This window comes from Oerskovia sp. Root918, assembly GCF_001428945.1.
Classification (GTDB): Bacteria; Actinomycetota; Actinomycetes; order Actinomycetales; family Cellulomonadaceae; genus Oerskovia; species Oerskovia enterophila.
Genome location: NZ_LMJG01000013.1, coordinates 1 through 57,671, shown reverse-complemented (window position 1 = coordinate 57,671; position 57,671 = coordinate 1). Strand labels below are relative to the sequence as shown.

General features: G+C 72.3%; 45 protein-coding genes and 4 tRNA genes (1 of these 49 running past the window's edge). 23 read left to right on the top strand and 26 right to left on the bottom strand.

Annotated elements, in window-relative coordinates; genetic code table 11:
- From dut to ASE27_RS11415, 4 genes are all read left to right on the top strand, one after another.
- Positions 1–490, top strand: the 3' portion of a protein-coding gene (gene dut / locus ASE27_RS11430; protein ID WP_082608914.1) for a dUTP diphosphatase. 14 nt of this gene lie to the left of the window's left edge; only the last 490 of its 504 coding nucleotides appear in the window; its start codon lies beyond the left edge, outside the window; the stop codon is at positions 488–490.
- A gap of 150 nt (positions 491–640) precedes the next feature.
- Entirely contained in the window at positions 641–1,393 is a 753-nt protein-coding gene (locus ASE27_RS11425) for a DUF3710 domain-containing protein (RefSeq protein ID WP_056650162.1), read from the top strand.
- Positions 1,394–1,399: 6 nt separating this feature from the next.
- Positions 1,400–1,768, top strand: coding sequence for an OB-fold nucleic acid binding domain-containing protein (locus ASE27_RS11420; protein ID WP_056650157.1), 369 nt, complete (start codon positions 1,400–1,402; stop codon positions 1,766–1,768).
- Between the two features lie 34 nt (positions 1,769–1,802).
- Positions 1,803–2,702 (top strand): DUF3159 domain-containing protein, encoded by a 900-nt coding sequence (locus ASE27_RS11415; RefSeq protein WP_082608852.1) that lies wholly within the window; start codon positions 1,803–1,805, stop codon positions 2,700–2,702.
- A 95-nt stretch (positions 2,703–2,797) separates the two neighbouring features.
- Here the strand turns inward: ASE27_RS11415 and ASE27_RS11410 are convergent, their stop codons facing one another.
- A complete protein-coding gene (locus ASE27_RS11410; RefSeq protein ID WP_056650156.1) occupies positions 2,798–3,511 on the bottom strand; it encodes a TrkA family potassium uptake protein in 714 nt (237 codons plus the stop codon).
- A complete protein-coding gene (locus tag ASE27_RS11405) occupies positions 3,511–4,164 on the bottom strand; it encodes a TrkA family potassium uptake protein (RefSeq protein WP_056651301.1) in 654 nt (217 codons plus the stop codon). The genes ASE27_RS11410 and ASE27_RS11405 overlap by 1 nt, the downstream gene beginning before the upstream one ends.
- Positions 4,165–4,289: 125 nt before the next feature.
- On the opposite strand from ASE27_RS11405, the gene ASE27_RS11400 reads away from it, so the two are divergent.
- The 6 genes from ASE27_RS11400 (at position 4,290) to acnA (ending at position 15,594) form a co-directional block, all read left to right on the top strand.
- Positions 4,290–6,302 (top strand): APC family permease, encoded by a 2,013-nt coding sequence (locus tag ASE27_RS11400; RefSeq protein ID WP_056650153.1) that lies wholly within the window; start codon positions 4,290–4,292, stop codon positions 6,300–6,302.
- A gap of 78 nt (positions 6,303–6,380) precedes the next feature.
- Positions 6,381–7,658 (top strand): class I SAM-dependent RNA methyltransferase, encoded by a 1,278-nt coding sequence (locus tag ASE27_RS11395; protein ID WP_056650150.1) that lies wholly within the window; start codon positions 6,381–6,383, stop codon positions 7,656–7,658.
- Between the two features lie 162 nt (positions 7,659–7,820).
- On the top strand, positions 7,821–8,954 hold the full coding sequence (locus tag ASE27_RS11390; protein WP_056650147.1) for a glycosyltransferase family 2 protein: 1,134 nt from the start codon (positions 7,821–7,823) through the stop codon (positions 8,952–8,954).
- A gap of 133 nt (positions 8,955–9,087) precedes the next feature.
- Complete coding sequence (locus ASE27_RS11385) at positions 9,088–10,104, top strand: magnesium and cobalt transport protein CorA (protein ID WP_056650144.1); 1,017 nt, start codon at positions 9,088–9,090, stop codon at positions 10,102–10,104.
- Positions 10,105–10,170: 66 nt separating this feature from the next.
- Positions 10,171–12,624, top strand: a complete 2,454-nt coding sequence (locus tag ASE27_RS11380; protein WP_235535424.1) for an HAD-IC family P-type ATPase — start codon at positions 10,171–10,173, stop codon at positions 12,622–12,624.
- 213 nt (positions 12,625–12,837) lie between these two features.
- Positions 12,838–15,594 carry an aconitate hydratase AcnA gene (gene acnA / locus ASE27_RS11375; RefSeq protein WP_056650141.1) on the top strand — a complete coding sequence of 919 codons (2,757 nt, stop codon included), beginning with the start codon at positions 12,838–12,840 and terminating at the stop codon, positions 15,592–15,594.
- Between the two features lie 136 nt (positions 15,595–15,730).
- Here acnA and ASE27_RS11370 read toward each other — a convergent pair whose 3' ends face one another.
- The 4 genes from ASE27_RS11370 to ASE27_RS11355 form a co-directional block, all read right to left on the bottom strand.
- The gene (locus tag ASE27_RS11370) at positions 15,731–16,177 is read right to left on the bottom strand and encodes a DUF1801 domain-containing protein (RefSeq protein ID WP_056650137.1); all 447 of its coding nucleotides are present in this window, start codon (positions 16,175–16,177) and stop codon (positions 15,731–15,733) included.
- A 90-nt stretch (positions 16,178–16,267) separates the two neighbouring features.
- Entirely contained in the window at positions 16,268–17,176 is a 909-nt protein-coding gene (locus tag ASE27_RS11365) for an aminoglycoside phosphotransferase family protein (RefSeq protein WP_056650134.1), read from the bottom strand.
- Entirely contained in the window at positions 17,176–17,913 is a 738-nt protein-coding gene (locus ASE27_RS11360) for a CoA pyrophosphatase (protein WP_235535423.1), read from the bottom strand. The genes ASE27_RS11365 and ASE27_RS11360 overlap by 1 nt, the downstream gene beginning before the upstream one ends.
- Complete coding sequence (locus ASE27_RS11355) at positions 17,910–19,358, bottom strand: GuaB1 family IMP dehydrogenase-related protein (RefSeq protein ID WP_056650132.1); 1,449 nt, start codon at positions 19,356–19,358, stop codon at positions 17,910–17,912. Before ASE27_RS11355 ends, ASE27_RS11360 begins: the two co-directional genes overlap by 4 nt.
- 152 nt (positions 19,359–19,510) lie before the next feature.
- Here ASE27_RS11355 and dxs point away from each other — a divergent pair, with 152 nt between their 5' ends.
- A complete protein-coding gene (gene dxs / locus ASE27_RS11350; protein ID WP_056650128.1) occupies positions 19,511–21,418 on the top strand; it encodes a 1-deoxy-D-xylulose-5-phosphate synthase in 1,908 nt (635 codons plus the stop codon).
- 114 nt (positions 21,419–21,532) lie between these two features.
- Here dxs and ASE27_RS11345 read toward each other — a convergent pair whose 3' ends face one another.
- Complete coding sequence (locus ASE27_RS11345) at positions 21,533–22,666, bottom strand: glutamate--cysteine ligase (RefSeq protein WP_056650125.1); 1,134 nt, start codon at positions 22,664–22,666, stop codon at positions 21,533–21,535.
- A gap of 545 nt (positions 22,667–23,211) precedes the next feature.
- On the opposite strand from ASE27_RS11345, the gene pflB reads away from it, so the two are divergent.
- Positions 23,212–25,494: a formate C-acetyltransferase gene (pflB, locus tag ASE27_RS11340; RefSeq protein ID WP_056650122.1), complete on the top strand. Its 2,283-nt coding sequence runs from the start codon at positions 23,212–23,214 to the stop codon at positions 25,492–25,494.
- Between the two features lie 20 nt (positions 25,495–25,514).
- A complete protein-coding gene (gene pflA / locus ASE27_RS11335) occupies positions 25,515–26,525 on the top strand; it encodes a pyruvate formate-lyase-activating protein (RefSeq protein ID WP_082608851.1) in 1,011 nt (336 codons plus the stop codon).
- A 60-nt stretch (positions 26,526–26,585) separates the two neighbouring features.
- Here pflA and ASE27_RS11330 read toward each other — a convergent pair whose 3' ends face one another.
- Positions 26,586–27,569 carry an alpha/beta fold hydrolase gene (locus ASE27_RS11330; protein WP_056651287.1) on the bottom strand — a complete coding sequence of 328 codons (984 nt, stop codon included), beginning with the start codon at positions 27,567–27,569 and terminating at the stop codon, positions 26,586–26,588.
- A 136-nt stretch (positions 27,570–27,705) separates the two neighbouring features.
- Here ASE27_RS11330 and ASE27_RS11325 point away from each other — a divergent pair, with 136 nt between their 5' ends.
- The 5 genes from ASE27_RS11325 to ASE27_RS11305 all read left to right on the top strand — a co-directional run bounded on the left by ASE27_RS11325 (position 27,706) and on the right by ASE27_RS11305 (position 32,631).
- A complete protein-coding gene (locus ASE27_RS11325) occupies positions 27,706–28,149 on the top strand; it encodes a RidA family protein (RefSeq protein ID WP_056650119.1) in 444 nt (147 codons plus the stop codon).
- A gap of 37 nt (positions 28,150–28,186) precedes the next feature.
- On the top strand, positions 28,187–28,936 hold the full coding sequence (locus ASE27_RS11320; protein ID WP_056650116.1) for a PIG-L deacetylase family protein: 750 nt from the start codon (positions 28,187–28,189) through the stop codon (positions 28,934–28,936).
- Positions 28,937–29,046: 110 nt separating this feature from the next.
- A complete protein-coding gene (locus ASE27_RS11315; protein WP_056650112.1) occupies positions 29,047–30,564 on the top strand; it encodes an MFS transporter in 1,518 nt (505 codons plus the stop codon).
- 151 nt (positions 30,565–30,715) lie between these two features.
- A complete protein-coding gene (locus tag ASE27_RS11310) occupies positions 30,716–32,188 on the top strand; it encodes an APC family permease (protein WP_056650110.1) in 1,473 nt (490 codons plus the stop codon).
- Complete coding sequence (locus tag ASE27_RS11305) at positions 32,185–32,631, top strand: hypothetical protein (RefSeq protein WP_056650105.1); 447 nt, start codon at positions 32,185–32,187, stop codon at positions 32,629–32,631. The genes ASE27_RS11310 and ASE27_RS11305 overlap by 4 nt, the downstream gene beginning before the upstream one ends.
- A gap of 3 nt (positions 32,632–32,634) precedes the next feature.
- On the opposite strand, the gene ASE27_RS11300 is transcribed toward ASE27_RS11305, so the two are convergent.
- A complete protein-coding gene (locus ASE27_RS11300) occupies positions 32,635–34,926 on the bottom strand; it encodes a DEAD/DEAH box helicase (protein WP_082608849.1) in 2,292 nt (763 codons plus the stop codon).
- A 416-nt stretch (positions 34,927–35,342) separates the two neighbouring features.
- Here ASE27_RS11300 and ASE27_RS11295 point away from each other — a divergent pair, with 416 nt between their 5' ends.
- Positions 35,343–35,540: a DUF2283 domain-containing protein gene (locus ASE27_RS11295; RefSeq protein ID WP_162259226.1), complete on the top strand. Its 198-nt coding sequence runs from the start codon at positions 35,343–35,345 to the stop codon at positions 35,538–35,540.
- Between the two features lie 141 nt (positions 35,541–35,681).
- Here the strand turns inward: ASE27_RS11295 and ASE27_RS11290 are convergent, their stop codons facing one another.
- From ASE27_RS11290 to ASE27_RS11270, 5 genes are all read right to left on the bottom strand, one after another.
- Entirely contained in the window at positions 35,682–37,808 is a 2,127-nt protein-coding gene (locus tag ASE27_RS11290; RefSeq protein WP_056650101.1) for a 3-hydroxyacyl-CoA dehydrogenase NAD-binding domain-containing protein, read from the bottom strand.
- 3 nt (positions 37,809–37,811) lie between these two features.
- On the bottom strand, positions 37,812–39,068 hold the full coding sequence (locus ASE27_RS11285; protein WP_056650098.1) for a thiolase family protein: 1,257 nt from the start codon (positions 39,066–39,068) through the stop codon (positions 37,812–37,814).
- A gap of 206 nt (positions 39,069–39,274) precedes the next feature.
- Positions 39,275–40,321 carry a peptidoglycan bridge formation glycyltransferase FemA/FemB family protein gene (locus ASE27_RS11280; protein WP_056650094.1) on the bottom strand — a complete coding sequence of 349 codons (1,047 nt, stop codon included), beginning with the start codon at positions 40,319–40,321 and terminating at the stop codon, positions 39,275–39,277.
- Between the two features lie 127 nt (positions 40,322–40,448).
- On the bottom strand, positions 40,449–41,831 hold the full coding sequence (locus tag ASE27_RS11275) for a ribonuclease D (protein WP_082608847.1): 1,383 nt from the start codon (positions 41,829–41,831) through the stop codon (positions 40,449–40,451).
- Positions 41,828–42,418, bottom strand: a complete 591-nt coding sequence (locus ASE27_RS11270) for a DUF3000 domain-containing protein (protein ID WP_369800609.1) — start codon at positions 42,416–42,418, stop codon at positions 41,828–41,830. Before ASE27_RS11270 ends, ASE27_RS11275 begins: the two co-directional genes overlap by 4 nt.
- Before the next feature lie 183 nt (positions 42,419–42,601).
- On the opposite strand from ASE27_RS11270, the gene gndA reads away from it, so the two are divergent.
- Entirely contained in the window at positions 42,602–44,038 is a 1,437-nt protein-coding gene (gene gndA, locus ASE27_RS11265; protein WP_056650090.1) for an NADP-dependent phosphogluconate dehydrogenase, read from the top strand.
- A complete protein-coding gene (locus ASE27_RS11260) occupies positions 44,035–45,297 on the top strand; it encodes a carboxylate--amine ligase (RefSeq protein ID WP_056650087.1) in 1,263 nt (420 codons plus the stop codon). The genes gndA and ASE27_RS11260 overlap by 4 nt, the downstream gene beginning before the upstream one ends.
- Before the next feature lie 144 nt (positions 45,298–45,441).
- Here ASE27_RS11260 and ASE27_RS11255 read toward each other — a convergent pair whose 3' ends face one another.
- Both ASE27_RS11255 and ASE27_RS11250 read right to left on the bottom strand, forming a co-directional pair.
- Complete coding sequence (locus tag ASE27_RS11255; RefSeq protein ID WP_056650084.1) at positions 45,442–45,927, bottom strand: hypothetical protein; 486 nt, start codon at positions 45,925–45,927, stop codon at positions 45,442–45,444.
- 22 nt (positions 45,928–45,949) lie between these two features.
- The gene (locus ASE27_RS11250) at positions 45,950–46,858 is read right to left on the bottom strand and encodes a dihydrofolate reductase family protein (protein WP_082608846.1); all 909 of its coding nucleotides are present in this window, start codon (positions 46,856–46,858) and stop codon (positions 45,950–45,952) included.
- Between the two features lie 126 nt (positions 46,859–46,984).
- Here ASE27_RS11250 and zapE point away from each other — a divergent pair, with 126 nt between their 5' ends.
- Entirely contained in the window at positions 46,985–48,070 is a 1,086-nt protein-coding gene (gene zapE, locus ASE27_RS11245; RefSeq protein WP_056651280.1) for a cell division protein ZapE, read from the top strand.
- Here the strand turns inward: zapE and ASE27_RS11240 are convergent.
- The 4 genes from ASE27_RS11240 to ASE27_RS11225 are packed head-to-tail and all read right to left on the bottom strand — an operon-like array spanning position 48,048 to position 54,936.
- Positions 48,048–48,971 carry a polyphosphate kinase 2 family protein gene (locus tag ASE27_RS11240; RefSeq protein ID WP_082608845.1) on the bottom strand — a complete coding sequence of 308 codons (924 nt, stop codon included), beginning with the start codon at positions 48,969–48,971 and terminating at the stop codon, positions 48,048–48,050. The genes zapE and ASE27_RS11240 overlap by 23 nt on opposite strands.
- 14 nt (positions 48,972–48,985) lie before the next feature.
- Entirely contained in the window at positions 48,986–50,737 is a 1,752-nt protein-coding gene (locus ASE27_RS11235; RefSeq protein ID WP_056650080.1) for a hypothetical protein, read from the bottom strand.
- Entirely contained in the window at positions 50,734–53,013 is a 2,280-nt protein-coding gene (glgX, locus tag ASE27_RS11230; protein WP_056650077.1) for a glycogen debranching protein GlgX, read from the bottom strand. Before glgX ends, ASE27_RS11235 begins: the two co-directional genes overlap by 4 nt.
- A 54-nt stretch (positions 53,014–53,067) precedes the next feature.
- Entirely contained in the window at positions 53,068–54,936 is a 1,869-nt protein-coding gene (locus ASE27_RS11225; RefSeq protein WP_082608844.1) for a SulP family inorganic anion transporter, read from the bottom strand.
- A 226-nt stretch (positions 54,937–55,162) separates the two neighbouring features.
- On the opposite strand from ASE27_RS11225, the gene ASE27_RS11220 reads away from it, so the two are divergent.
- Positions 55,163–55,396, top strand: a complete 234-nt coding sequence (locus tag ASE27_RS11220; RefSeq protein ID WP_056650073.1) for a hypothetical protein — start codon at positions 55,163–55,165, stop codon at positions 55,394–55,396.
- Between the two features lie 50 nt (positions 55,397–55,446).
- On the opposite strand, the gene ASE27_RS11215 is transcribed toward ASE27_RS11220, so the two are convergent.
- The 6 genes from ASE27_RS11215 to ASE27_RS11190 all read right to left on the bottom strand — a co-directional run bounded on the left by ASE27_RS11215 (position 55,447) and on the right by ASE27_RS11190 (position 56,744).
- Positions 55,447–55,734: a hypothetical protein gene (locus ASE27_RS11215; protein ID WP_322788314.1), complete on the bottom strand. Its 288-nt coding sequence runs from the start codon at positions 55,732–55,734 to the stop codon at positions 55,447–55,449.
- Between the two features lie 88 nt (positions 55,735–55,822).
- Positions 55,823–56,146, bottom strand: a complete 324-nt coding sequence (locus tag ASE27_RS11210; protein WP_056650069.1) for a DUF2277 domain-containing protein — start codon at positions 56,144–56,146, stop codon at positions 55,823–55,825.
- Between the two features lie 171 nt (positions 56,147–56,317).
- Positions 56,318–56,397 (bottom strand) — tRNA-Val (locus ASE27_RS11205).
- A 46-nt stretch (positions 56,398–56,443) separates the two neighbouring features.
- Positions 56,444–56,518, bottom strand: a tRNA-Val gene (locus tag ASE27_RS11200).
- A gap of 47 nt (positions 56,519–56,565) precedes the next feature.
- Positions 56,566–56,636: transfer RNA gene (locus ASE27_RS11195), tRNA-Cys, on the bottom strand.
- Positions 56,637–56,672: 36 nt separating this feature from the next.
- A tRNA-Gly gene (locus ASE27_RS11190) sits at positions 56,673–56,744 on the bottom strand.
- Positions 56,745–57,671 lie beyond the last annotated feature (927 nt).

Sequence of the window (57,671 nt, the reverse complement as noted above, 5' to 3'; positions counted from 1 at the left end):
GCCCTCGCGCGTGCCCGTGCCCTCGTCCGCCCGCCCGGGCGACGTCGAGGTGCTCGTCCAGCTGCTCGACGACGTCGCGGCGGTCCCGTCGTACGCCCACCCGGGCGATGCCGGGGCGGACCTCGTGACGACCGTGGACGTGGTGATCGCGCCGCAGGGCCGGGCGACCGTGCCCACGGGGCTCGCGATCGCGCTCCCGGACGGGTACGCGGCGTTCGTGCACCCGCGCTCGGGCCTCGCGGCTCGGCACGGCCTGACGATCGTCAACGCGCCCGGGACGGTCGACGCGGGGTACCGCGGTGAGATCAAGGTGATCCTGCACAACACCGACGCGTCGGAGCCGGTCGTCCTGCACCGCGGCGACCGCATCGCGCAGCTCGTGATCCAGAAGGTCGAGCACGCGCGCTTCCTCCTGGCGGAGAGGCTGCCCGGGTCGCACCGGGGCGAGGGCGGGTTCGGCTCGAGCGGCGGGTGGGCCACCGGGCGGTGAGCCCGGGTGCCCGCCGTGTTCGCTCGTGGCCGAGGACGGTCACGGGAGCGGCGCGGCAGTCTAGTGTGGTGGGGACGGGGATCGGTGCAGGCCGTCCCGTACGAGTCGTTGTCGATGGTCGACGCGGCGAAGAGCTGAAGGAGAGCTTCCGTGGGTTTGTTCCGGCGTAGTGCGTCGCAGCAGTCGAGCGACGAGGCGGTCGTCGCCGAGGGCTCCGAGTCCGTGGAGGCTCCGGCGGGTGCGGACGAGACCTCGGCACCCGTGGCCCCGGCCGCGGGCACCCGTGGCCCGTTCGACTCCTCGCAGGTCAGCGAACTCGGTGCCCGTGCTGACCTCGGGGCCATCTGGCTCCCGGGTGTCCCGGGCATGGAGCTGCGCATGGAGGTCGACAAGAAGACCCAGAAGATCACGGGGGCCGCCGCGGCCGTCAACGGCTCGGCGCTGCAGGTCCAGGCGTTCGCCGCCCCCAAGACCATGGGCATCTGGGACGAGATCCGCGAGGAGATCGCCGAGTCCGTGACCCAGCAGGGCGGGACGGTCGACGACATCCCCGGTCCGTTCGGTCGCGAGCTGCTCGCGAAGCTCCCGGTCACGGGCCCGGACGGCCAGCGCGGCTTCCGTGCTGCCCGGTTCGTGGGCGTCGACGGTCCGCGCTGGTTCCTGCGCGGGGTCCTCACGGGCAAGGCCGCCGTGGACCCGGAGGCGGCACGCCTGCTCGAGTCGGTCTTCGCCAACATCGTCGTGGTCCGCGACAACAACGCCCGGCCGCCGCGCGACCTGCTGGCCATGCACCTGCCCGGTCAGGCGCCGCGTCCCGCGGCCGCCGCCCCCGACGGCGCGGCCCCGTCGCTCCCGGCCTTCGACCCGCTCACGCGCGGGCCCGAGATCACCGAGAGGCGCTGACCCGAGATGTCGCTGCGTCAGGCGCTGCACGCGGTGCTGGCCTCCCAGGAGGAGATCGCCGCGGACGAGGAACGTCACGAGGCGTCCCGGCAGACGGGGTGCTCGGCGGTCGCGGACCTCGCGAACCGCAAGCGGGCCCACGTCTCGGGGGTCCTGCGCTCGGTGATCCTGCGGCCCCGTGAGGGTGTGCCGACGGTCGAGGCCGAGCTGTACGACGGCTCGGGCTCGCTCGACCTGGTCTGGCTCGGTCGTCGGCGCATCGCCGGGATCGAGCCGGGACGCCGCGTCCGTGTCGAGGGCCTGGTCTGCGAGATGGCGGGTCGGCGCACCATGTTCAACCCCCGCTACGAGCTGCGCCCTCGCGCCGGCGAGTGAGCCCGTGACCCACCCCGCAGGCGAGAGAGACGACATGACGCACGAGCACCCTGCCGCCCCCGAGCCGCTCGCCCGGGAGGTGGAGGAGGTCGCCGACGCGATCGACGACGTCGTGCCCCCGGACGAGGGCGCCGCACGGGGGGTGCGCGCCCTGACGGGTGAGTCGTTCTCGCTCGCCGACTCGATCGGCGGGGTGCGCGGGCTCGTGGAGTCCATGGCCCCGGGGCTCGTGTTCGTGGTCGTGTTCATCGTCACGGGCAACACGCTCCAGCCCGCGCTCATCGCGTCGGTCGCGGTGGCGCTCGTGGCCGTGGCGGCGCGGCTGGTCCAGCGCACGCCCATCACGCAGGCCTTCGGAGGGTTCCTGGGGGTCGCGATCGGCGTCCTGTGGGCCTGGAAGTCGGGCGAGGCCCAGAACTACTACGCCGCAGGACTGCTGACGAACGCGGCGTACCTGGTCGCGATGGCGGTCTCGGTGCTGGTGCGCTGGCCCGTGGTCGGGCTCGTCGTCGAGGCGCTGCGCAGCGGGTGGACGGACGGGGACAAGGTCAAGGCCGCGGTCGCGTCGAGCGACGAGCCCGACGCCGGAGCGACCTCCGCAGCACCCGTCGCGGCGGGCGAGGCGCAGGTCCCGCGCGAGGGCGACGAGCCCGCCCCGGGGGCCTTCACGGCGTGGGCCCGTCGCTGGCGCGGGGACGCGGATCTCATGCGTCGCTACGCGCTCGCGACGTGGCTCTGGGTCGGCATGTTCGCGCTGCGGCTTGCCGTGCAGGTCCCGCTGTTCATGGCGGGCGAGGACGCGGTCGCCTGGCTCGGCACGGCCCGGCTCGTCATGGGCATCCCGTTGTGGGCGCTGACGCTCTGGGTGACCTGGCTGCTGGTCCGTCGCCCGCGGGTCGCGGACGAGGGGCCTGCTGCCCCTGCGTCGGCCTGAGCCGAGCTGCTGCAGCGCCTCGCGAGCCGGTCCGCGCACCTGGCCCGAGTCGACCCACGCCCGGGCGGACCGGGGCGCGGGTCGGCGACCCGTGGTCAGACGGGCAGGCCCGTGGTCTCGTCGACGATGCCGGTGCTGCCGTCGTCGGTCGGGTCGACCAGCACCTTGAGGAGCGCAGCCTCGTCGACGTCCCGACCCGTCACGATGAGCAGCTCGTCGCCCACCTCGAGGGTGTCGTCGATGCTCGGCGTGATCGGCTGGGTCCCGCGCACGATCGCCGCGAGGACCGTGTCCTGGGGCCACGCGACCTGACCGACCCGGGTGCCGATGAGCGGTGAGTCCGGGGGCAGCGTGAGCTCGAGGATGTCCGCGCCCGACTGGTGGAACGTGAAGATCCGCACCAGGTCGCCGACCGCGACGGCCTCCTCGACCATCGAGGTCATGATGCGCGGGGTCGACACGGCGACGTCCACGCCCCACGACTCGTCGAACATCCACTCGTTCTTGGGGTTGTTGACGCGGGCGACCGTGCGCGGCACGCCGAACTCGGTCTTGGCGAGCAGCGAGACGACGAGGTTGACCTTGTCGTCTCCCGTGGCGGCGACGATCACGTCGCACTCGTCGACCTTGGCCTCCGACAGGGTCGAGAGCTCGCACGCGTCCGCGAGGAGCCAGTCCGCGTCGGCCACCTGCGCGACCCGCATCGCCGCGGGTTGCTTGTCGATGATGGTGACCTCGTGGTCATGGCTGAGCAGCTCGCGGGCGATCGAGCGCCCGACAGAGCCTGCTCCGACGACGACGACGCGCATCAGTTCTCCTTGAGTGAGGGGGCGTGCGTGAGGACGCGCTCGACCGTGGGGGCGTCCGCGCTGCGCATGAGGACGTGCAGCACGTCGTTCTCCTGCAGGACGGTGCTGGGGGTCGCCAGGACCCCCTCGCCGAACCGGCCGAGGAACGCGACCCGCGCGCCGGTCGCCGACTCGATGGTCCCGACCGCGTGGCCCACCCAGCCCGGGTGGAAGTCGGTCTGCGCGAGGCGGACCTGGCCCGAGGGGTCGCGGTACTCGTCGGTCGCGCCGAGCGGGAGCATGCGGCGCAGGACCTGGTCCGAGGTCCAGCGGACGGTCGCGACCGTCGGGATCCCGAGGCGCTGGTAGATCTCCGCACGGTGAGGGTCGTAGATGCGGGCCACGACGTTGTCGACGCCGTACGTCTCGCGCACCACGCGCGCGGCGAGGATGTTCGAGTTGTCGCCGTCGGAGACCGCGGCGAACGCGTAGGCGTCCTCGATGCCCGCCTGGACGAGCGTGTCCCGGTCGAACCCGAGGCCCGTGACCTTCTTGCCGGAGAACTCCGCGGACAGCCGTCGGAAGGCGTCGGGGTTCTGGTCGACCACGGCCACCGAGTGGCCGCGGTTCTCGAGAGACTGGGCGAGGGTGGCGCCGACACGGCCACATCCCATGATCACGAAGTGCACGAGCGAAACGCTACCGCGACGGCGTCACGTCCACGTACAGGAGCCGGGCGACGAGACCGGTCGGGCCGTGGAGGGGTCAAGGGCCCCCAGAGGGCCTAGCATGGGCCAACGTGTCGGATATCGCTGATGCCGCCAAACGATTGCTGCTCGGACGTCCCGTCCGCAGCGACGACCTGGGGCACACCCTGCTACCGAAGCGCATCGCGCTCCCGGTCTTCGCCTCGGACGCGCTCTCGTCCGTCGCGTACGCCCCGGACGAGATCCTGCTGACCCTCTCGATCGCCGGCCTGGCGGCCACGACCATCTCCCCGTGGGTGGGGCTGGCGGTCGTCGTCGTCCTGCTGACCGTGGTGGCGTCGTACCGCCAGAACGTGCACGCCTACCCCTCGGGCGGCGGCGACTACGAGGTCGCCACCGTCAACCTGGGGCCGACCGCGGGCGTCGGCGTCGCGTCGGCGCTCATGGTCGACTACGTCCTGACGGTGGCCGTCTCGATCTCCTCGGGCGCGCAGTACGCCGCGGCTGCGCTGCCGTTCCTGCGAGGCCACGAGGCGGCGTTCGCGATCACCCTGGTCGTGCTGCTGACCCTGGTCAACCTGCGCGGGGTCAAGGAGTCGGGCTCGTTCTTCGCGATCCCCGTGTACCTGTTCATGTTCGCGATCGGGATGACGGCCGTCGTGGGGTTCGTCCGGTACGCCACGGGCACCCTGCCCATGGCCGAGAGCTCGACCTACGAGCTCGTCGCGGAGAGCCATTTCGACCAGGGGCTCACCGGGCTCGCGGGAGCGTTCCTCGTGGCGCGCGCCTTCGCGTCGGGCTGTGCCGCCCTCACGGGCGTCGAGGCGATCAGCAACGGTGTGCCGGCGTTCAAGAAGCCCAAGTCGCGCAACGCGGCCACGACGCTCGCCCTGCTCGGGTCGATCTCGGCCTTCATGATCATGGCGATCCTCTTCCTCGCCCAGAAGACCGGCGTGCACTTCGCGGAGAACCCGCCCGAGCAGCTCACGATCAACGGTCAGCCCGTGCCCGACGACTTCGTGCAGGACCCGGTCATCGGTCAGCTCGCCCAGGCGGTGTTCCAGGGTGTCCCGATCGCGTTCTACCTCGTGGCCGCCGTCACGGGCCTCATCCTGGTCTTCGCGGCCAACACGGCGTTCAACGGCTTCCCGGTGCTGGCCTCGATCCTGGCCAAGGACGGCTACCTGCCGCGCCAGCTCCACACGCGCGGCGACCGCCTCGCGTTCTCGAACGGCATCGTGACCCTCGCGGTCGCGGCGATCGCACTCATCTGGGCGTTCGACGCCCAGGTCACGCGACTGATCCAGCTCTACATCGTGGGCGTGTTCGTGTCCTTCACGCTGTCCCAGCTCGGGATGATCAAGCACTGGACCCGCGAGCTGCGCACCACCCCGGACCCGCGCTTCCGCACCAAGATGAAGCGCTCGCGCGTCGTCAACACGATCGGGTTCGGCATGACCGGGACCGTCCTGGTCATCGTGCTGCTCACCAAGTTCACGCACGGTGCCTGGATCGCCATCCTCGCGATGGCCTTCGTGTTCGTGCTCATGCGGGCGATCCGCAAGCACTACGACTCGGTGCGCGACGAGCTCACCCTGGGTGAGGACCCCGCGGCCGCGCGCGCGCTGCCGAGCCGGGTCCATGCGCTCGTCCTGGTCTCCAAGCTGCACAAGCCCACCATGCGGGCCCTGGCCTACGCCCGCGCCTCGCGGCCCTCGGTGCTCGAGGCCGTGACGGTCGGCGTCGACGCGGACGAGGTCGCCGAGTTCACCGCGGAGTGGGAAGCGCTCGACATCCCGGTCCCGCTGCGCGTCCTGGACTCGCCGTTCCGTGAGATCACCCGACCGATCCTGTCCTACGTGCGCTCGATCCACCGCGAGAGCCCGCGCGACCTGGTCGTGGTCTACATCCCCGAGTACGTCGTGGGGCACTGGTGGGAGCACCTCCTGCACAACCAGAGCGCGCTGCGCCTCAAGGGGCGGCTCCTGTTCACCCCGGGCGTGGTCGTGGCCTCGGTGCCGTGGCAGCTCTCCTCGACCAAGGGGCAGACGGGCCTCGAGAAGGAAGGCTTCGCGGCGCAGAAGCGGATCAACCGCCGCTACTGAGCCGGACGTGTGCGGCCCCACGTGACGTCGGGCATCGGATCGGGGACGAAGTCCGTCCGCGTCCGGGATACTAGGGGGGTGTCTGAAACCCTGAACTCCACTCCCACCGCCCCTGAGTCTCAACCTCTGGTCGAGCTCGAGGTCGGGCCGGTCGCGCACGGTGGCCACTGCGTCGCGAGGCTCGACGGGCGGGTCGTCTTCGTCCGGCACGCGTTGCCGGGGGAGCGGGTGCTCGCTCGTCTGACCGAGGAGGGCGACACTGCGAAGTTCTGGCGGGCCGACGCGATCGAGATCCTCGAGCCCTCGCCGGACCGCGTTCCCGCGGCCTGGCCCGCGGCCGGTGCCGGCGGCGCGGGCGGCGGCGAGCTCTCGCACGTCTCCCTGCCCGCGCAGCGTCGCTGGAAGGCCGCAGTCCTCCAGGAGCAGCTCAAGCGGCTGGCCGGCCTTGACCTTCAGGTAGAGGTTGAGGGTGCGCCGGGCGACGACGAGCGCGGTGGCCTCGGCTACCGCACGCGGATCGACCTCGTCGCGGACGACAAGGGCCGTGCCGGCATGCGCGTCTTCCGCTCGCACGACGTCGTCCCCCTCGACGAGATGCCGCTCGCGACCCCGGAGGTCGCGGCGCTCGCCGAGGCCGAGGAGGTCTTCACCCGACGCTGGCGTCCGGGCACCCGGCTCGAGCTCGTCGCCCCTGCCGGCGGCACCGACCCGATCCTGCTCGTCGACGGGGTCGTGTGGCACTCGGGTCACATCGACCGCCGTCCCCACGCGCGCCGCGCCGTGACCGAGACCGTCACGGTCGCCGGCACCGAGCACACCTTCCGCGTCGCGGCCGACGGATTCTGGCAGGTCCACCGCGAGGCGCCCGCGCTGCTCGCGGAGGCCGTGCTGGCCGCCGCAGGTCCGCTCGAGGAGGCGACCGTCGTCGACCTGTACTCGGGGGCCGGGCTCTTCACGCTCCCGCTCGCCGACGCCGTCGGCGAGACCGGGCGCGTCGTCGCGATCGAGGGCGACGAGCGTGCCGTCAAGGACGCGCGGCGCAACGCGTTCGAGAAGCCCCAGGTCGAGCTGCACCACGGCCCGGTCGAGAAGGTGCTGGCGGCCAAGGACCACGCGGCGCCCACGGCCGACGTCGTGGTGCTCGACCCGCCGCGGACCGGCGCGGGCCGCAAGGTCGTCGACGCGGTCGCAGCGCTCCAGGCCCCGCGCGTCGTGTACGTCGCGTGCGACCCTGCCGCGCTCGCACGGGACATCGCGTACTTCGCGAAGCACGGCTACACGGTCGAGTCCGTCACGGGCTACGACCTGTTCCCGCACACCCACCACGTCGAGGCGATCGCGGTCCTGACGCGCTGACCCGTCCCGGGCAGGCCGCACAGGGCCGTACAGGCACGGCCCAGGTCCGCCCGGGACGCTGGTCTCGCAGCAGACGGTTCACCTGTCGCCCGGAGAGGATCCGGGTGACGATGGACTGATGTGCCGGGAGCCCCCGGCGATGGGCGGAGCGGAAGAGGGCGCATGCAGGTCACCGTGGTCGTGCCGACGTTCAACGAGGGACCGAACGTCGAGGAGCTCGTGGGGCGTCTCGCTGCCGCGGTCGAGGGGATCGACGCGGAGGTGCTGTTCGTCGACGACTCGACCGACGACACGCCAGCGGTCGTCGCGCGCGTGGCCGGGTCGTCGAGCTTGCCGGTCCGGCTGCTCCACCGCGACGAGCCCGTCGGCGGTCTGAGCGGCGCGGTCGTCGAGGGGCTGGGAGAGGCCCACGGGGAGTGGGTCGTGGTCATGGACGGCGATCTGCAGCACCCGCCGGAGATGGTGCCGGTCCTGCTCGAGACCGCGGCTTCCACGGGGGCCGACATCGTCGTCGCGTCGCGGTACGTGGGCGGGGGCGACGCGGGCGGCCTCGACGGGCGGTGGCGGCACCTGGTCTCGTCGGCGTCCTCGCTGCTCGCACGCTCGATGTTCCCGGTGCGGCTGCGCAACGTGACCGATCCCATGACGGGCTTCTTCGCCGTCCGCACGGCCGCGATCGACGTCGCGGCACTGCGCCCGCGGGGGTTCAAGATCCTGCTGGAGATCCTGGCCCGCAACAAGGTCGAGGTCGTCGAGGAGCCGTTCGTGTTCGGGGAGCGGTTCGCGGGGGAGTCCAAGGCGACGTTCGCGAACGGTCTGCGCTACCTCCAGCAGCTCACCGCGCTGCGGTTCGGGCGGATGTCGACGTTCGCGCTCGTCGGGGCGTTCGGCGCCGTGATGAACCTGGCGATCATGTGGGGCCTCGAGCAGCTCGGGGTGCACTACATGCCCGCGGCGGTGGTCTCGGCGGCCGTCACGATCGTGACGAACTTCCTGCTGCTCGAGCACTTCGTCTTCCACGACCTGCGCGACGAGGGGCGCAACGTGTGGAAGCGTGCGGCGCAGTCGTTCACGTTCAACGGCATCGAGGCCGCGGTGCGTCTGCCGTTCCTGCACTGGCTCGTGGTGCTCACGGGCATGCCACCGGTCCTCGCGCAGGCGCTGACCCTGGTCGTCGCGTTCCTCCTGCGCTTCGTCTTCCACGCCCAGGTCGTCTACCGGCCCCGCAAGAGCGAGCCCGAGCCCGTCGTCCCGCTCACGGGGGAGAAGGCGGCCCCCGCGGCCGACGAGGACTGAGCGCGCCGCTCCGTCCGGCGTCCCAGGGAGCGTCGTCCGCCGGTGGGACCGTCCGCGCGGGCCAGGCCCGGGCTGCCATGATGGTCGCCGTGGCCGGCTCCCCGGGCGCGACGACCGGAGGAGGGCCACCAGCATGGGCATCGTCGACAACGCGGTCTACGTCGACGGGCGGCGCACGGCCAACCCGTCGAGCCTCGACGAGACGTTCGAGACCATGCGCGAGCGGCACGGGCTCGCGTGGGTCGGTCTGTACCGGCCGAGCGAGGCCGAGATCCGCGCGGTCGCCGAGGAGCTCTCGCTGCACCACCTCGCGGTCGACGACGCGATCGCGGCCCACCAGCGCCCCAAGCTCGAGCGCTACGACGACAACCTCTTCGTGGTCCTGCGCCCGGCCCGCTACCTGGACGCCGAGGAGCGCGTCGAGTTCGGCGAGCTGCACGTCTTCGTGGGCCCCGACTTCGTCGTCACGGTCCGGCACGCCGAGTCGCCGGACGTGGGGGCGGTGCGCCGCCGGCTCGAGTCCACGCCCGAGCTCCTGCGGCTCGGTCCCGAGGCCATCCTCTACGCGGTGCTCGACCAGGTCGTCGACGAGTACGCCCCCGTGGTCGCGGGGCTGCAGAACGACATCGACGAGATCGAGGACCAGCTCTTCAGCGGGGACCCGGCCGTCTCGCGGCGCATCTACGAGCTCTCGCGCGAGGTCATCGCCTTCCAGCGGGCCACCCATCCCGTCGTGGGCATCCTTCAGTCGCTCGAGCGCGGCTCGGAGAAGTACGGCGTCGACATCGAGCTCCAGCGCAACCTGCGCGACGTGCTCGACCACTCGCTGCGCCTCGCCGAGCAGGCCGACTCCTTCCGGGTCCTCCTGCAGAACGCGCTCATGGTCCAGGCCACGCTCGTGGCCCAGCACCAGAACGAGGAGATGCGACGGCTGTCGGAGACGAGCCTCGCCCAGGGCGAGGAGGTCAAGAAGATCTCGTCCTGGGCGGCGATCCTCTTCGCGCCCACGCTCGTCGGCACGATCTACGGCATGAACTTCGAGCGCATGCCCGAGCTCGGCTGGGGCCTCGGCTACCCGGCGGCCGTCGCGGCGATGGTCGCCATGGGGTTCGCGCTCTACCTGATCTTCAAGCGTCACAAGTGGCTGTGACCGGCCACCGCGGCTCGGGTCCTGCTCCGACAGGGCAGAACTGCTGCTGACGGGCACAATCGACAGGTGAGCACCTCTGCCGACGACGGCGCCCCCGCGACCGGACCCGACCGCCCGCCGGGCGCCGCGTCGTCGGGCACCGTGACCGCCGGGCACCGCGGGCTGAGCGCCCAGGAGGTGGCCGCGCGTGTCGAGGCCGGGCAGACCAACCGGACCTCGCAGGCGACCTCGCGCTCGCTCAGCGCGATCCTGCGGTCCAACGTGTTCACGCTCTTCAACCTGATCCTCGCGATCGCCGTGACCCTCGTGCTCCTCACGGGCCAGTGGCCCGACGCGGTGTTCGGGTTCGTCGTGGTCATCAACGCGGGGATCGGGATCGTGACCGAGTACCGCGCCAAGCGGACCCTCGACCGGCTCTCGATCCTCACCGCCCCCTCGGCCCGCGTCGTGCGCGACGGGACCGAGCAGGAGGTCGCGCTCGACGGGGTGGTGCTCGACGACGTGCTGCTCGTGAGCATCGGCGACCAGGTGCCGGCCGACGCCCAGGTGCTCGAGGTCACGGGGCTCGAGGTCGACGAGTCCATGCTCACGGGCGAGTCGCGCCCCGTGCACAAGGCCGTCGGCGACGAGGTGCTCTCGGGCTCGTCCGTGGTCGCCGGGCACGCGGTGTGCCGCGTGGTCCGCGTGGGCGAGGCCGGGTACGCCCAGCGCATCACGGCCGAGGCCAAGAAGTTCTCGGTCGTGCGCTCGGAGCTGCGTGAGGGGGTCAACAAGATCCTCAGGGTCGTCTCGATCGGGATCGTGCCCATCTCGCTCCTGCTGTTCTGGAGCCAGCTCTACTACACGGGCGGCGTGCGCGAGTCGATCGCGGACGGGACGTGGCGCGACGGCGTCGTCGCGGCCGTGGCGGGCGTCGTCGGGATGATCCCCGAGGGGCTCGTCCTGCTGACCTCGCTCAACTTCGCGATCGCCGCGATGCTGCTCGCGCGCCAGAAGGTCCTGGTCCAGGAGCTGCCCGCGGTCGAGATCCTGGCGCGCGTCGACGTGCTGTGCCTCGACAAGACGGGCACCATCACCGACGGGCACGTGGCCCTGACCGAGCTGCGCGCGCTCGAGCAGGTCGAGGGAGCCCGGGAGGCGCTCGCGGCCGTCGCAGCCGACCCCGAGGGCAACGCGACGTCGCAGGCTCTCGCCGAGGGGCTCGCGGACGTCGAGGCCACAGCCGTGCGCGAGTCGGTCCCGTTCTCCTCGGCCCGCAAGTGGAGCGCGCTGCGCACCGACGCGGGCGCGTTCGTGCTGGGTGCCCCCGAGATCCTGCTCGCGGGGCGGGCGGACGCCCCGGCGACCACGGCGCTCGCGGAGGTCCGCGAGGCAGCGGACACGGGCGCGCGCGTGGTCCTGCTCGCGCACGCCCCGACGGGCCTCCCGACGACCGAGGCGCCCCTCCCGGAGGACCTCGTGCCCGCGCTGCTCGCGGTGCTGGGCGAACGTATCCGCCCCGACGCGGCCCAGACTCTCGAGTACTTCCGCCGCCAGGGTGTCCGGGCCAAGGTCATCTCGGGCGACAACCCCGACACGGTCGCGGCGATCGCGACCAAGGTCGCCCTGCACGGCGAGGGCGAGCGGGTCGAGGGCTTCGACGCGCGCCGGCTCCCCGACGACCCGGCCGAGCTCGCCGAGGTCGTCGACGCGCACGACGTCTACGGGCGCGTGACGCCCGAGCAGAAGCGCGCGATCGTGCACGCGCTCCAGTCGCGCGGACACGTGGTCGGCATGACGGGCGACGGCGTCAACGACGCCCTGGCGCTCAAGGACGCGGACCTCGGGATCGCGATGGGCAACGGCGCCCCGGCGACCAAGGCCGTCGCGCGGGTCGTACTCGTCGACGGGCGGTTCGCGACGCTGCCCGGGGTCCTGGGCCAGGGGCGCCGGGTCATGGCCAACATGGAGCGGGTCGCGAGCCTGTTCCTCGCGAAGACGACGTACGCGGCGATCCTCGCGGTGGCCGTGGTGCTGCTCGTGTGGCCGTACCCGTTCCTGCCGCGCCACATGACCCTCGCGGGCTCTCTCACGATCGGCATCCCGGCGTTCTTCCTCGCGCTGCCGCCCAACAACCGGCGCTACCTCGCGGGCTTCCTGCGCCGGGTGCTGAGCTTCGCGATCCCCGCGGGGGTCGTGATCGGGGCCGTGATCCTGCTCGTGTACGGGTACCTGCGGCCGCTCGTGGGCACGGGCGACGCCCGGTCGGCCTCGACGCTCGTGCTGATCGGGGTCTCGCTGTGGGTCGTGGGTATCCAGGCGCGGCCGCTCAACGGGTGGAAGCTCCTCCTGATCGCCGCGCTCGCGGCGTGCGCGGCGCTCGCCGTGGCGGTCCCGTGGGTCCGTGACTTCTTCGCGCTCCAGGTCCCGACGGCGCAGGAGGCCGTGGTCATCACCGTCGCGGTGCTCGTGGGCTGGGTCGCGATCGAGGCCGTGTACCGGTTCTTCGTCCCGTGGCTCCTGCGGTGGCACCGCGCGTGAATATCTTGACGTCAAGATAAATGCGGTATGCTGTGTGTCGGCGGCATTTCGGTGCGTCGCCCGGCCCGGCGTACGCTGGGCAAAGCCCCCAGAACCATCTTGATCGTCATCCGACGACCTGCCACGTCGGGCGTGCGACGTGGGCCACAGAGCCCGCGCGGTGCCCCAGGCGAGGTGGTCGTCACCCACCCTCGCCAGGTAGAAGGAGCAACCGTGAGCAGCGTCGACACGTTCGGGTCGAAGGGAACACTGGAGGTCGGTGAGAACTCGTACGAGATCTTCCGCCTCTCCGCGGTAGAAGGCGCTGAGCGCCTCCCGTACAGCTTGAAGATCCTCGCCGAGAACCTCCTGCGCACCGAGGACGGCGCGAACATCACCGCGGACCACGTGCGGGCGATCGCCGCCTGGGACCCGGACGCGCAGCCCGACACCGAGATCCAGTTCACGCCGGGTCGCGTCATCATGCAGGACTTCACGGGCGTGCCCTGCGTCGTGGACCTCGCGACCATGCGTGAGGCCGTCGCGGACCTCGGTGGCGACCCGTCGCGCATCAACCCGCTGGCTCCCGCCGAGATGGTCATCGACCACTCGGTGCAGATCGACGTCGCGGGTCGCCGCGACGCGTTCGAGCGCAACGTCGAGTTCGAGTACCAGCGCAACCACGAGCGCTACCAGTTCCTGCGCTGGGGCCAGACGGCGTTCGACGACTTCAAGGTCGTCCCCCCGGGCACCGGCATCGTCCACCAGGTCAACATCGAGTTCTTGGCGCGCACCATCATGACGCGCGAGGTCGGCGGTGTGCTCCGTGCATACCCCGACACGTGCGTCGGCACCGACTCCCACACGACCATGGTCAACGGCCTGGGCGTGCTCGGCTGGGGCGTGGGCGGCATCGAGGCCGAGGCAGCGATGCTCGGCCAGCCCGTCTCGATGCTCATCCCGCGCGTCGTCGGCTTCAAGCTCAGCGGCCAGATCCCCTCGGGCGTCACGGCGACCGACGTCGTCCTCACGATCACGCAGATGCTGCGCCAGCACGGCGTGGTCGGCAAGTTCGTCGAGTTCTACGGCGCCGGTGTCGCGGCCGTGCCGCTGGCCAACCGCGCCACGATCGGCAACATGAGCCCCGAGTTCGGCTCGACCGCCGCGATCTTCCCGATCGACTCGGTCACGGTCGACTACCTGCGCCTGACGGGCCGTTCCGAGGAGCAGCTCGCGCTCGTCGAGGCCTACGCCAAGGAGCAGGGCCTCTGGCTCGACCCGACCGACCCGAGCTACGTCGAGCCGGTCTTCTCCGAGTACCTCGAGCTCGACCTCTCGACGGTCGTCCCCTCGATCGCCGGCCCCAAGCGTCCCCAGGACCGCATCGAGCTGTCGAACGCCAAGTCCGCGTTCGCCCGCGACCTGCCGACCTACGCCCCCGAGGTCGTCGACATGGTCGACGAGGCCGAGAAGGAGTCCTTCCCGGCCTCCGACTCGCCCGCCATCCACGCCAACGGCCGCCGGACCGTCCCGGTCACGGACACCAACGGCAAGCAGTTCGACCTGTTCCACGGCGCGGTCGCGATCGCCTCGATCACGTCGTGCACCAACACGTCGAACCCGTCGGTGATGCTCGCCGCGGCGCTGCTCGCGAAGAAGGCCGTCGAGAAGGGCCTGGAGGCCAAGCCGTGGGTCAAGACCTCCATGGCACCGGGCTCGCAGGTCGTCACGAACTACTACGAGAAGGCGGGCCTGTGGCCCTACCTCGAGAAGCTCGGCTTCCACCTCGTGGGCTACGGCTGCGCGACCTGCATCGGAAACTCGGGCCCGCTCGACGAGAAGGTCTCCGAGGCCGTCAACGAGCACGACCTGTCGGTCGTCTCGGTGCTCTCGGGCAACCGCAACTTCGAGGGTCGCATCAACCCCGACGTCAAGATGAACTACCTGGCCTCCCCGCCGCTGGTCATCGCGTACGCCCTCGCGGGCACCATGGAGTTCGACTTCGAGCACGACCCGCTGGGCCGCAACGAGGACGGCTCGCCGATCTTCCTGCGCGACATCTGGCCCACGCCGGAAGAGGTCCAGGCGACGATCGACTCCTCGATCGACCGCGCGATGTTCACCAAGGACTACGCGGACGTCTTCACAGGTGACGAGCGCTGGCGCGCACTGTCGACCCCCGAGGGCAACACGTTCGAGTGGGACGAGCAGTCCACCTACGTCCGCAAGCCCCCTTACTTCGAGGGCATGTCGGCGCAGCCGTCGCCGGTCACCGACATCTCGGGTGCCCGCGTGCTGGCGAAGCTGGGTGACTCGGTCACGACCGACCACATCAGCCCTGCCGGGTCCATCAAGGCGGACTCGCCGGCCGGTGTGTACCTGGCCGAGCACGGCGTCGAGCGTCGCGACTTCAACTCCTACGGCTCGCGCCGCGGGAACCACGAGGTCATGATCCGCGGCACGTTCGCGAACATCCGTCTGCGCAACCAGCTCCTCGACAACGTCGAGGGCGGCTTCACGTTCAACTTCGTGAAGAACGCTCAGGACACCATCTACGACGCCGCGCAGGACTACGCCGCGGCCGGCACGCCGCTCGTGATCCTCGGCGGCAAGGAGTACGGCTCCGGCTCGTCGCGTGACTGGGCCGCCAAGGGCACCGCGCTCCTGGGCGTCAAGGCCGTCATCACCGAGAGCTTCGAGCGCATCCACCGCTCGAACCTGATCGGCATGGGCGTCCTGCCGCTGCAGTTCCCGGCCGGGGAGTCCGCAGGGTCCCTGGGCCTGGACGGCACCGAGACGTTCGACGTCTCGGGTGTCACGGCGCTCAACGAGGGCACGACGCCGTCGACGGTCAAGGTCACCGCGACCAAGGCCGACGGCACCTCGGTCGAGTTCGACGCGGTCGTCCGCATCGACACCCCCGGAGAGGCCGACTACTACCGCAACGGCGGCATCCTGCAGTACGTGCTGCGCTCGCTCGTCAACGACTGACGAGCGTCGGCCGCGGTGGGCGGCGTCGTCGGGCCCGGGATCTCCCGGATGCCCGACGGCGCCGCGCACCCCGCCCAGGACGCACGACGACGGGGCGTCCCACCTTCGGGTGGGGCACCCCGTCGTCGTCCTCCGGTCAGGACGAGGAGTCGCGTGCCCGCTGGGTGAACGTGCCCGCCGTGACGGCCGCGTAGGAGCGGCGCACGATCTCCTCCAGGACGTCGAGTTCGTTGGTCTGCAGGTCCTTGAGGTACACGCACACGAGTCCGGTGGTGTGCGGCCCGAGGCGCGCGAGCAGGTCCTCGTGGGCCCCCGTCCCGTCGGGCAGGTAGACCGTGGACGCGGCCTTGCGTGGGGAGAAGCCGGCCGCCCCCGCGTCGCCCTGGCGCCCGCTCGCGTACTCGTAGTGGTAGTGGCCGAACCCGATGATCGACGGACCCCACATCACGGGCGGCTCGCCCGTGACGCGCTGCATGAGCGCGATCAGCGTGTCCGCGTCGCGGCGGCGGACCGTGTGGGTGACGGTCGCGAGGAAGGCGTCCACGTCGCCGTCGTGCGGGCGGGTTTTGTTGTCCGTGGCCATGTGCCAGTATCGCCCGTCGCGTGCCTGCGTGCCCCTGCGCGGCCCGTCCGCCGCACACCGTACGTCGGCAGGGCGCCGTCCGCGAGCGGCTCAGTCGTCGCCGAGCACCTGCGCGAGCGTGTGCGCGCCCAGGTCGGCGAACGCCGGGTCGTCGTCCGAGTGGGCCGCGAACGCGGTGCCGAGGACGAGCGCCCAGCCCCTCGCCCGGGCCCACGTCGCGTCGTCGGTCCCGCAACGGGCCGTGACAGCCTCGCGGAACGTGCGGCGTCCCACGGCGTCGAACGTCATCCAGGCGGTCGCGAGGTCCGTCGCCGGGTCGCCGCTCGTCATGTCCCCGAAGTCGACCACGGCCCCCAGGCGGTGGTCGCCGGGTGTGAGCACCAGGTTCGCCGGGTGCAGGTCGCCGTGCAGCCACAGCGCCGGCCCGTCCCACGCGGGGACCTCGACGAGGCGTGACCACAGGTCGAGGAGCGCTCCGTCGTCGGGCACCTGGCCCGACGCGAGGCGGTCCCGGACCGACTCGTCGCGCGCAGCCAGGGGGCCGCCGCGGAACGGGTTCGCGGGCGCCCGGCGCGGGGCGGGGACGTGCAGGGCCACGAGGAACGCGGCGAGTTCGGGAGCGAGTGCGCGGCGCAGCGCGGGGTCGACCGCGAGGGCGCTCAGCCCGTCGAACCACGGGACGACGCTCCACGACCAGGGGAAGGAGGGGCCCGCAGACCCGTCGGAGGGAAGCCCGACCCGCACGGGAGCGGGGACCGGTACCGGAAGGTGCGGTGCGAGCACCGGGAGCCACTCCTGCTCGTGGCGCACGAGCGCGGCCGCGAGGTCGCGGCGCGGGACCCGCACCGCGAGCTCGTCGCCCAGGCGCAGCACCACGTTGTCCCAGCCGTTCGCGACGACCTCCAGGGGCAGGCCGGCCAGGTCGGGGTGCTGGGCGGTGAGCAGGGCGCGCACGAGGTCGGCCGTGACGTCGACCTCCGCGGCGGGCCGCAACGCCACTAGACCGGCACCTCGACCGTGCGCGCCGCGTCCCACGGCTCGGCCCAGCCCAGCCGGTCCAGGAGCGCGTCGAGGATCGCGCCCGTGAACCCCCACACGAGGTGCTCGCGCCCGTCCGCGGACACCAGGAAGGCAGGGCTCTTGTGCGTGCTGCGACCCCGGCGCACGACGGCGGTGCGCCTGTTCGCGGGGTCCGTCAGGTCCGCGACGGGCACCCGGAAGACGTGTGCCGACTCGGCCGAGTCGACGACCGCGACCGGTGTGGGCCGCGCCCACCACCCGATCACGGGGGTCACGAGGTGGTTGCTCACGGGCAGGGGGAGCGGGGAGAGCGCGCCCAGGACCTCGACGCCGTCGCGGTCCAGCCCCGTCTCCTCGACGGCCTCGCGCAGGGCCGCGTCGACCAGGTCCGTGTCCGAGTCGTCGAGCCGTCCCCCGGGGAACGAGACCTGGCCCGGGTGGTGGCTGAGCGTCGAGGCGCGGGCGAGCAGGAGAACGTCGAGATCGGCGGGCACGGGGGAGGCGGGCGCGTCGTCCGTCGTGTCCTGCCCGGACGTGTCACGAGCGGCCAGGACGTCGTCGAGCACGCCGAACAGGACCAGGACCGCGGCCTGCCGCACGCGCGACTCGTCGAGCGTCCCGATCGCGTAGCGCCACGGGCGGGGCCACGGCGAGCCGTCCTGGGCGAGGGCCGCGAGCCCGGCGCGCGCCGAGCCCGCGGTCGGCGGGACCGTCACCAGCCCGCGGGCAGCGGGCGCCCCTCCTCGTACCCGGCCGCGGACTGGATGCCGACCACGGCCCGCTCGGCGAACTCGGTGAGCGAGGCCGCCCCCGCGTACGTGCACGAGCTGCGCAGGCCCGCGGTGATCTCGTCGATCAGGTCCTCGACGCCCGGGCGGGCCGGGTCGAGGTACATGCGGGACGACGAGATGCCCTCCTCGTACAGGCCCTTGCGCGCCTGCTCGAACGGGGACCCGCCCGCGCCACGGGCCGCGACCGCGCGGGCCGAGGCCATGCCGAACGACTCCTTGTAGAGGCGGCCCGTGCCGTCGTCGTGCAGGTCGCCCGGGGACTCGTGCGTCCCGGCGAACCACGAGCCGATCATGACCTGGGACGCGCCCGCCGCGAGGGCGAGGGCGACGTCGCGCGGGTGGCGCACGCCGCCGTCGGCCCACACGTGCTTGCCCAGCTCGCGGGCCGCGGCCGCGCACTCGAGGACGGCAGAGAACTGGGGACGGCCCACGGCCGTCATCATGCGCGTGGTGCACATGGCGCCCGGCCCGACGCCGACCTTGACGATGTCCGCTCCCGCGGCCACGAGGTCGCGCACGCCCTCGGCCGTCACGACGTTGCCCGCGACGATCGGGACCTGCGGGTCCAGGGACCGCACGGCCTCCAGGGCCTGGATCATCTTGACCTGGTGACCGTGGGCCGTGTCGACGACGAGCACGTCCACGCCCGCGGCGAGGAGCTCGGCGGCCTTGGCCTTGACGTCGCCGTTGATGCCCACGGCCGCCGCGATGCGCAGGCGCCCCTGGGCGTCCAGGGCGGGGGAGTAGACGCTCGAGCGCAGCGCGCCGCGACGCGTCAGGACGCCCACGAGGCGCCCGTCGCGCACGACCGGGGCGACCTTGCGCCGCGAGCGGTGCAGCTCGTCGAACGCGGCCTGCAGACCGCCGGGACCCGACACGACCGACGCGTCGACGGTCTGCGGCTGGGCCGACATGACCTGTTGGACCTGCGTGAAGCGGTCGACGCCCAGGCAGTCCGCCTCGGTCACGACCCCCACGGGGCGGTCGCCGTCGAGGACCACGGCCGCGCCGTGCGACCGCTTGCCGATCAGGGTCAGCGCGGTGTGCACGGTGTCGGTGGGGGAGACCACGACCGGGGTCTCGATGACCGGGTCCTTGCCCTTGACGTCGGCGACCACGTCCGCGACGACGTCGGTGGGTACGTCCTGCGGGATCACGACGATCCCGCCGCGCCGCGCGACGGTCTCGGCCATGCGGCGGCCCGCGACCGCCGTCATGTTGGCCACGACGAGCGGGATGGTGGTGCCCGTGCCGTCGTCGGACGCGAGGTCGACGTCGAAGCGCGAGGTGATCTCGGAGCGGGACGGGACGAGGAACACGTCGCCGTAGGTCAGGTCGGTGGTGGGCTGCTGGCCCGGCAGGAAGCGCACCCCAGCAGTCTACGGAGGCTGTCGAGAGAGCGAGCGCGGATCGGGTGCCCGGTCCGTGCAGAGGTCGTGATCGGGCCTCTCCGGGCGCGAGCACCCGTCCGGACGGCCTAGAGTTGTCGGGCTAGTCGAATGGCAGGCGGAACGGAGCGGTTATGACCCTGTTGAGCAGCATCACGTCACCGGAGGACCTCCGGCGGCTGACCCCCCAGCAGGTGGAGACCCTCGCCGCGGAGATCCGCGAGTTCCTCGTCTCCGCCGTGTCCCGCACGGGCGGGCACCTCGGACCGAACCTCGGTGTGGTCGAGCTGACGCTCGCGATGCACCGCGTCTTCGACTCGCCCAAGGACTCGTTCGTGTTCGACACGGGCCACCAGGCCTACGTGCACAAGCTGCTCACGGGCCGCCAGGACTTCTCCGCGCTGCGCAAGCGCGACGGCATGTCCGGGTACCCGAGCCGCGCCGAGTCCCCGCACGACATCGTCGAGAACTCGCACGCGTCGACCGCGCTGAGCTGGGGCGACGGGATCGCCAAGGCCAACGTCGTGCGCGGCCTGCGGGACCGGCACGTCGTCTCGGTCATCGGCGACGGCGCTCTCACGGGCGGCATGGCCTGGGAGGCGCTCAACAACATCGCCGAGAGCCAGGACCGGCGCCTGGTGATCGTCGTCAACGACAACGGCCGCTCCTACTCGCCGACCATCGGCGGCATGGCGCACCACCTGTCGACGCTGCGCACCACGCGCGGCTACGAGAACTTCCTCGACTGGGGCAAGCGCACGCTCTCGCGCTCGGGCGCCCCCGGCCGGTTCGCGTACGAGTGGCTGCACGGGCTCAAGAAGGGCCTCAAGGACGTCGTCGCACCCCAGGGCATGTTCGAGGACCTGGGCATCAAGTACGTCGGCCCCGTCGACGGCCACGACATCGAGGCGCTCGAGCACGCGTTCGTGCGGGCCCGCTCGTACGGGGCCCCCGTGATCGTGCACGTCATCACCGAGAAGGGTCGCGGGTACACCCCGGCCGAGCAGGACGTCGCCGACCGCTTCCACGCGGTGGGCCAGATCCACCCCGAGACCGGGCTGCCCGTCGCGCCCTCGCGCTTCGGCTGGACCTCGGTGTTCGCCGACGAGATCGTCACGATCGGCCGGCGCCGTACCGACGTCGTCGCGATCACCGCGGCCATGCTGCACCCCGTGGGCCTCGCACCCTTCGCCGAGGCGTTCCCCGAGCGCACGTTCGACGTGGGCATCGCCGAGCAGCACGCCGCGACGTCCGCGGCGGGCATGGCCTTCGCGGGCCTGCACCCGGTCGTCGCGGTCTACGCGACGTTCCTCAACCGTGCGTTCGACCAGGTCCTCATGGACGTGGCGCTGCACAAGGCGGGCGTGACGTTCGTGCTCGACCGTGCGGGGATCACGGGCGAGGACGGCGCGAGCCACAACGGCATGTGGGACATGGCCATGCTGCGCATCGTCCCGGGCCTGCACCTGGCGGCCCCGCGCGACGAGGCCACTCTGCGCGAGGCCCTGCGGCACGCGGTCGACATCGACGACGCGCCCTCGGTCGTGCGCTACCCCAAGGGCGCGGTCGTCGCGCCGATCCCCGCGATCGAGACGCTCGACGGCGTCGACGTGGTCGCCCGCCACGACGCGGTGCCGGCCAAGAAGACCAAGGCTGCGGCCGGCGCGACCCGCAAGGTCCTGCTCGTGGGCGTCGGTTCCATGACCGGTACCGCGATGGCCGCGGGCGAGGCGCTCGCGGCCCACGGCGTCGAGGTCACGGTCGCGTCCCCGACCTGGGTCCTGCCGCTGCCGTCGGCGCTCGTCAAGCTCGCGGGCGAGCACGACCTGGTGGTCACGATCGAGGACGGCATCGCCGACGGCGGCGTGGGCTCGCTCCTGGGCCAGCGCGCGGTCGAGGCCGGGATCACGGTCCCCGTGGTCCCGCTGGGCCTGCCCACGGTCTTCCTGGACCACATGACGATCGACCAGGTGAGGACGACGCACCGCCTGACGGCGCAGGACGTCACGCGGGACGCGCTCACGGCGCTCGCGCTGCTCTGACACAGCGGGTCGAGGCGCAGGACGGGGCACGGACCGCGCGATCCGTGCCCCGTCCTGCGTCCTGGGTCGGCTCGACTCGCCCCCGGACCGGGCAGGGCAGGGCCCGTCCGGGACTCAGGCGAGCGTCGCCTCCGCGGCACGCTCGATCACGGTGCGCGGGTCACCCGACGTGGCGAACCATGCGCGCTGCCGTGCGGCGCCCCCGCCCGTCGACCACAGCCGCCCGAGGAGCTCGGTCACGGCGTCGAGGTCGCCCGCGTCGACGAGCGCCTCGCGCACGTGCGCGACGAGCTGCCCCACGACGTCGTGCGCGGTCGCGGGCTTCCAGGTGAGCGGCGAGACCAGGTCGCCGGAGATCCCCGACCGGCCTGCACGCCACGACGCCGTGCGCAGGAGCTCGGGATGGAGCATGGGCGCGGCCGCGCCCGCCGCGGCCTCGCGAGCGGCGGTCTCCACCAGCCCGCGGGCCAGGGCCGCGAGCAGGGTCGCGGTGTCGGCGTCGAGGCACACGTCCGCGACGCGGATCTCGACGGTCGGGTAGGACGCCGAGAGCCGGGCGTCGAAGTAGATCATCGCGGTGTCGAGGATGGTCCCGGTGCCGACCAGTGCGTCGACCGTGGCGCGGTACGCCTCGGGCGTGCCGAACGAGGGCGCGGGGCCCGCCGTCGGCCACCGTGACCACACCTGGGAGCGGAAGCTTGCGTACCCGCTGTCCTCGCCCTGCCAGTAGGGCGAGTTGGCGCTCAGCGCGAGGAGCGGGGCGAGCCAGGGGCCGATCCGGTCGAGGACCGCGACCCCCTCGGTGTCCGAGGAGACCGCGACGTGGACGTGGCAGCCGCCCGTGAGCTGCTCGCGGGCCGTGAGGCCGAACGCGGCGCGCGCCTCGAGGTAGCGGAGCTTCCCGACGGTCGTCGGGGACACGGGCACGGGTGAGGTGCCGAGCGCGACGATGCGCGCGTCGCGCTGCTCGGCGGCCTTGTTGGCCCGGATGCGCCCGTCGCGGATCTCCTGGGCCAGCTCGGACAGGTCCGCGCAGGGGTGCGTGCCGGTCTCGAGCTGCTCCTCCATGAGCTCGAGCTCGAGGTCGCCCCCGGGGGCGTTGCCGGCCTGGTCCGGGCGCGAGCCGCCCGACGCCCCGAGCCCGGCCTCGGTGGGCCGGCTCGTGCCGGCTGCTTCGATGACCTCGGCCGCGACGGCGCTCGGGACGCCGTCCGGTCCGACGAGGAGGAACTCCTCCTCCACTCCCATGGTTCGCATCGAGGAAGTCTCACACGTGGCGGGGGCCGCTCGCACGCAGGGGGCCCGACGGCGGCGCGCGCCCCGGGCGAGAGGGCGGCGGTCCGGGGCGGGGGAGGTTGCGGGCGCCGACGCCGAGAATGGTCGGTGCGGAAATGCCGGGCCGTTGTTCGCTGGGTATCGTGGATGCTCCTGGCAAGGCGGGAGAAAAAAGCAACCCGGACGCATTCCGCAAGGGACTTTGGTCCCGAGTAGTCACTCGTCGAACGCCCAAGGAAGGGTCATGTGAAGACTGTCACAAGCGGGAATGCTCGGCCCTGCGGAGGTGTTCCAGTAGCCAGAAAGGTTGCAATCTCGCGGTTCTGCCGAGCGTGGCTCAACATCCGACGGTTCACCCTGTGAGCCAGGTGACAGCGTCTTGACCACCCCCGGACCCTCTCGGGGTCGTAGCCTGAAAGGGCGAAGGAGAACGGCAGGACGGCACGGATTTCCCGCGTCGACCAAGGTCTTTACCCCCGCCGCGCAGGCTGCGCGGCGTGGACGTCGAGGAGAGTGATATGACCAGCATTTCCGAGGCTCGCAGCACCACTGGCGGCCAGGACGACGCGACCGTCCCCGCTTGGGCCGGCTTCACCGCGGGTCCCTGGCAGGACACGGTCGACGTGCGCGACTTCATCCAGCGCAACTACACCCCGTACGAGGGTGACGACTCCTTCCTCGCCGGACCCACGGAGCGCACCACAGGCATCTGGGCCAAGCTCTCCGAGATGTTCCCCGCCGAGCGCGAGAAGGGCATCTACGACGTCGACCCCCACACGCCCGCGGGCATCACGGCCCACGCGCCCGGGTACATCGACAAGGACGCCGAGGTCATCGTCGGCCTCCAGACCGACGCCCCGCTCAAGCGCGCGATCATGCCGAACGGCGGATGGCGCATGGTCGAGGGCGCCCTGGAGACCTACGGCTACCCGGTCGACCAGGAGCTCAAGAAGGTCTTCAGCGAGTACCGCAAGACCCACAACCAGGGCGTCTTCGACGTCTACCCGCCCAACGTCCGCGCCGCACGCAGCTCGCACATCATCACGGGCCTGCCCGACGCCTACGGCCGTGGCCGCATCATCGGTGACTACCGCCGCGTCGCGCTCTACGGCGTCGACCAGCTCGTCGCCGCCAAGAAGCTCGACAAGCTGGACCTCGACACCCAGCCGTTCAGCGAGAAGGTCGTGCGCGAGCGCGAGGAGCACGCGGAGCAGATCCGCGCCCTCGGCGAGCTCAAGCAGATGGCCGCCTCGTACGGCTACGACATCTCGGGCCCGGCGACCAACGCCCGCGAGGCCGTGCAGTGGCTCTACTTCGGCTACCTCGCCGCGGTCAAGGAGCAGAACGGCGCCGCGATGTCGCTGGGCCGCACCTCGACCTTCCTCGACGTGTACCTCGAGCGCGACCTGGCGAACGGTGTCATCACCGAGGAGCAGGCGCAGGAGATCATCGACGACTTCGTCATCAAGCTGCGGATCGTGCGCTTCCTGCGCACCCCCGAGTACGACTCCCTGTTCTCGGGCGACCCGACGTGGGTCACCGAGACCATCGGCGGCATGGGCGACGACGGTCGGCCGCTCGTCACCAAGAACTCGTTCCGCTTCCTGCAGACGCTGTACAACCTGGGCCCGGCTCCCGAGCCCAACATGACCGTGTTCTGGAGCCCGCGCCTGCCGCAGGGGTTCAAGGACTTCTGCGCCAAGGTCTCGATCGACACCTCGGCCGTCCAGTACGAGTCGGACGAGCAGATCCGTCCGGCCTGGGGTGACGACGCCGCGATCGCGTGCTGCGTCTCGCCCATGGCGGTCGGCAAGCAGATGCAGTTCTTCGGTGCCCGCGTGAACCTGGCCAAGACCCTCCTCTACGCCATCAACGGTGGCAAGGACGAGGTCACGGGCAAGCAGGTCTCGCCGGTCGTGGCTCCCGTGCCCGAGGGCCAGCCCCTCGACTACGACGACGTCCGCGCCCGCTTCGACAAGACCATGGACTGGCTGGCCGAGACCTACGTCGAGGCGCTCAACTGCATCCACTGGTCGCACGACAAGTACGCGTACGAGCGGCTCGAGATGGCGCTCCACGACAAGGAGGTCCTGCGGACGATGGCCTGCGGCATCGCCGGTCTCGCGGTCGCGGCGGACTCCCTGTCGGCCATCAAGTACGCCAAGGTCACGCCCGTGTTCGACGAGCGAGGCATCGTCGTGGACTACGAGACCGAGGGCGAGTACCCGGCGTACGGCAACGACGACGACCGCGTCGACGCGATCGCGGTCGAGCTCGTCGAGTCGTTCATGGCGAAGATCCGCTCGCACAAGATGTACCGCGACGCGCTGCCGACGCAGTCGGTCCTGACCATCACGTCGAACGTCGTGTACGGCAAGGCCACGGGCAACACGCCCGACGGTCGTCGTGCGGGCGAGCCGTTCTCCCCGGGCGCCAACCCGATGAACGGCCGCGACACGCACGGCATGCTCGCCTCGGCCCTGTCCGTCGCGAAGCTGCCGTACAACGAGGCGCAGGACGGCATCTCGCTGACCAACACGGTCGTCCCGAGCGGCCTGGGCCGCACCCGGGAGGAGCAGGTCGCGAACCTCGCGGGTCTGCTCGACGCGTCGGTCGGTGGCGACGGCTACCACATGAACGTCAACGTGCTGGTGAAGGAGACTCTCGAGGACGCCATGGAGCACCCCGAGAACTACCCTCAGCTCACGATCCGTGTCTCCGGGTACGCCGTGAACTTCGTGCGGCTCACCCGCGAGCAGCAGCTCGACGTCCTCTCGCGGACCTTCCACGGCGCTCTCTGAGCGCAGATCGGCGGAACATCATGACGACTCTCTCGACGCCCGCAGCCGGCCAGGTGCCCGCGCGTGCCGCCGCCCGCTACGGGGTCGACGGGGTCGCCTCGGCTCCGCTGCCGTGGCGGACCTCCGGTGACGCCCTGGGCCACGACAGTGACCTGGACGCGCCGGAGGCCCCCCGCCGCCGGACGGGGGCCGGGGTCTCCGGCCTCTCGACGGCCGAGGACCTCGACCGGCACGACAAGCTCGCGATGATGCGCTCGGGCGAGCTGGGCTCGGTCCACTCGTGGGAGCTCGTGACCGCGGTGGACGGGCCGGGCACGCGCCTGACGGTCTTCCTCAACGGGTGCCCGCTGCGGTGCCTGTACTGCCACAACCCCGACACGCTGCAGATGAAGGACGGCGAGCCGGTCACGGCCGACGAGCTGCTGGCGCGCGTCAAGCGGTACCTGCCGGTCTTCCGTGCCACCAAGGGCGGTCTGACGCTCTCGGGCGGCGAGGTGCTCATGCAGCCCGCGTTCGCCGCGCGCATCCTGGCGGGCGCCAAGGAGATGGGCGTGCACACCACCCTCGACACCTCGGGCTTCCTCGGGGCGAACCTGAGCGACGAGATGCTCGCGAACACCGACCTGGTGCTCCTGGACGTCAAGTCGGGCGACCCCGCGACCTACGAGAAGGTCACGGGCCGTGCGCTCGAGCCCACCCTGACGTTCGGGCGACGGCTCGCCGAGTCGGGCCTGCCCGGCGGGGTCACGGCCGACCACCCGGTCGAGGTCTGGATCCGCTACGTGCTGGTCCCGGGCCTGACCGACCAGGCCGAGCACGTCGACGTCGTCGCGGACTACGCGGCCTCGCTCAACGAGATCCGGCCCGGCACGGTCACGCGCGTCGAGGTCCTGCCCTTCCACCAGATGGGCCGGGACAAGTGGGAGACGCTCGGGCGCGAGTACGAGCTCACCGACACCCCGGCTCCCGACGTCGAGCTGGTCGACCGCGTGCGCGACCAGTTCCGGGCGAAGGGCCTCACGGTCTACTGACCGTCCCGCCCCCGAGACGTGGCCTGCGGCCCCTGGATCCTGTGATCCGGGGGCCGTTTCTCATGCCCCGGTGAGCACCGAGGTCAGCCACGGTCCCAGCACGGGCAGCACGGCGTCCGGCTGCATGGCACGGGTGTGGTCGAGCCCGTCGAGCAGCTCCACGTCCCAGCCCGCGGCGCGCAGCTCGGCGGCGTGCGCTGCGAGCGCGCCACCGATGCTCACGTGCACCCCGCCCCACCTCTCGCCGTACTCGATCTCGTCGGCCGTCCCCGCGAACGCGAGGCGCGGGCACGTCACGCGGTCCAGCGCGCCTCGGTCGTCGAAGGTGTCGAGGGCCTCGTAGAGCGTCACGAACTGGCGTGTCTGCTCCTCGCCGAGCGTCATGTCGAAGCTCTCCCAGTCGAAGTCCTCGGGGTCCGCCGCCGCGTCGCCCCCGGCGCCGGGAGAGGCGTCCGTCGACTGCGCGCGCTCCTCCTGCCCGACGGCGTCGCTCGTCTCGAGCGGCGCCGTCGGGCCGTCCGTGGGCGCGGTAGGCGTCGCCGCGGGGGACGCTGACGTCATGCCGTGCGTCGCGCGCGTGACCGCGAGCATGCCCGCGTACGGGCCCTCGAGCGGCGGGAAGCCGCCCATGGCCAGAGCGGTCAGACGGTCCGTGCGCAGCGCGAGCTGGAGGCCGCTCAGGGCGAGCCACGAGTAGCCGTAGTACGCGAAGGTCTCGACGCCCGCGGCGTCGGCGATCGCGAGCAGGTCTGCCGTGACGTTCTCCGGGGTCAGCGTGCCCGCCGCCGGGTGGGACATGCGGTGGCCCTCGTAGTCGGCGGCGACCACGCGGAACGTGGGGGACAGGGCGTCGATCAGCGTCCGCCCGAGCGCAGGGTCGACGCCCCACGTCCGGAGCTCGTCCGCCGAGGGCCCCGTGGCCGGGACGGGGTTGACCGGGAGCAGGACCGCCGGGCCGGTGCCGGTGACCTCGACCGTGAGGGTGCTGCCGTCGTGGAGGGTCGCGGTGGTCTGGGAGGTGGGTGTGCTCGGTTCGAGCGGCATGGCGAGGTCCTTCCGACGCTGCGCGAGGTGGACGTCCACGCTATCGCGGACGCCGGGCCGCCGGCCCGAAATGCCTGGATCCCCGGCGGCAGATGGTCGAGGATCGGGGGACACCCGTCGACCCCGAGGAGAACCCGTGCCTGCTGTCCCCGCCGCCCCGTCCAGCGCTGAGCCGTCGACCCCCGCCGCGCGACTCGTGCGCAGCCCCCGCCTGTCCGACGTCGCCGAGTACGCCTACGCCGCGGTCGTCCCGTCGGGCGTGCGGCTCGTCTACGCCGCAGGCGCGTGCCCGCTCGACGACGACGGCGCGACCGTGGGGGTCGGTGACGTCCGGGCACAGGCCGCCCGGTCCATGGCGAACCTGCGGATCTCGCTCGAGGACGCGGGCGCGACCTTCGCGGACCTCGTCAAGACGACCGTGTACGTCGCCTCGACCTCCCAGGACGACCTCGTGGCCGCGTGGGAGGTCGTGCGCGACGCGCTCGCCCCGCACGACCCGCCGAGCACGCTGCTCGGCGTCGCTGCGCTCGGCTACGACGACCAGCTCGTCGAGGTCGAGGCCGTCGCGGCGGTCCGCTGACCTGCCGGCCCGGGCGCCCGGGCATACCGTGGGAAGCATGGACCACCCACCGCAGGCGCCCCTGACCCCGCTGACCGAGGACTGGACGCGGGCGCTCGCGGTCGTCGCCCATCCCGACGACATGGAGTTCGGGGCAGCCGCCGCGGTCGCGCGCTGGACCGGGCAGGGCAAGACCGTCGTCTACACCATGGTCACGAGCGGCGAGGCCGGGATCGACGGGCTGGCCCCCGACGAGGCGCGCGTGGTGCGCGAGGCCGAGCAGGTGGCGTCGGCCGCGATCGTCGGCGTCGACGAGGTCGAGTTCCTGGGCCTGCCCGACGGCGTGCTCGAGTACGGTCTGCCGCTGCGGTCGGCCGTCGCGGCGGCGGTCCGGCGGCACCGCCCCGAGGTCGTGATCACGGGCAACTACCGCGAGACCTTCCCGGGCGGGATGCTCAACCAGGCCGACCACATCGCGACCGGTCGCGCCGTCGTCGACGCCGTGCGAGACGCCGGGAACCGGTGGGTCTTCCACGACCAGGTCGAGGCGGGCCTGGAGCCGTGGGGAGGCGTGCGGCAGGTCTGGGCCGCCGGATCGCCCGACGCGGCCCACGGCGTGGACGTGACCGGGACGTTCGACGCGGGCGTCGCCTCGCTCCGGGCGCACGCCGCGTACATCGCCGGCCTCGGGTGGGAGCACTTCGACCCGGCCGAGTTCCTCGCGACCATGAGCCGGGCGGGCGGGGCCCGCATGGGCGTCGAGCACGCCACGGCGTTCGAGGTGCTGAAGATGGGCTGGGACGACTAGCGCCGCACCGTGCCCCGCCGGGTCGCGCGTTCGACAGGAGCGCCGCGATCATCTGCCCTACCGTGTGTGAGGGGTACCCGCCCCGAGCCGGTCACGGGAAGGGCAGTGCGATGAGCGACGCTGCGAAGGTTGGTGGGCAGGTCGGTGCCAGGACGGGCGGGGTGCTCGCGGCCACGTGCATCTCGACCCTGGTGGTGAACGCGAACACGTCGGCCGTCAGCATCCTGCTCCCGGCGATCTCCGAGGACACCGGGATGTCCGTGACCACGCTGCAGTGGGCCGTGACGGGCTACTCGCTCGTCGGGGCGGCGGTCATCGTCACCTCGGGCTCGTTGGGCGACGTGTTCGGCCGTCGGAGGGTCTTCCAGCTCGGGTTGCTGCTGTTCGTCGCGTCCTGCGTGATGATCGCGCTCGCCGACTCCGGGGGAATGGTCATCGCAGGACGTGTGATCCAGGGCGCGGCAGGGGCGACCATCCTCGCGTGCGGGCTCAGTCTGCTCTCGGTCGCGAACGCGGGCGACGCCCAGCTCCGGGCCGTCTCGCTGTGGGGCGCTGCGGCCGCCGTGGGGGCCGCAGCCGGTCCGTTGGTCGGCGGCGTGCTCGTCGACGTCACGGGGTGGCAGGGGCTGTTCTGGATCGACGCCGGGATCGCGGTGCTCTGCATGGTCCTCACGGCGCTGACGGTCGCCGAGTCGAGGGACCCGGACCGGCCGAGGACGATCGACTACGCGGGCACGGTGCTCATCGCGCTGACGCTGACCCCGCTCATCCTGGGAGTGACCAAGAGCGGCGACTGGGGCTGGTTCTCGGTGGCCACGCTGGGGTGCTTCGCGATCTCTGTCGGGGCGGCCGTCGCGTTCGTCGTCGTCGAGGGGCGGGTGGCCGTCCCGCTCGTTGACCTCGCGCTGCTGCGCAACCGCGTGCTCGTGGGTTCGACCATCGCGATCCTCATCGGGGCGGGCACGATCAACGGCCTGATGTACCTCCTGAGCCTGTACTTCCAGGACCCCGCCACCTTGGGCTTCAGCCCGCTCCAGGCGGGGCTCGCGACGCTCCCGGCGACCGTGGGGCTCGTGGTGATCGCCCCGCTCGTGCCGCGGCTCGCGGCGAAGATCGGCGGACGGCAGACGATCGGGCTCGGGTTCGCCCTGACCACGGCCGGCTTCGTGCTCGTGGGCTTCGTCGACGCGTCGTGGCTCTACCCCGCATTCCTGCTGCCGTTGGTCGCGATCGCGGTCGGCATGGGCCTGTCCAACGGCCCTGCGTCGGCAGCGGCCACGGCGGCGGTGCCCGAGAACCAGGTGGGAGGAGCGTCCGGGATCTCCAACATGGCCCGGTACGTCGGCGCAGCGGTCGCGACGGCGCTGGCAGCCACCATCTACGGCAACGTGATCGCGTCCCGGACCGCTGCCGGGGCCGTGCAGGGTGATGCCCTGGCCTCGGGGTTGGCGGCCGCCGCGTGGATGATGGCGATCTTCAGCTTCCTCGGCGTGCTCATGGCGGTCGTGATCGGTCGCCACCGCGCGGCGAAGGGGACGCTCGACGACGCCGCCGCGGCGGCCGCGGCGGTCTCCTTCACGTTGCCCACCTCGGCGACCGCGGGACGAACCGGGTCGGACCGGGACTGAACGGTCGTGTCGGCTCCTCGTCGGCGACTGCGGTTCACGCGATGTGAATGAGGTGTGAAGGGTTCGCCCGGCTGCACACTCGAACAAAGGCCTGACCGACGGAGTCGACGGAGGCAGTCATGACCACGCACGCCCCCCTTCAGGAAGCGCGATGAGCGCCGCGGACGTCCCCGCGGACGTACCCGTCGACGGTGCGGCGGCGGTCCCGGCCGCCCGAGCCCGCGCGACGAACACCCAGTGGATCTCGTGGGTCGCGCTGGCGATGATGACGACCAGCTCGGTCGCCAGCCTCCGCGCGGCGCCGACGATGGCCGTCTACGGCCTGGCCTGCGTGTTCCTCTACCTTCTGCCCGCGGTCGTCTTCCTGCTGCCGACCTCGCTGGTCTCCGCCGAGCTCGCCTCGGGCTGGACCGGTGGTATCTACAAGTGGGTCTCCGAGGGCATCTCCAAGCCGATGGGCTTCCTCGCGGTGTGGTGCCAGTTCGCGATGACGATCTTCTACTACCCGAGCCTGCTCGGGTTCGTCGCGAGCACGCTCGCCTACGTCATCAACCCCGCCCTCGCGAGCAGCGGGGTGTGGACGGCCGCGGTGATCATCGTCGTGTACTGGTCCGGCGTCTGGGTCTCCTCGCGCGGCACCAAGGGGGTTGCCGGTCTCGCGAGCGGCGGGCTCATCATCGGGACCCTGATCCCGGGGGTCGTCCTGGTGACCCTCGGTGTCGTCTTCCTCGGTCAGGGGAACGAGTCCGCGGCGCCCATGACCGCCGACAACCTGCTGCCGGCCTGGGCGGGGCTCTCGAGCCTCGTCCTCATCGTCAACAACTTCCTGTCCTACTCCGGGATGGAGATGAACGCGGTCCACGTGTCGTCGCTGAAGAACCCCGGGAAGCAGTTCCCGAAGTCGATGTTCCTCGCGATGGGCATGGTGCTCGCGATCTTCATCCTTCCCGCGCTGGCGATCAGCTGGATCGTGCCGGCCGAGGAGCTCTCGCTCACGGCCGGCGTGATGCAGGCCTTCGACGCGGTGTTCGCGAACTTCGGGTGGCAGTGGCTGACCCCGATCGTCGGGATCATGCTGGTCACGGCGTCGCTCGGTGGCATGCTCACCTGGCTGGCCGGTCCCTCCAAGGGCCTGCTGCTCATCTCCCGACAAGAGGGGTACCTCCCACCGTTCCTGCAGCGGCTCAACAAGAACGGTGTCCAGCAGAACATCCTGGTGGTCCAGGGGATCGTGACCACCGTGATCGGCCTCGCCTACGCGTTGATCCCCGACGTCTCGAGCGCCTACTGGATCTTCTCGGTCATCACGACGCAGGTGTACCTGATCATGTACCTGCTGATGTTCGTGGCCGCGATCAAGCTGCGTCGCAAGCAGCCCGACCACCCGCGAGGGTTCCGGGCCCCGATGCTCGTCAGCATGTGCGGAGTCGGCTTCGCGGCCTCCCTGGCGGCCCTGCTGGTGGGGTTCATCCCGCCGTCGCAGTTCTCCTCCGGTAGCCCGCTGGTCTACTTCCTCATCGTGGGCGGCGGGGCCCTGGGCCTGGGCCTGTTCGTGCCGTTCCTGTTCTACCGGTTCCGCAAGCCGTCCTGGAAGCAGGCCGAGTCGACGGAGGTGGCCTCGTGAGCACACCGGTGGAGAACCAGCCGCGACACGAACGCCGGTGGATCTACATCGGCGCGTGCGTGATCCTCGTCGCCATGGGCGTGTGGGCGGTACTCGCCTTCAGCGTCGTCCGGGAGACGGCACGGGCGCAGGACAAGGCCGACGAGCTGATCGCCGCGCTCGAGGACGCCGGCGCACGCACCCCTGACAAGGATCAGATCGTGCGCGTCCTCGGCGAGGACGGCGGCGCGACCTGCGCGAACCCGAACGAGGCGCTCAGCCGGGCGACGCTGCTCGCGCAGCTGGCCAACGGGGCCACCGGTCCCGGGGCCAGGCCGGTCATCGCCGACAGCCGCGTGGTCCAGGGGCAGCTGCTCATCATCGAGATCTACTGCCCCGAGGAGCTGGACGAGTTCCAGGCGTTCGTCGACGACCTCAAGACCGACGCGGTGACAGGGACCTGACCGTCAGACGTCGTTGCTGCCCTCGCCCCACGGCGCGTCGGCCGGCGCGTCCTGCACGTCGTGGTCCAGCACCACGCCGTCCACGAGCCCTCTGGCCACCGTCGCCCCGGCGGCGGCTGCCACGACCGGCTCCCCGCCCAGCCAGCGCGCCTGCTCGGCCGCGACGATCGTCTGCGCGAGCCGTGCCTCCGACACGTCGACCGCGCCGGGCAGCGCGTCGGCCAGGACGCTGCGTCGCGCGTAGGCGTCGAACAGCCGGGCCTTGGTCCCGAGGATCTCGACCATGCGCTCGTCGACCGTGTCGGCGACCAGGAGCCGGTGGACCTGCACGGTGCGCACCTGACCCATGCGGTGGGCGCGTGCGACGGCCTGGGCCTCGGTCGTGGGCTTGACCTGCGGCTCGCACAGGATGACGACGGACGCCGCCTGGAGGTTGACGCCGACCCCGCCCACGTCGATCTGGCTCACGAGCGCCCGGGGCGCGGGCGAGGCCGTGAAGTCGTCGAGGATCGTCTGGCGGGCGCTCGCCCCCACGGACCCCGTGAGCGGTCCGGCGGCGAGGTCGCCCAGCGCGCGCACCACGAGGTCGACGACGTCGCGGAAGTACGTGAACACGACGACCTTGCGGCCGTTCCCCGTGGCCTCCTCGACGAGCTCGACGAGCCGGCGCACCTTGGCCGAGTCCTCGGGGTGGTCGACGGCGTACGCGGCCCGGCGCATGGCCATGAAGCTGCCCTCGCGCACCGCGTCGCGGTAGGCGGCGCCGTCGGCCGGACCGAACGACTCCCACTCCTCGACCTGCAGCAGCTCGGGCAGCTCCTCGAGCACGTCCTCCTGGTTGCGCCGGAGGTAGACGGGGGCCACGGCGAGCCGGAACCGCTCGGCCCCCGCGGCCCCGTGCGCGGCGCTGACCTGCTCGGCGACGTCGGGCTGGAGGTAGGCCACGAGGCGTCGGAACTCCTCGACGCGGTTCTCCATGACCGTGCCGGTCAGGAACAGCACGCGCTCGGTCCGCCCGGCCCAGGCGGCCACGGCCTGCGACCTCTTGGCCCCGGGGTTCTTGACGTAGTGCGCCTCGTCGACCACGAGCATCGCGGGCGCGGGCAGGTCGAGCGGCAGGAGCCCGACCTGCTCGAACGTCGTCACGGCCACGCCGCCCTCGCGCGCCCACTGCGCGGCCTCCTCGGCACGCTCGGGGCCGTGGACGTCGAGCGAGCGCAGAGTGCTGTGCCGCCCCACCTCGCGCACCCAGCTCGTCATGACGCTCGCGGGGCACACCACGAGGAAGTGCGTCGCCCCGCCCGCGGCGAGGTGCGCCATCGCGGCGATGGCCTGCACGGTCTTGCCGAGCCCCATCTCGTCGCCCAGGATCGTGCGCCGCTGGGCGAGGGCGTAGCGTGCCCCGAAAACCTGGTACCCGCGCAGGGACGCGGTCAGGAGGGACTGGTCGAGCGGCTGCTCGTTCACACGGGCCAGGAGCTCGGGCGGCAGGTGGCCCTCGGTGGCCTCGAGGTCGCGCCCGATGTCCACGACGTCGTCGAGCAGCGCGTAGTACGTCGCCGAGCGTGCCCGGAAGTCCGTCCACGCCTCGAAGGCGTCGACGGGCTCGGCCTGGAGGGCGCCGACGCGCCCTGCGGCCGCGACGGCCCCGGACTGCTCGGCGTCCCGGGTGAGCCGCGCAAGGTCGCGCACGGCGTCCGCTGCCCGACGGCGCCGCGCGGGCAGCGAGAAGAAGGACCGGACCGCGCGGGTCGCCTCCTGGGCCGCGGCTCGGTGCTCCGTGTGCCCCTCGAGGAAGGTGACGATCACCTGCCGGTGGACCGTGGCGGCCGCGCGCGCGGCGTCGAGCCCAGCGAGGGCCTGGACGAGTCCGGTCGTGAACGGGTCGCCCGGGGCGTCGTCGATCCGGAACCGCAGGGTCTCCTGGACGGCCTGCGCGATCTGCGCCGCGGTCGCGAGGCAGTGCGTCGCGGTCTGCGGCCCGATCCCGGGGAGCCGTTCGAGCCCGGCGGGTCCCGCACGGAGCACGTCGCCCACGGTCGTGACGCCACCGTCGACCAGGCGGCCCACGCGCAGCCGCTCACCGCTGACCTCGCGCAGCCGCTCGACCCTGATCGCCGAGAGCTCGCCCAGGACCTTGTCCTGCTGGCTCGACCCGAACGCGGTGCGCACGTGCTCGCGGAACCGGGCCGGCGCCCCCGCGAGTCCCGAGAGCAGCGCCGCGACCTCGTCGGCGAGCGCGACGACCTCCCGTGCCTGCTCGGGCGTCGGGCGGGGAGCGTCGGGCGCGGTCATCGGGCGGGAACTCCTGGGGGACGTCGGCGGGGAGCACGGACTCTCGACGAGGATCGGCGGTCGCGGTGCCACGGATCGAGAGGCTCCGTGACGCTATCACCGGCTGTCTGTGCACCGGGGCGCTCGCGGTCCTTGCTGGGCTTCGGCCGGCTCGGTCTCGGCGACGACGACGGCACGACCTTGCGCGCGAGGGGCGGGTGAGGTCTCGGGGAGACCTGACCCGACGGTGGCGGTGTCCGGGCGGTAGTCTCCGGTCGTCGCACGGTCTGCGAGCGGGGTCCGCTGCCGCCGGCCCGGACCGGTTCCGCGTGAACCCGAGAAGTCGGAGAAAGAGGTGCGAGTCATGAGCGACCGTCGTCCAGGGCAGCGGGAGGACCGTGAGCAGGGGGTGGGGTCCGGTGGCTGAGGACCGGGTCGTGATCAAGTTCGACGACGAGGTCGACGCGGCCTACATCACGCTCCAGCACGTCGGCGAGGGGCAGGCGGTCCGGCAGATCGTCGTCGACGACGGGCGCCTGAGCGGCGAGGTCGTCCTCGACCTCGACCGGGCGGGACGCCTGCTGGGCATCGAGCTGATCGGGTATCGCAGCCTCCTGGAGGGAAGGGACGCCTAGCGGTCCGAGCCGCGACGCGGCCGGCCCGCGCCGCACGAGTCGGCGCGGGAGGGTAGACGCCGAAAACCCGAGGGTGCTCGGTCGGCTCCGAGGAGCCGACCGACCACCCTCGGGTTTCGGCAGTCAGCGGCGAGCTGCGCGTCAGGCGACCTGCGCCGGGACGTTCGCGACGCCGTCGGGAAGGAGACGGCGGCCCAGGACCCTCTCCGTGTAGCCCGTGCGGTCCAGGTACGGCGTGATGCCGCCGTCGTGGAACGGCCAGCCCGCGCCCAGGATCATGCAGAGGTCGATCTGCTCGGGGCCCTGGACGACACCCTCGTCGAGCATGTGGCCGATCTCTGTGGTCAGGGCCACCAGGACGGCGTCGAGCACGCCTGCTTCGTCGAGCGCGCCCGGTCCGCCGGCCTCGCCCGTGCCGAAGTAGGCCTGGATCGCCGGGTCGACGCTCGCGGGGATGCCGCGCGCCGGAGCCGGCAGGACGACCTTGGTGCCCTCGGCCACGAGCTTCTCGAGCCCGGGGGAGGACGGGAAGCGGTCGCCCAGGTCCTCGCGCAGCGACGTCAGGACGTGCAGGCCCACGGCGGGGCCCACGAGGTCGAACAGCGCGAACGGACCCATGGGCAGGCCGAGCGGCCGCAGCGCACGGTCGGCGACCTCGACCGAGGTGCCGTTCTCGACGGCCTCCACGATCTTGCCCAGGAGCAGCACGAGCAGGCGGTTGACCACGAAGCCCGGACGGTCGGCGACGCCCACCGCGGTCTTGCGGAGGGCCTTGGAGACCGCGAACGCCGTGGCGAGGGCCTCGTCCGAGGTCTTCTCGGCCCGGACGACCTCGACGAGCGGCATCTGCGCGACGGGGTTGAAGAAGTGCAGCCCCACGACCCGCTCGGGGTGTGCCAGGTCTGCGGCCATCTCGGTCACGGACAGGGCCGAGGTGTTGGTCGCGAGGATCGTGTCGGGGCCGATGATGCCCTCGAGCTCGGCGAAGACCTTCTTCTTGAGCCCCAGGACCTCGGTCACCGCCTCGATCACGAAGTCGCAGCGCGAGAACTCGGTGATGTCCGTGGTCCCGTGGACCGAGGACCGGACCTTGGCCCCCGTGTCCTTGCTCATCCGGCCCGTCGTGACGAGCTTCTCGACCGTCGTGCGGACGTAGTCGAGCCCGTGCTGCACGCGCTCGGCGTCGAGGTCGCGCATCGTCACGGGCACGCCCAGACGCTGCGCGAACAGCAGCGCGAGCTGAGCCGCCATGAGCCCCGCGCCCACGATCCCGACCGAGGTGACCGGGCGGGCGAGCTTCGGGTCCGGGGCGCCCGCGGGGCGCTTGCCGTGCGAGACGAGCTGGAACGCGTAGACGCTCGCACGCATCTCGTCGGACATGATGAGGTCCGCCAGGGCCTCGTCCTCGGCCGCGAAGGCCTCGTCCTTGGTCGCGGTGCGTGCCGCGGCCAGCAGGTCGAGCGCCCGGTAGGGCGCGGGCCGCGACCCGTGCACGACGGCGTCGAGCTGTTTGCGCGCACCGGCGACGACCGCGTCCCACACCGGGGCCGGGTCGAGCTCGCGGCGCTCGACGACCGTGGTGCCGCGCACGACGTCGGCGGTCCAGCGGATCGAGGACTCGAGGAAGTCCGGCGCCTCGAACAGCGCGTCGGCCAGGCCGATCTCGAAGGCCTCCTTGGCCTTGAACGGCTTGTTGGCGCTCGGGCGCGTGAGGATGACGTCCATGGCCTTCTCGATGCCCACGAGGCGTGGCACGAGGTAGGCGCCGCCCCAGCCCGGGACCAGGCCGAGGCCGACCTCGGGGAGCGCGAGCGCGGGGGCGTCGGTCGCGACCGTGCGGTAGTCGCAGTTGAGCGCGACCTCGAGGCCGCCGCCCAGGGCCAGGCCGTTGACGTAGGCGAACGTCGGGACGCCCATCTCTCCGAGCAGGCGGTAGGCGGCGTGGCCGCTGCGGCCCAGCTCGAGGGCCTCGTCGCGCGTGCGGACGCCTGCGACCTGCGTGAGGTCGGCGCCCGCGGCGAGGAAGTAGGGCTTGCCCGTCACGGCGACGGCCGCGATCTCCCCGCGCGCCGCGCGCGCCTGGAGCGCGGTCAGCGCTGCCGTGAGCTCGGCGATGCCCTCGGGCCCGAGCGTCGTGGGCTTGGTGTGGTCCAGGCCGTTGTCGAGCGTCAGGAGCGCGAGCGTGCCCGCGCCGCCCGGCAGCTCGACGTCGCGGACGAGGGAGTGGGTCACGCGCTCGGCACGGGGCGTGGTGGTCTGGGTGCTCATGGGTCAGTTCTCCCCGTCGGTCGTCGTGTGGCCGGAGTAGTCGGCGTGGTGCGGGTTCTCCCAGACGACCGTGCCGCCCATGCCCAGGCCCACGCACATCGTGGTCAGGCCGTAGCGGACCTCGGGGTGCTGCTCGAACTGGCGCGCCAGCTGGGTCATGAGGCGCACGCCCGACGCCGCGAGGGGGTGACCCACCGCGATCGCGCCGCCGTACTGGTTGACGCGCGCGTCGTCGTCGGGCATGCCGAAGTGGTCGAGGAACGCCAGGACCTGGACGGCGAAGGCCTCGTTGATCTCGAACAGGCCGATGTCCTCGATGCTCAGGCCGGCCTGGGCCAGGGCCTTCTCGGTCGAGGGGATGGGCCCGATGCCCATGACCTCGGGGTCCACGCCCACGTACGCGAACGACACGAGACGCATGCGGGCCGGCAGGCCGAGCTCGGCCGCGACGTCGCCCGCCGCGAGGAGCGAGACCGCCGCGCCGTCGGTCAGCGGGGACGCGTTGCCCGCGGTGACCTTGCCGCCGGGACGGAACGGCGTCTTGAGGTGCGCGATGTCCTCGACCGTGGTGCCCGGGCGGGGCAGCTCGTCGGCCGTGGCCAGGCCCCAGCCCTGCTGCGGGTCGCGCAGCGCGATCGGGACGAGGTCCGGCGTCACGTCGCCGTTGGCGAGCGCCTTGGCGTACTTGGCCTGGCTCGCGACGCCGTACGCGTCCGCGCGCTCCTTGGTCAGGTGCGGGAAGCGGTCGTGCAGGTTCTCGGCGGTCGCACCCATGACCAGGGCCGTCGAGTCGACGAGCTTCTCGGCGACGAAGCGCGGGTTGGGGTCTGCGCCCTCGCCCATGGGGTGGTGGCCCATGTGCTCGAGGCCGCCCGCGAGCGTCACGTCCTGGGCGCCGATCGCGATGGCCGACGCGGTCGTGGTGACCGCGGTCATGGCGCCCGCGCACATGCGGTCGATCGCGAAGCCCGGGACGGACTTCGGCAGGCCGGCCAGCACGGCCACGCTCCGGCCGAGCGTCAGGCCCTGGTCGCCCGTCTGGGTCGTCGCGGCCAGCGCCACCTCGTCGATGCGCTCGACCGGGAGCTCGGGGCGGCGACGCAGCAGCTCGCGCACGGCCTTCACGGCGAGGTCGTCGGCACGGGTGTTGGCGTAGATGCCGTCGGGACGGGCCTTGCCGAACGGCGTACGCACCCCCTCGACGAAGACGACGTCGCGGACGGTCCGGCGCGAGCCCGAACCCTTGCTGGCCACAGTCATGGCATCTCCTGATCTGGACGGCGGTGTCCCTGAGCGTCACCGCTCAGCGTTGGTACAGGCTACCCACGGTACCGGGAAAATGCACGAAAGCGTGAGACCGAGTATCTGCAACGGCCGACGGACCCGCTCAACCAGAGGGGTCGAGGCGGGTCCGTCGGGGAACTCAGGGGCGATCTGGGCGATACGCAGTCTCGCTCGTGGAGAGGTCAGTGGCCTCCGCGGAGCTTGCGCACGACCCTCTTGGCGGTCGGCAGGCCCTTGTTCCAGGCGGTGTACCACATCGAGAACGGCACGTCGATGCTCCCGATCAGCTCGTTCTCGTGGCTCGCGAAGCCGCGCTTGAACGTCGAGATCCCGTCGTTGAGCAGACCGTTGACGTCGTAGCGCAGCACGCCGCGCTCACGCATCGCGTTGATCGCGTACCACTTGAGTCCGTAGTTCGCGCGCAGCCGCTGGCCCTCCTCGTCCATGCCGCCGTACAGCTCGAACGACGTGCGCGCCGAGGCCGCGAACCACACGAACGAGACCGGCCGGTCGTGCGGGCCGCCCTCGCGCGAGCGGGCGAAGGCCGCGAAGACGGGCGAGTGCTCGCCGAGCTGGTCGAACACGAGCTCGTAGTAGGAGTCCTCGTGCAGGCCGAACCCGGCCCGCTCGGCGGTCTGGCGGTACAGGCGCAGGCACGCCGAGAGCTCGGCGCGCGTGGTGACCGGGCGGAACTCGAGGTCCTCGCGCTCCGACTTGCGGATGTACTGGCGGGTCTTCTTGGCCATGTCGGCCATGAGCTCGTCGGGCGTCTTGCGCAGGTCCAGGATCAGGGTCGTCGGGTAGAGCACGGGGTTGACCGCGGGGGCCGCGCCGTCGAGCTCGAGCGAGGTCCCCGCGTCCCAGTCCGGCTCGAGCGTGATGCCCACGCCACCGACGTTCTCGCGGCACCAGCCCACCACGGCCTCCGTGACGCCCGACCGGGTCGCGGGGTAGCCCGTGCCGTCGGGCATGACGACCGGACCACGGGGCACGTAGCTCAGCGCCTTGAACTGCGCGGGCAGCGAACGGACCAGGACCTGCGCGAGGCCCAGGACCGTGCCGTCCGAGCCCGCGACCTGCAGGCGGCGAGGCGTCCAGGCCCCGGCCCCCTTGACCTCGCCCCACCCCCAGAGCTGGAGCGGGTGGCCACCCATCGCGAGCACCTGCTCGTCCCAGGCGGCGCGGTCGGTGATCGTCGTGACGGTCAAGGAGGAGGACTCGGGCAGCATGCCCCCGACCTTACCGGCGAGGGGAAGTCCCGGACGACGGCGTCCCCACCGTCTGCCCCGACCGGCGTCCAGGACATCGGCCGAGGTGGGCGGCGGGCGCAGGCGTCGGCGAGCCGTGCGCCGGGACCTACGAGGCGCTCTCCGGGGACGGGGCAGGGCGTGCGACCGAGGCCGGGTCGGCGAGAGCGCGGGCCAGGGGCTCGGCCACGAGGTCGAGCTGCCACTCGCGCGCGCCGCGACCGCGCAGGAACTGCGCGACGTGCTCGGTGTCGAGCGGTGAGGGAGGCGTCCAGCACACGCGGCGCAGGGCGTCGGGCTGCAGGAGGTTCTCGATCGGCACCGAGAGCTCGTCGGACAGCGCCTGGACCACGACGCGCGCAGCGTCGAGGCGCTGGGCCGCGGCGGGGTCGCGGTCGGCCCATGCGCGCGGCGGCGGCGGGGCGTCGCTGCGCGGCCCGCGGGCGCTGGGCAGCGCTTCCTGGGGCAGGGCCAGCGCCTGGTCGATCGCGTGCTGCCAGGCCGCGGCCCGGCGGGCCGTGTTGCGGCCCGAGAACGCCGGCAGCTTGACCAGCTCGGGCACCGAGCGGGGCATGGCCTGGGCCGCGGCGACGATCGCACGGTCGGGCAGGACCCGTCCCGGAGCGATGTCCCGGCGGCGGGCGTTCTCGTCACGCGCCTCCCACAGGCTGCGCACGACCGCGAGGCTGCGCGGGTTGCGCAGCGCGTGCACGCCCGACGTGCGACGCCAGGGCTCCTCGCGCGGCGGGGGCGGGGGGGCGGTGCGCACGGCCTCGAACTCCTGGGCGGCCCACTCGGCCTTGCCCTGCTCCTCGAGCCGCTCGCCGAGGATCTTGCGCAGCGGGATGAGGACCTCGACGTCGAGCGCGGCGTACCGCAACCAGTCCTCGGGCAGGGGGCGCGTCGACCAGTCGGCCGCGGAGTGCTCCTTGGCGAGCCCGAGGCCCAGGACCTCGGCGATCACGGCGGCCAGCCCGACGCGCTCCATGCCCAGGAGGCGTGCCGCGAGCTCGGTGTCGAAGATCCGGGCGGGGTACAGGTTCTGCTCGGCGAACCCGGGCAGGTCCTGGGACGCGGCGTGCAGGATCCACTCGGCGTCGCCCACGGCCTCGCGCAGCGGCGAGAGGTCGGGGATCGCGATGGGGTCGATGAGCGCGGTGCCCGCACCCTCGCGGCGCACCTGCACCAGATAGGTGCGCTGGCCGTACCGGTAGCCCGACGCGCGCTCGGCGTCCGCGGCGACAGGGCCGGACGCTGCGGCGTAGGCCGCGACGACCTCGGCGAAGGCCTCGGGCGTGTCGATCACGGGACCGACGCCGTCGGCCGGCTCGGTCAGCGGGGTCACGGCGGGGACCGGAGCGCCGGGGTCTGCGCCGTCGGGCGTCGACGAGGGGGCTGCGTCGCGCGCTGTGCCGACGTCGACGGCGTCGCCGGAGGGGCCGCGGTCGGCGGTCCGGCGTGAGGAGAAGGAAGGTGTGTGGGCCGAGCTCATGGACCCACGGTATTGCGTCGGGGCCGCAACGACGTCACGCCGTCCGGCAACGGGGGCAGCCCGGCGGCCGTGCACAGGAGCGTGGACCACGCCTCGAGGTGGGCCCCGAGGTCGGTCGACGTGGGCGTCCAGGACGCCCGGATCTCGAGGTCGACGTCGTTGGCCTGGCCCGCCAGCGCGCCGAAGCTCTCCGAGAGCACGCGGGTCACGGTGCCGCCCTCGGCCACCGCGTCGGCGTGCGAGTGCGCGAGCGCGTCGTCGAGCCAGGTCCAGGCGACCTCGGCCAGGAGCGGGTCGGTGGCCATCTCGGGCTCGAGCGTCGCGCGCACGAGCGTCACGACGCGGAACGTGCCGTGCCAGGCCTCCTGGCCCGCGGGGTCGTGCAGCAGGATGAAGCGTCCGCTCGCGAGGTCCTCGCCCGAGCCGTCCTGACCGGTCACCTCGCCCGTGAGGGCGAGCGCGAACGGGGCGATCCTGCCGGGCGCGGGCACCTCCTGGAGGCGGACCTCGGGGCGTAGCCTCCGGCGCCCCACGGACTCCAGGGCGCGGAGGAAGTCGGGTGGTGCCGCGGCTTCTCCGGACTTGATCACACGCTGCACAGTACGAGCAGATGTCCACATCGTGGAGGTTAGGCGCGCGGAGGAGATCGAATCGTGATCGCCGGACTAGGCTGTCGGGAGTGTCCGCCGACGCCCGTCGTCGGCATGTCCCGCCGGCGCCCGGCACTCCTGCTCGCCGGAGCCAGCACCTACCCCCGAGGAGCACAGCAGATGACAGCCCGCGCACAGATCGGCGTCACCGGACTCGCGGTCATGGGCCGCAACCTGGCCCGCAACTTCGCTCGTCACGGCTACACGGTCGCGGTGCACAACCGCTCCTTCGCCAAGACCCAGTCGCTCGTCGCCGACCACGGCGACGACGGCGACTTCGTCCCGTCCGAGTCGATGGCCGACTTCGTCGCCTCGCTCGAGCGTCCCCGCAAGGTCGTCATCATGGTCAAGGCCGGCGGCCCGACGGACGCCGTCATCGCCGAGCTGGTCCCGCTCCTCGAGCAGGGCGACATCATCATCGACGCCGGCAACGCGCACTTCCCCGACACGCGCCGCCGCGAGGCCGAGCTCAAGGAGAAGGGCCTGCACTTCGTGGGCACCGGTGTCTCCGGTGGCGAGGAGGGCGCGCTCAACGGCCCCAGCATCATGCCCGGTGGCGCCCCGGAGTCGTACGAGACCCTCGGCCCCATCCTCGAGGACATCTCGGCCAAGGTCGACGGCGTGCCCTGCTGCACCTACGTCGGTCCCGACGGCGCGGGCCACTTCGTGAAGATGGTCCACAACGGCATCGAGTACGCCGACATGCAGCTCATCGCCGAGGCGTACGACCTGCTCAAGCAGGGCCTCGGAGCCTCGGCCCAGGAGATCGGCCAGATCTTCGCCGAGTGGAACAAGGGCGACCTCGAGTCGTTCCTCATCGAGATCACGGCCGACGTGCTCCAGCACGTCGACGCCGAGACCGGCAAGGCGTTCGTCGACATCATCCTCGACCGTGCCGAGCAGAAGGGCACGGGCCGCTGGACGGTCCAGAACGCGCTCGACCTGGGCGTCCCGATCACGGGCATCGCCGAGGCCACGTTCGCGCGTGCGCTGTCCGGCTCGGTGCCCCAGCGCTCGGCCGCGGTCGGCGTGCTGCCGGCCGACGCGGGCCAGTGGGAGATCACGGACCGTGACGCGTTCATCGAGGACGTGCGCCGTGCGCTGTACTCGTCGAAGGTCGTCGCCTACTCGCAGGGCTTCGACCAGATCGCCGCGGCCTCCGAGGAGTTCGGCTGGGGTATCGACCGCGGCGCCATGGCGCGCATCTGGCGTGGGGGCTGCATCATCCGCGCCCGCTTCCTCAACCGCATCACCGAGGCCTACGAGCGCGACGAGAACCTCGCGCTGCTCCTGGCCGACCCGTACTTCACGCAGACCGTCGGCGAGGGCGTGTCCTCGTGGCGTCGCGTGGTGTCCCAAGCCGCGCTCAACGGCGTGCCCACGCCCGCGTTCTCGTCCTCGCTCGCGTACTACGACGGGGTGCGCGCCGAGCGCCTGCCCGCGGCCCTCATCCAGGCCCAGCGCGACTTCTTCGGCGCCCACACCTACCACCGCGTCGACAAGGAGGGCGTGTTCCACACCGAGTGGTCCGGCGACCGCAGCGAGTCCAACGCATGACGGGGACTTCTCTCCCCGATCTCCTGCCTGTCGGCGTCGGTGGTGACATCGGCGTCTATGCGATGGTCCGCGCGTTCCACGAGCAGTACGGGACCGACGCCCTCGTGATCTCGAGCGTCGCCACGCGCGCCATGGCCGACTCGTCGTTCGTCACGAACGTCGTGACGCCCGGCATCGACGACCCCGAGGTCCTCGTCGCCGCGCTCGAGCGCGTCGCCGCCCAGCACCCGGGCAAGACGCTCGTGCTGCTCACGAACGCCGACTGGTTCGTCCGGTCGATCGTCGAGAACCGCGCGCGGCTCGAGGACAAGTACGTCATGTCCTACTGCACGCTCGAGGTCCTCGAGCAGGTCTCGAGCAAGGAGGGCTTCGCGGAGGTCTGCGACCGGCTCGGCATCCCCACGCCGCGCACGGTCGCGGTCAGCGTGCCCCAGCTCGTCGCGGACGGCGGGCTCGCGGCGATCCCCGCGCTGCGCGTCGACCTCGAGTTCCCGGTCGTCGCCAAGCCGTCCTCGAGCGCGGACTACCACTACGTCTCGTTCCCGGGCAAGCGCAAGATCCACCACGTCGACTCGCGCGCCGAGCTCGACGAGCTGCTCGGGCACCTCGTGACCGCGGGGTACCCCGGGACGTTCCTCGTCCAGGAGTTCATCCCGGGCGACGAGACGCAGATGCGCTCGCTCACGGCCTACCGGGACACGCGGGGCGTGATCACCCTGCTCGCCACGGGCCGGGTGCTCCTCGAGGAGCACACCCCGGGCACGCTGGGCATCCCCGCGGCGATCCTCACGGAGCCGTACGAGGACGCCATGGAGGCCGCGAGCCGGTTCCTCGACAACGTCGGGTACACCGGGTTCGCCAACTTCGACTACAAGCTGGACCCCCGCACGGGTCGGCACGTGTACTTCGAGGTGAACCCGCGCATCGGTCGCAACAACTACTACGTGACCGCGGCCGGGGCCAACATCGCTCGCGCGCTCGTCGAGGACCGGGTCCTCGGCAGGTCGATCGAGCCTCTGCTGGCCACGAAGGAGGTCCTGTACTCGGTGGTGCCGTTCCGGCTCCTGCTCAAGTACATCCTGGACCCCTCGCTGCGGATCCGGCTGCAGGCGGTCAAGGACCGCGGCGACGCGGTGAACCCCCTGAAGTACTCGCGGGACGGGGGGCTCAAGAGGCGACTGGTCGTCGAGGCGATGACCCAGAACTTCTACCGCAAGTACAAGAAGCACTACCCGGAACCGACCACGACGGGCTACTGAGACCGTCGGTGCCGACCGCACCGACCCTCTCCGTACCCTGACGAGCGGGCCGGACAGCACGAGGGGCCGTCACCACCTGGTGGTGACGGCCCCTCGTCGTCGTGCTCGCCGCGTCTTCCGGTGCGGCTGCGGCGTGCGGGAAGGTCAGCCCAGCTCGCTGGTGCCCGAGTACAGGTGCAGCACGGGCACGTGCAGCTCCTCGCGGGCACGCGACGCCCAGTCCTGGTGGAACGTGTCCTCGACCGCGTGCGGGTAGGTCACGATCGCGATCTCGCGGACGTCGCCCGCGGCGACCGCAGCGCGCAGCGCGGGCAGCGGGTCGTCCTCGGTCACGGCGCCCTCGGCCTCGCGGCCCGCGGCCCGGAGCTCTGCGACGCTCGCGTCGAGCTGCTCCTGCGCGGTGGCCGTGGCCTGGGCGCGCGACGGCTCCTTGCCGAGCACCTCGTCCCACGCCTCCTTGAGCTCTCCCACGCTGAGGTGGTCGATGATCGCGGAGACGACGTTGCGCTCGGTGTCGGCGGGCACCAGGACCCGGTAGGCGAGGGTCTCGTCGGGGTGGAGGGACAGGATGTGCTCCACGTCCACGGCGGCGAGGGTGTCTTCGGTCAGGACGAGGATGGTGTCGGTCACAGGCCCAGAGTAGTCAACGTTCTCAGCGCAGCGCCCATCGGGCGGCCAGCGTCCCGCCCGCGTGCAGCAGGTGCTCGAGCCGAGGACGGACCGGATCGGCGCTCGCGGGCATCTCGCCACCCGCCGTGGGACCGGTGGCAGCACCCGGGACGAGGGGCGGCAGGCCGGCCACGATCCGGCCCGGCCCCGGGCCCACGAGCACCGGGGTCGTGGTCACGCACAGCTCGTCGAGCAGGTCGGCGGCGAGCAGGTCCGCGAGCAGGTGCGGACCGCCCTCGCACAGCACCCGGGTCAGCCCCTGTTCCGTCAGCGCGGCGAGACCGGCCCGCAGGTCGGGTCCGGGCGTGGGGGAGGGGAGGTCCTGGGGGGTGCGGGGCGCACCCGCGTGCGTGTCGTCGTCGGGCCCGACGACGAGGATGCGGTCCGCCGGCACGCTCGCCCGGGCGATGCCCGCCCCGTGCTCGTCCGTGATGACGAACGGCGGGCGCGCGCCCCCGGCCAGCGACGCGGGCAGGTGGCCGCTGCGCGTGACGACCGCGAGCTCGAGCGGCCCGCGCCCCGCGCGCAGGTGCTCGAGCCCGCGCGGGACGTCGAGCGCGGTGTAGCCCTCGGCCCGTGCCGTACCCGCCCCCACGAGCACGACGTCCGCGAGGGCCCGCAGCACCCGGAAGACGCGCCAGTCGGCCGCGTCGTTGATGGTTCCCGAGCGGTGGTCCGGACCCCAGGCGCCGCCGTCGACGCTCGAGACCATGTTCGCGCGCACGTGCAGGCCCGGCGGGGACGCGTAGAACGCCGCGAGCTCCTCCTCGCGGGGCGTGACCTCGAGCCGGGTCCCGGCGAGGTGCCCCGCGCCGCCCGGCCCGATCAGCACGTCCAGCGCAGGGAGGGACGGGGCAGGGGGTGATGGGGTGACGTCCGACACAGCGCTCATCCCGCCAGGCTAGTGCGCGTAGGCTGGATCCTCGTGACTGCTGCCCCTCCCGATCTCGCCGGGACCCCGTCGAACTCGTCGAACCCGCCCCGTACCGCCGCCTCGCCCGCACCGGGCACGGCGAGCCTGCCGGGCGCGGGCGCCGAGGGCACGGTGCGCGCGCGGGCGCTCGCGGACATCCGGCCCGTCGTGCCGCCCACGCGGCTGCTCGCGGACCTCGTTCCCCCGCGCCACTTCGCCGAAGCGCGCTTCGCGACGTACCGCGCGAACCCGGCCTACCCGAGCCAGGCATCGACGGTCGCCCGTCTCGAGGAGGTCGGTGCGCAGCTCGCCCCGGGCGCGTCCGGCAGGGGCGTGCGTGGCCTGTTCGCCAAGCGCAAGGCCGTGCCGGCGATCTACATGGACGGCGGGTTCGGTGTCGGCAAGACCCACCTGCTGACCTCGCTCGCGCACGCGGTGGGCCCCGACGCGGCCTACGGGACGTTCGTCGAGTACACCAACCTCGTGGGGGCCCTGGGCTTCCAGGCCACGGTCGACGCGCTCGCGACCAAGCGGCTGGTCTGCATCGACGAGTTCGAGCTCGACGACCCGGGCGACACCGTCCTCATGTCCCGGCTCCTGCGCGAGCTCGCGGACCGGGGCGTCGCGCTCGCCGCGACGTCCAACACGCTGCCCGGCTCGCTGGGCGAGGGGCGCTTCGCGGCCGAGGACTTCCTGCGCGAGATCCAGGCCATGGCGGCTCGGTTCGAGGTCATGCGGGTCGACGGCGAGGACTACCGCCACCGCGCGGTCGTGACCGAGACGCAGCCCCTGCCCGCGGAGGTCGCCGCGCAGGTCGCGGCGAGCCACCCGGGCGCGACGCTCGACTCGCTCGACGACGTGCTCGACCACCTCCGGCACGTGCACCCCAGCAAGTACGGCGCGATGCTCGACGACGTCACGCTCGTCGCGCTCACGGGGGTCCACCCCGTGACCGAGCAGTCGGCCGCGCTGCGGCTCGTGGTCCTCGTCGACCGCCTCTACGACCGCGACGTGCCGGTCCTGCTCGCGGGCGGCCCCGGCGAAGGAGCAGGGAGCGGCGGCGCGGAGGCCGCGATGTTCACCGAGGAGATGCTGCGCGGCGGCTACCGCAAGAAGTACCTCCGGGCACTGTCCCGGCTGGGCTCGCTCGCCGAGGACGGACGCGCCCTCACGCGGACTCCAGCCGCCTGAGCTCGGTCGCGACGTCGAAGTCGGCGGGCGGCCACTCCAGGTCCAGGCGTCGCAGCGCGTCGAGCACGAGCTCGGAGACCGCGAGCCGTGAGAACCACTTGGAGTCGGCCGGCACGACGTGCCACGGGGCGATCTCGGTGTTCGTCCGGTCGATCACGGCCTGGTACGCCTCCTGGTACGCGGGCCACTTCTTGCGTGCGTCGATGTCGCCCGGGTTGTACTTCCAGTGCTTCTCGGGGCGCTCCAGCCGGTCGCGCAGCCGAGCCTTCTGCTCGTCGAGGGATACGAAGAGGGCGACCTTGACGATCGTCGTGCCGCCCGCGACGAGCTCCTGCTCGAACGCGTTGATCTCCTCGTAGCGCGCCTCCCAGACGTCCGGCGGGACCAGCTCGTCGACACGGGCCACCAGGACGTCCTCGTAGTGCGAGCGGTCGAAGACCCCGAGGTACCCGGGGTCCGGCAGCGCGCGGCGGATGCGCCACAGGTAGTCGTGCTCGCGCTCCTCCGCGGTGGGGACCCCGAACGACGTGTGCTGGACGCCCTGTGGGTCCACCAGGCCGATCACGTGCCGCACGATCCCGCCCTTGCCCGACGTGTCCATGCCCTGCAGGACGAGCAGGACGGACCGGCTGCCGCCGCTGCGGCCCTCGGCGAACAGGCGTTCCTGGAGGTCGGAGAGCTCGTCGGCGTGCGCGTCGAGCAACCGCTCGGCCTGCTTGCGCCCCTGGGACCACCCGGGGGTCGAGGCGCGGTCGAACGACGCGAGGTCGAACCCGCGCGGTGCGCGCAGCGACTCGACGGGCGGCACGTCCCAGCCGGCGACCTTCTTGGCGCCGGACCGGGCCGTGGTGTCCTCGGGCGCTGATGCGGGGCCGGCCGAGCCGGACGAGTGCTTTCCCATGCGGGTGAGGCTAGTCACCTCGAGGTCAGGACGACAGCCGAACGACCCGCGACACGCACGGACGACTCGTCGACGGGGGCCGGCGCGAGGGGCTCGAGATCATGGCGCGCGCTCGCGGGGTCGGGCCGGGAGCGGGCGGCGGTGCCGGCAGTGCCGCGGGTGTCGGCGGTGCCGGGACGGTCGGCTGGGTCCACCGCGCCGGGAGGGCCGGCAGCGTCTGCAGGCTCGCTCGGTGACGACCACCGGGCGGCCACGCTCCAGGCGCGACGGGACGAGGGGAGCAGCGCGGTCCGCGGGTGCGGCCCCACGTTGACGACCGTGACGACGTTCCCGCGCTGGACGAGCACGACGCCTCCCGGACCCCGGCGCACGATGAGGACCGCGTCGTCCCGCACGGCGCGGCGCAGGCGCAGGAGCGTGCTGGTCCAGGCGCGCAGGCGGTAGGTCGCGGGCTCCTCGAGGCGGGGGACGAACGCCGAGGCGAGGAGCAGCGCGGTCACGATCGCCTGCCCGTCCTCGTCGACGCGTTCCGTGGACTCGAGGCCGAGCATGATCTGCGCGGCGTCCGGCATGGTCAGGATCCTGCTCAGGGCGTTGAACCACGTGGCGTCACCCTCGCGGGCGCCCGCGACCAGCGCGTGGAACGACCGCTCGAGGCCCCGGACCCACAGGGTGCCCAGTCCCCGGCCCCCCTGCTCGGCCGGGACGAGCAGCCGGGGCTCCGCGGTCTCGCACTCGCCCACGAGCCGGACGGGGCGCCCGTGCGCGAGCGACGCGGCGTCCGCCGTCCGCGCGACCTCGACCAGGAGGTGCACGGGCGAGGCGTCGGCGAGGTCCTGGACCCTGGCGATGCGCAGCGCGTCGACGTGGAAGTCGTCGAACCACCGTTCGGCGCTGTCGACGACCCAGTCGTGGACCTCCCTGCTGCCGGCCCGGTCGAGGTTGATCCGGCGCCCCGAGGGCAGGTCTGCCGGCACCTCGGCGGCCGGCTCGTCCCGCAGGGGGAGCGAGGGCAGGGGAGAGCCGGGCGTGCGCCGCCGGGTCCGCAGCGGCGCCAGGTAGGGGGCGTAGGCCTCGAGGAAGGCCGCCCCGGGGGCGGCGCGGTGGTAGGCGACCCCGAGCGAGACGCCGATCCCGTGCGCGTGGGCCGCGTCGACGAACCGCTGGAGCGCGCGCGGGCCGCCGATCTCCTCGCACACCGTGTAGAGATGGGGGCACAGCACGCCCGCGACCGACCCGATCGTCCGCAGCTCGACGACCGCGACGCCCAGCGCCGACAACGCGTCGAGTCGCGCGGCGGCTGCATCGAGCGTGCCCTCGGGGGTGAACGTCGTGACGTCGACGTCGAGGACCGCGCCCCGCGCGTCGGGCCCCTGCCACGCCTCGTCGGACCAGTCGAACGCCGGGTCGAACGAGCGGCTCCAGCCGAGCAGGCCGTGCGGCTGGCGGGGGCTGCGCGGGTCGGGCAGCGGCGGGCCGCCGTCGATCGAGAACCCGTAGTCGGTGCCCGGCGCGAGCTCGTCGTCGGCTCCCCACCAGTTGGGCACGTGCATCCCGATCAGGCGCAGGGGTCGGCGCTCGGGCTCTGCGGCGGGCCCGGGAGCGGCGTCGGTCCCTGCGCCGTCCTCGTCGTGCGGTGCCCTGCGGGGCAGGACGACCTCGATCGTGCGGGCGCGCGGGGCCCAGACGACGGGACGCGGCCCGGGGACGGGGATCATGGGGGCGTCGTCGGGCGGCTTGGCGGTGTTGCGGTAGCGCGAGGTCATCCGGCGTGCGCCTCTCCCTGGGCTCGCACGAGCAGGACCGTGGCGAACGACGAGACCGTGAGGTGGTCGCCCGCGCGGTACGTCAGGGGCTCCGGCTCGGCCCCGTCCGCCGTGCTCACGAGCGTGCGCCACGACGCACCGTAGGTGGCGACGGGCAGCGTGAAGTCGAGCGCGCGGTCCGAGGCGTTGAGCAGCAGCAGGAACGAGTCGTCGACGATGGGCTCCCCGCGCCGGTCCCGCTCGGGCAGGTCGTCCCCGCCCAGGAACACCATGACGGACTGCGCGTACCCCTGGTTCCAGTCGGTCGAGTCCATGCGGCTGCCCGAGAGGTCGAACCAGTCGATGTCCGGGATCTCGCCGTCGGGTGTGCCCGCAGGGCCCTGGAAGAAGCGACGCCGGTGCAGCAGCGGGTGCGCGCGCCGGATCTCGACCATGCGGCGGGCGAAGTCCAGGAGGCTGCTGCGCTCCTCGTCGAGCCCGTCCGCGCCGCCCCAGTCCATCCACGTGATCTCGTTGTCCTGGCAGTACCCGTTGTTGTTGCCGCGCTGGGTGCGGCCGATCTCGTCGCCGTGGGAGAGCATGGGGACGCCCTGGGAGAGCAGGAGCGTCGCGAGGAAGTTGCGGCGCTGACGCGCCCGCAGCGCGCGGACCTCGGGGTCGTCGGTGGGGCCCTCGACGCCGCAGTTCCACGAGCGGTTGTGGTTCTCGCCGTCGGCCCCGCCCTCGCCGTTGGCCTCGTTGTGCTTCTCGTCGTACGACACCAGGTCCGTCAGCGTGAAGCCGTCGTGGGCCGTGACGAAGTTGATCGACGCGATGGGCTTGCGGCCCGAGTGCTCGTACAGGTCCGAGGAGCCCGTCAGGCGGCTCGCGAACTCGGGCAGCATGGCGGGCTCCCCGCGCCAGAAGTCGCGCACGGTGTCGCGGTAGCGGCCGTTCCACTCGGTCCACAGGGGAGGGAACCCGCCGACCTGGTAGCCGCCGTCGCCCAGGTCCCAGGGCTCGGCGATGAGCTTGACCTGGGACACGACCGGGTCCTGCTGGACGATGTCGAAGAACGCCGAGAGCCGGTCCACCTCGTGGAACTGGCGCGCGAGCGTCGCGGCGAGGTCGAAGCGGAACCCGTCGACGTGCATCTCGGTGACCCAGTACCGCAACGAGTCCATGATGAGCTGGAGCACGTGGGGCGAGCGCATGAGCAGCGAGTTGCCCGTGCCCGTCGTGTCGAAGTAGTGGGCCTCGTCGCCGTCGACGAGCCGGTAGTACGCGGCGTTGTCGATCCCGCGGAACGACAGCGTGGGACCCAGGTGGTTGCCCTCTGCCGTGTGGTTGTAGACCACGTCGAGGATCACCTCGATGTCGGCCTCGTGGAGCGCCTTGACCATGGCCTTGAACTCCATGACCTGCTGCCCGCGCGTGCCGTACGCGGTGTAGCCGTTGTGGGGAGCGAAGAAGCCGATGGTGTTGTAGCCCCAGTAGTTCGACAGCCCCTTGGCGACAAGGCTCGGGTCGTTGACGAACTGGTGCACCGGCATGAGCTCGACGGCCGTGACGCCCAGGGCGCGCAGGTGCTCGACGACGGCCGGGTGGGCCATGCCCGCGTACGTCCCGCGCAGCTCGTCGGGCACGTCGGGGTGGAGCATGGTCATGCCCCGCACGTGGGCCTCGTAGATGACCGAGTCGTGGTAGTCGTGCTGGGGCGGGCGGTCGTGGCCCCAGTCGAAGAAGGGGTTGACGACGACCGAGAGCATGGTGTGCCCGAGCGAGTCCTCGGTGTTGCTCGGCGAGGGCGGGGCCGGGGGCTCCCCGGAGGACTCGTGCGGCTCGTCGTCGGTGCCGTCGGGCGAGCTGCCCTCGGACCCGCCGGCGACCGCCCCGAGGGCGCCGCCCGTCGCGGCCTGCACGGCCGGCGTCTCGCCGAACCGGTAGGAGAACAGGGACTCGTCGCCGTCGACCTGCCCGTCGATCGCCTTGGCGTACGGGTCGACCAGGAGCTTCGCAGGGTTGCACCGGTGGCCTGCGGCCGGGTCGTACGGGCCGTGCACCCGGTAGCCGTAGCGCACGCCCGGGCCCAGGCCCGGCAGGTAGACGTGCCACACGTGGGCGTCGACGTCCTCGAGCAGGACGCGCGTCTCGCGGGGGCGACCCTCCTCGTCGAGGTCGTCGCCGATCAGGCACAGCTCGACCTTCTCGGCGACCTCCGAGAAGAGGGCGAAGTTCGTCCCCGTCCCGTCGAACGTCGCGCCCAACGGATACGGTCGGCCCGGCCAGGTCTGCATGGGTCGACCCTTTCATCCCGGGCGCCCGTTGTCGCCCACGGCACGCCCCGACGTTCAGGAAGGGGCGCTCGCGGAGGGGGTGCCAGGGCCGTCCGGAGGCACGTCGGCGCCCGACGACGTCGCGCGCCCCGGGGTCGTCGTCTCCGGTGGGTGGGGTGCGCGCCCCGCGACCTCCACCGCGTCGATCGTGCTCACGACCCTGCCCTGGGCCTCGAGTTCCCGGAACCAGTCCGAGGCGCGCAGCCGCGGCTCGAGCGCCGGCGCGACCCCGGTGAGGAACAGTCGGCAGCCGTTCTCGGCCAGCTCGTCGTCGAGGTCCTCGAGCTCGTCGACGACCGTCGAGGACACCCAGTCCATGGCGCTCACCTCGAGCACGACGGTCCGGGCGCTCGCGGCCCGGACGAGCTGTGCCGTGCGCTCGACCGTGGGACGCACGTTGGCCGTGTAGAGCATGCCGCGGAGCCGGAGCACGAGGAGGCTGCTGTCCGAGAGCGGGCTCGTGTCCGTGGGGCCGGGGTCGCTCGTGGGATCCGTGGTGCCGGCGGCGTGCGAGATGCCGCCCGCCGTCGGGGCGTCGTGCTGCAGCGGCTCGTCCGGCGAGGGCTCCCACCCTCCCGGGCCGTGCCGCAGGACCTCGACCTGGGGGCGGTCGAGGTCGCGCAGCACGATGAAGAGCGTCATGAGCACGCCCGCGGCCACTCCCGCGAGGAGCCCGGAGAGGAGCCCGACGAGAGTGGTCGCGACCGCGATCCACAGCTCGGACATGTCGAAGCGGGTCAGGGCCCGGAACTCTCGCACGTCCACGAGCCCGAGCGTGGCCACGAGAACGACCGCACCGAGCGTCGCCTCGGGCATGTGGTCGAGCACGGGGGCGAGGAAGATGGCGACGAGGACCGCGAGCAGCGCGGTCACGACGCTCACGACCTGGCTCCGCGCCCCGGCGCGCTGGGCGACCGCGGACTGGGAGAAGCCGCCCGCGGCAGGGATGACGGCCGTGAACCCGCCGACGAGGCTCGCCGCCCCGACGGCGAGCAGCTCCTGGTCGGGGTCGATGCGCGGGTCCTTGCGGTTGCGGACCTCGCGGGCGACCGCGACGGACTCGAGGAAGGCCATGATGGCGATGGCAGCGGCCGCGGGCAGCAGGTGGGGCACGTCGCCGAGCCGGGGGAGGACGATCGTGGGCAGGCCGGCAGGGATCGGGGAGACGAGGCTCACGCCGCGGTCGGTGATGCCGCCGAACGTCGCGGCGAGGATGCCACCCGTCACGACGATCAAGGGGGCGGGGAGCCGGGGCCAGACCCTGCTGACGAGGACGAGGGCCGCGAGCGAGACGACCGAGAGGAGCACGGTCGTCCCGTTGACGTCCGAGAACGCACGGAAGGCTGCGCGGAGCTCGGGGACGAACCCGTGCCCGTGGAGCGTCTCGCGCGCCCCGAGGAGCTTGGGGACCTGCCCGACCGCGACGGTCAGCCCGACGCTCGCCTTGATGCCCGTGAGCGTCGCGTGGCTGATGTTCTGCACGAGCGAGCCCAGCCGCAGGACGCGCGCGACGAGCAGCATGACCCCGACCAGGACCGTGAGGGTCGCGAGCGCCCGGATCCGCGCCTCGGAGTCACCACCGCCGCTGACGGTCGAGAGGCCGACGAGGGACGTCGCGACGAGGGTCGCGATGGTCGAGGTGGTCGACATGCTCAGCGCGCGCGATCCGCCCAGGGCCGCGTAGACGACCATCGGGAGCATGCACGTGTAGAGCCCGTACTGGACGGGCAGGTCGGCGATCGTCGCGTACGCCATGGCCTGGGGGACCACGACGGCGCCGGCCGTGAGGCCGGCGAGCACGTCGGTGCGCAGCGACGCGATGCGGTACCCGTGCAGGGTGGGGAAGAGGCCCCGGAGGGCCCGGGGAGGAGCCGGGGCAGCCATGGCCCGAGTATCGCCCGGGGGGAGCGTGAGCGCGCCTCGGGGCCCGACGGCGGAGCTGCGTCGCTCAGTTCCCATGCATAAATAGTGTGCCAAGCGCGGATCTCGTCCGGATCGCTCGAAGCTTGCGACTCACCGACCAGCCTTGACGGGTGATCTCGCCGCCGCAGCCCTGTCCTGGTCGGCGCGGAGCCGTGCGTGGGGCCGTGGGACCTGCTAGACCAGGGGTATGAGCAGCACGAGCGAGGACCGCGCCCTTGACGCGGTCGACCTGAACGAGAGCGACGTCTCGTCCGCACGCATCTCCCCGCGTTCCCGGCTGACCCTGGAACAGGAGGCAGAGGCCGACGTCCGCGAGGGCGGGGACGCCTCCAAGGCTCCGCAGTCGCTCGCCGACGAGGAGCGGCGGGCCACCGACGGGATGTCGAGCGGGCGGTCGTGGGACGACCCGGACGAGCTCTGACGGGATACTGACGGCACGTCGGACCGTGAGTCGGTCGTGCCGGTCGACTGCTAGCCGAGCGTCGGCAGCCGGTCCTGGTCCACGGCGACGAGTCGCGGCATGCCGGCAGGCGCGACCTTGCTCAGCGCGACGTAGCGAGCCTCGGCCCGGTGCAGCCGGATGTGCTCGTCGAGCGACCAGTCCGGCCCGTTGGTGAGCTGCATGCCGCACGAGCAGTCGATCGTCACCCGGCCGTCGGCGACCCGTCGGACATGGCCGATCGTGACGTGCGAGGTGCGGGCCTCGGCCTTGGCGCGGCGCATCGAGGCGCTGACGGGTTCGTTGGCGGGGGAGTCCACCCGACGAGCCTAGACGCTCGCGCGGGACGTGAGGTGAACGAGGGCGTCGCGCACGAGGTTCCCTGGGCCGGTGCGCCGTGGACCGGCCTCAGTGCTCGTGGACGAGGCCCAGCTCGTGCGCTCGTTCGTGCGCGGCCTCGGCGGCCTCGCGTGCAGCGATCCTGGCCCGGACCTCGGCCCGGCGCAGCGGGGGGACCGTGCTCGGTGGCTGACGGCGCTCGGGCAGCTCGGCGAGCAGCCGTGTGACGGTCGCGGCGATCTCGGCGACGGCCGTGTCGATGGGCCCACGGGTCGCTGCGCTGACGCTCTGGACCCCGGCGACCTTGCGGACGAACTGCAAGGCCGCCGCCTGGATCTCCTCGTCGGTGGCGGGCGGTTCGAGCCCCCGCAGGGCGGTGATGTTGCGGCACATGCTCCCGACGCTACGTGCGACCCGCCACCGCGACAAGGGACGGGTCGAGTCGCACGCGATCCCTCGAACAGCTCGGCGTGAGTCGAGAAGTACTCGTCATCGTGCTCGGCGAGCTCCGGGGCCCGAGGGGGGTATGACAAAAGGCCGTCCCGGGTGGGACGGCCTTCGTGGTGGTGGGCGATACTGGGATCGAACCAGTGACCTCTTCCGTGTCAGGGAAGCGCGCTNGGGGGCGGCGCTGTGCCCGCCTCGCAGGGGTATGACAAAAGGCCGTCCCGGGTGGGACGGCCTTCGTGGTGGTGGGCGATACTGGGATCGAACCAGTGACCTCTTCCGTGTCAGGGAAGCGCGCTACCGCTGCGCCAATCGCCCAGGGCTGTTCTGCGAGAGAACAGCACAAGGGATACTGCCTTGCTGAGAGGTGGAGATGGGATTCGAACCCACGTGCACGGCTTTGCAGGCCGCTGCCTCGCCTCTCGGCCACTCCACCAGGGACTCGAACCCGACAAGTCCGAAGACTTATCCGAGCGGACGACGGGATTCGAACCCGCGACCCTCACCTTGGCAAGGTGATGCTCTACCACTGAGCCACGTCCGCACTGCCGAACCTCGCCCGGATCTCTCCGGCGTTTTTCGGCGCGTCACAGACTCACCACCGAGCGCAGGTACCCGTCCTCCTGGCGGACCGTGAGCTCGCGGTCCCGGACGAGGAACCATCGTCGTACCCCGCGAACACGGCCAACCACGCGGGCGTCATACGAGCCCCTCCCCGAGCCACTCGGCGAACCGCTCGGGCGTGAGCGCGGCGACGTGCATGCCGCTCTCGGCCAGACGACGNGACCCTCACCTTGGCAAGGTGATGCTCTACCACTGAGCCACGTCCGCACTGCCGAACCTCGCCCGGATCTCTCCGGCGTTTTTCGGCGCGTCACAGACTCTAGCCGAAAGATGGGGCAAGAGTCCAAATCGCCCCAGGTCAGTGCGTTGCGCGGCCGGGGCGGGGGTCGTGGGACGTGGCGAGAGCGAGGGGGCCGACCTGAGGGCCCCGGGCGGTCGCGTGTCGGGCGTCGCGTGGCCAGCGAGCGAGCGGGCGTACTCGGTTTCGCCAGGGTCGGCGTGATCTCGGGGGCTCCCGATGTCCGTGCCCGCGTCGTGGGGCTGCTGCTCGAGCTGGGTCGAGCGCGTGTCGACGAGGGCAAGGGGCGCGAGCCCGTGGATGGATCGAAGGTCACCGATCGGAACGGCGAAGGCCCCGAGAACCCGACGTCGGAAGGGGCCGTGGTCACGCGGCCGCCCGTGGCGCCGCTGGTGCGGCGGCCTGCTCGTGCGGTCCCTGTGCTGGTGGCGTGTCGTGCTGGCCCGCATCGGGCGCGCGTGGTCGGGCCCGTGGGACGTGGGGTGGGGGCGGCGCTGTGCCCGCCTCGCAGGGGTATGACAAAAGGCCGTCCCGGGTGGGACGGCCTTCGTGGTGGTGGGCGATACTGGGATCGAACCAGTGACCTCTTCCGTGTCAGGGAAGCGCGCT

Bases quoted from the DNA above. Each gene is read 5' to 3' on its own strand.
- ASE27_RS11345 (WP_056650125.1), bottom strand. From the start codon at position 22,666: ATGGGAGTGGAGGAGGAGTTCCTCCTCGTCGGACCGGACGGCGTCCCG.
- ASE27_RS11310 (WP_056650110.1), top strand. From the start codon at position 30,716: ATGAGCGCCGCGGACGTCCCCGCGGACGTACCCGTCGACGGTGCGGCG.
- ASE27_RS11320 (WP_056650116.1), top strand. From the start codon at position 28,187: ATGGACCACCCACCGCAGGCGCCCCTGACCCCGCTGACCGAGGACTGG.
- pflB (WP_056650122.1), top strand. From the start codon at position 23,212: ATGACCAGCATTTCCGAGGCTCGCAGCACCACTGGCGGCCAGGACGAC.
- ASE27_RS11390 (WP_056650147.1), top strand. From the start codon at position 7,821: ATGCAGGTCACCGTGGTCGTGCCGACGTTCAACGAGGGACCGAACGTC.
- ASE27_RS11235 (WP_056650080.1), bottom strand. From the start codon at position 50,737: ATGACCTCGCGCTACCGCAACACCGCCAAGCCGCCCGACGACGCCCCC.
- ASE27_RS11300 (WP_082608849.1), bottom strand. From the start codon at position 34,926: ATGACCGCGCCCGACGCTCCCCGCCCGACGCCCGAGCAGGCACGGGAG.
- ASE27_RS11420 (WP_056650157.1), top strand. From the start codon at position 1,400: ATGTCGCTGCGTCAGGCGCTGCACGCGGTGCTGGCCTCCCAGGAGGAG.
- ASE27_RS11275 (WP_082608847.1), bottom strand. From the start codon at position 41,831: ATGAGCTCGGCCCACACACCTTCCTTCTCCTCACGCCGGACCGCCGAC.
- ASE27_RS11410 (WP_056650156.1), bottom strand. From the start codon at position 3,511: ATGCGCGTCGTCGTCGTCGGAGCAGGCTCTGTCGGGCGCTCGATCGCC.
- ASE27_RS11370 (WP_056650137.1), bottom strand. From the start codon at position 16,177: ATGGCCACGGACAACAAAACCCGCCCGCACGACGGCGACGTGGACGCC.
- ASE27_RS11405 (WP_056651301.1), bottom strand. From the start codon at position 4,164: ATGGGATGTGGCCGTGTCGGCGCCACCCTCGCCCAGTCTCTCGAGAAC.
- ASE27_RS11250 (WP_082608846.1), bottom strand. From the start codon at position 46,858: ATGAGCGCTGTGTCGGACGTCACCCCATCACCCCCTGCCCCGTCCCTC.
- ASE27_RS11260 (WP_056650087.1), top strand. From the start codon at position 44,035: ATGACGGGGACTTCTCTCCCCGATCTCCTGCCTGTCGGCGTCGGTGGT.
- gndA (WP_056650090.1), top strand. From the start codon at position 42,602: ATGACAGCCCGCGCACAGATCGGCGTCACCGGACTCGCGGTCATGGGC.
- ASE27_RS11280 (WP_056650094.1), bottom strand. From the start codon at position 40,321: ATGCTGCCCGAGTCCTCCTCCTTGACCGTCACGACGATCACCGACCGC.
- ASE27_RS11210 (WP_056650069.1), bottom strand. From the start codon at position 56,146: ATGTGCCGCAACATCACCGCCCTGCGGGGGCTCGAACCGCCCGCCACC.
- dxs (WP_056650128.1), top strand. From the start codon at position 19,511: ATGACCCTGTTGAGCAGCATCACGTCACCGGAGGACCTCCGGCGGCTG.
- ASE27_RS11330 (WP_056651287.1), bottom strand. From the start codon at position 27,569: ATGCCGCTCGAACCGAGCACACCCACCTCCCAGACCACCGCGACCCTC.
- ASE27_RS11415 (WP_082608852.1), top strand. From the start codon at position 1,803: ATGACGCACGAGCACCCTGCCGCCCCCGAGCCGCTCGCCCGGGAGGTG.
- ASE27_RS11385 (WP_056650144.1), top strand. From the start codon at position 9,088: ATGGGCATCGTCGACAACGCGGTCTACGTCGACGGGCGGCGCACGGCC.
- ASE27_RS11225 (WP_082608844.1), bottom strand. From the start codon at position 54,936: ATGGCTGCCCCGGCTCCTCCCCGGGCCCTCCGGGGCCTCTTCCCCACC.
- pflA (WP_082608851.1), top strand. From the start codon at position 25,515: ATGACGACTCTCTCGACGCCCGCAGCCGGCCAGGTGCCCGCGCGTGCC.
- ASE27_RS11285 (WP_056650098.1), bottom strand. From the start codon at position 39,068: ATGACTGTGGCCAGCAAGGGTTCGGGCTCGCGCCGGACCGTCCGCGAC.
- ASE27_RS11240 (WP_082608845.1), bottom strand. From the start codon at position 48,971: ATGGGAAAGCACTCGTCCGGCTCGGCCGGCCCCGCATCAGCGCCCGAG.
- ASE27_RS11315 (WP_056650112.1), top strand. From the start codon at position 29,047: ATGAGCGACGCTGCGAAGGTTGGTGGGCAGGTCGGTGCCAGGACGGGC.
- glgX (WP_056650077.1), bottom strand. From the start codon at position 53,013: ATGCAGACCTGGCCGGGCCGACCGTATCCGTTGGGCGCGACGTTCGAC.
- ASE27_RS11220 (WP_056650073.1), top strand. From the start codon at position 55,163: ATGAGCAGCACGAGCGAGGACCGCGCCCTTGACGCGGTCGACCTGAAC.
- ASE27_RS11290 (WP_056650101.1), bottom strand. From the start codon at position 37,808: ATGAGCACCCAGACCACCACGCCCCGTGCCGAGCGCGTGACCCACTCC.